The organism is Pseudomonas sp. Yb2C2 (genome assembly GCF_052112325.1).
GTDB classification, from domain to species: Bacteria; Pseudomonadota; Gammaproteobacteria; order Pseudomonadales; family Pseudomonadaceae; genus Aquipseudomonas; species Aquipseudomonas marginalis.
The window spans coordinates 113,017-167,796 of the sequence record NZ_JAVAJK010000004.1 but is presented as its reverse complement, the minus strand read 5'-3'; the positions used below and the strand labels follow the sequence as shown (position 1 = coordinate 167,796).

Genomic DNA, 54,780 nt, shown 5'->3' with positions numbered 1-54,780 from the left:
TCCCGAACGTCGGCATGCCTAACGTTCTGGTCGGCCTGCAAGGCAAGCAAGTGGTAGGATGCAAGCAGGTTCAGGTCGTCGAAGACGGCAAGAAGCAATATGATCCGTTGACCGGGACGCCTTTGACTCATGAAGCGTGCGATCAACTGAAGATAGAAACCCCTGGTTCGTTGACTGACGAGCAGTTTGACGAGAAGGTCAAGAATCTGGTGACCTTCCTGGCCTATTCGGCCAACCCCGTCAAACTGCAACACCAGCGCATCGGGACGTATGTCTTGCTGTACCTGGCTTTCTTCTTCGTATTCGCTTATCTGCTTAAACGCGAATACTGGAAGGATGTGCATTGATCCAACCGTAAGCAATTGCTGTTAATCTTGCGCGCCCAGCGGCATCTCTAACCCGTAGCGACCTGGACTTTCCAGAGGCTGCAGAGATGCTTTCTGGGCGCGCTCGTTTTTGAGCTTTCCATAATTTCAACAAGCGAGGAGGACCGCCATGGGCGTGACCAATCGGTTGGCCTGTTACTCCGACCCCGCCGACCACTATTCCCACCGAGTACGCATCGTACTCGCAGAGAAGGGTGTCAGCGCCGAGATCATCAGTGTGGAGGTGGGTCGTCATCCGCCGAAACTGATCGAAGTGAACCCTTACGGCAGCTTGCCCACCCTGGTCGATCGTGACCTGGCGTTGTGGGAGTCAACCGTGGTGATGGAATATCTGGATGAGCGTTACCCGCATCCGCCTTTGCTGCCGGTGTATCCGGTGGCCCGTGCCAACAGCCGCCTGCTGATCCATCGGATCCAGCGAGATTGGTGCGGGCTGGTGGATTTGATCCTGGATACCCGCAGCAAAGAAGCCGCTCGGGTGCAGGCGCGCAAGGAATTGCGCGAGAGCCTGACCGGTGTTTCGCCGTTGTTCGCCGATAAACCTTTTTTCCTCAGCGAGGAACAAAGCTTGGTGGATTGCTGCCTATTACCCATACTCTGGCGCTTGCCGATTCTGGGCATTGAACTGCCACGGCCGGCCAAGCCGTTGCTTGATTACATGGAGCGCCAGTTTGCGCGTGAGGCTTTCCAGGCAAGTCTGTCTGGTGTCGAACGCGATATGCGCTAAGGCTTAAGGAGCCGTTGATGAACTCCAGTCGACCTTACCTGGTCCGCGCGCTCTATGAGTGGATTGTGGATAACGATTGCACCCCGCACATGCTGGTCAATTCCGAGTTTCCTGCGGTTCAGGTACCGCAGGGGTTTGCCAGTGACGGGCAGATTGTGTTGAACGTATCACCCAGTGCCGTGCGCCACCTGCACATGGACAATGAAGCGGTCAGCTTCGAAGGGCGTTTCGGCGGTGTGCCGCACACGCTGTACGTGCCGATTGGCGCTATCCTCGGCATCTATGCCCGGGAGAACGGCCAAGGCATGGTGTTCGATCTGGAGTCGCCTTTCGAGGACGACGAAGTGATTGAAGAGGAAGACGGCGATGATGTGCCGCCACCGGATAGCGAGCCACCGCGTCCAAGCGGTCGGCCGAGTCTGAAAGTGGTGAAGTAAGCGGCGTTCGCCTTCGGGTGCGCTGGAAAAATGCCTCGATCCGTATCGAGGCATTTTTTTGCACGCAGGATATGAGTGAAAGTCGCGACTGAACGGTGATCGTACAACCACCATGGGCTATGATGCCTCTTTACCCAACCGAGATAGATGACTCCAAATGGAAAACGCCAGCACCGCCCCTCGTCTTCCCCGCAAGCGCCGCAGCCTTGCCCAGGAATTGGTCACGGTGTTGTCCGAGCAGATCCGCGACGGCCAACTCAAGCGTGGCGACAAGTTGCCCACCGAATCGGCGATCATGGACGCCCATGGCGTCAGCCGCACCGTGGTCCGCGAAGCCATCTCCCGCTTGCAGGCGGCGGGGCAGGTGGAAACCCGTCATGGTATCGGCACCTTTGTGCTCGACACGCCGAGCCCGAGCGGCTTTCGAATCGACCCGGCCACGGTAGTCACTTTGCGTGACGTGCTGGCGATTCTCGAACTGCGTATCAGCCTGGAAGTGGAATCCGCCGGGCTGGCCGCACTGCGCCGTAGCGATGAACAGCTGGCCGCCATGCGCGCGGCCCTCGATGCCCTGAATGAAAGCGCGGCGCACGCCGGTGATGCAGTGGCCTCGGACTTCGCATTCCACCTGGAAATTGCGTTGTCCACCGGCAACCGCTACTTCACCGACATCATGACCCACCTGGGCACCAGCATCATCCCGCGTACGCGCCTGAACTCGGCACGCCTGGCCCATGATGACCACCAGCACTACATGGGGCGCCTGAGCCGCGAACACGAAGAAATTTATGAGGCGATTGCCCGCCAGGATTCGGATGCGGCGAGGGCGGCGATGCGCTTGCACCTGACCAATAGCCGTGAGCGGCTGCGCCATGCCCATGAAGAGGCGGAGGCGCAGCGCGGTTGAGTTCGTTTCACGGCAGGACTGTTATCGTTAATGGCTTTGACTCTTCGCTTCCCCATTCGGCACGTACCAGGTATCGAACTTGCGTGGTCAAGTTGACGTAGTTCTTCAGGTCGTCGGAGGACAGATAGAGCCTGAGGTCAGCCAGTTTCACAACCTCGTCGTTGTCTGCATCATACCTTCCCGCTGGTGTGAACCTCTTTCTAAGGTTGTCCGATTCAGACTCTGATCCGACAAGCAGGCCTAGTGTGGCGTTAGCCGGAATATCATTCGGCTCGGGAACGGAAAATTCGAATTGTGTGCTTGTCTTCAGGCTCACTTCGGCTGCGTTCGACGAAGTGGAGCCGACAAGGCTTGGGGCTTCATATGGCATGATCGCGTGCTCCTCGGCGTAGAAGTCAGAGAGCCTGACTTCTACGCGGCGTTATCCTCTTCATTGAAGTTCAGCGTAACTGTCAGAACTCACAGTTACGACGAATGGTCGTTAAGGCAACGGCGTATTCGGCTTGTAATCCTTAAGCAGCAAATACGTACTCCACCCCCACCAATCATTGGTCCAGTGCTTATCGTTGAGGTCATTCACGTCCTTGCGTCGCAGCACCTTGTCGCCCTCCATCTTGAACAGCGGCGAAAAGTTATTCGCCGGGTTCTGCGCGGCATTCAGATCCGGCACATACAGCGGTGCCTTGAAGTTGGCCGGGGAGGGCGCAACGCCACTGATGAAGGTTTCGAAGATCTCATCAGCGGATGCCTGAACGGCGCGTTTGACCGGTGCCCGATTGGCTGCGTCGATACTGTCGAAATAGCGTTTGTCGCCATAGGCATGCCACTCGTCACCCATGGCATTGCGCACCTTGAGCCCGAACTTGCTGTCTTCATCGTGCATGAAGCGGCTGATCAGCGAGCCCAGTTCGCCCGGAGTGACGACCGCCGCCAGCTGTTTGCGCGGCACGCGCAGGTGGCCGGCAGAAAATAGATCGGTCAAGAAGTGATCGGCAAAGCCGTTCATGGCGTAGGCCAGTTCCAATGCCTGATCGGTACCGGTCTGGTGGGCCACTACAGCCTGTTGCAAGGCGGCTGTATGCCCCGCCAGGTAGGCCGCCATCGCCCATTCGCCGAAGTGGTCGGCGTTGTCCGCCGCCAGCTTCAGGTAGCGTCCAAGTGGGATCAATGCCGACACCGCGCTGCCGCCACCGGTGATGCGGTTCCATTCCTCGGACAATGTATCACCCAGGGCATCATAGGCTTCATGGGCTTGCTTGCCGTCCTTGATCGCCTGGTTGACCGCGTTGATCTCTTTTTGCATCACCGCCAGGATCTTCGGCGCTTCGTCCCGCGAGGCCGGCAGCACGGCCAGTGAGTTGAACGCGGCGCTGAAACGTTGCATACGATCGGCAGGTGAGGTGCCATCGTTGATGGGCTGGCCGGGGATACCATAAAAGTCACCGCCCAGGGCGATCACTTGGCCGTAGGTGAGTGCCAACCCGTTGGGCAGGTGCAGTTCGACTTGCCGCGCGGGGATTGCCGGGGCGTCCTTGCTGAAGCGCAACAGCGTATCGTCGCCGATGGCGGTGTGTTCGCCGCCTTCGAAGCGCAGGGTAGGTGGTTTTTTTGCGGGTGCTGCGAGTTCAGGACCTGACATGTTAGCTCCTTGCTATGTCGTAGGAATCTTCCTTGATTGCTGTATGTATATACAGTCATGCCGAGCATAGAGGAATAATTTCCTACGTCAAGAACACCGCTGCCCAAGCCTTTCAACTCCCTCAAGTGCACAACGCCGATGAATTGCAGTTGACGAAATTATTTATAGTTGTACGATGACGTACGACATCAACAAAACCAACAACCTTTCAATAGAAAGTCTTCGCCCAGGGTGTTCGAATAATGAATCCACAAGAACTGAAGTCCATCCTCTCCCACGGTCTGCTGTCTTTCCCGGTGACCGATTTCAACGCCCAGGGTGACTTCCACCAGGCGGGCTACATCAAGCGCCTGGAATGGCTGGCCCCCTACGGCGCCACTGCTTTGTTCGCAGCGGGCGGCACCGGTGAGTTTTTCTCCCTCGCCGCCAGCGAATATTCCCAAGTGATCAAGACCGCCGTTGATACCTGCGCTACCAGCGTGCCGATCCTCGCCGGTGTCGGTGGTTCGACCCGCCAGGCCATCGAGTACGCGCAAGAAGCCGAGCGCCTGGGCGCCAAAGGCCTGCTGCTGCTGCCGCACTACCTCACCGAAGCCAGCCAGGATGGCGTTGCCGCCCACGTTGAAGCGGTGTGCAAATCGGTCAAGATCGGTGTGGTGGTCTACAACCGCAACGTGTGCCGCCTGACCGCTCCGCTGCTGGAACGCCTGGCCGAGCGCTGCCCGAACCTGATCGGCTACAAGGATGGCCTGGGTGACATCGAGTTGATGGTGTCGATCCGCCGCCGTCTGGGCGATCGTTTCAGCTACCTCGGCGGCCTGCCGACCGCAGAGGTCTACGCCGCTGCCTACAAGGCCTTGGGCGTACCGGTGTACTCCTCGGCGGTGTTCAACTTCATCCCGAAAACCGCGATGGATTTCTACCACGCCATTGCCAAGGACGATCACGCCACCGTCGCCAAGATCATCGACGACTTCTTCCTGCCGTACCTGGACATCCGTAACCGCAAGGCCGGTTATGCCGTGAGCATCGTCAAGGCGGGTGCAAAAATCGTCGGCTATGACGCAGGCCCTGTGCGCACGCCGCTGACCGATCTGCTGCCGGAAGAATACGAAGCCCTGGCCGCGCTGATCGACAAGCAAGGTCCGCAATAAATTATCCACAAGGCCGCTGAGCAATCAGCGGCCTTTTGCGTCAGGAGAAGATTCGTGTCCCAAGTAAAGCGTTTTGAGAACTACATCAACGGTGAATGGGTTGCCGGCGCCGACTACTGCGTCAACCTCAACCCGTCGGAGTTGTCCGATGTCATTGGTGAATACGCCAAGGCCGACGTCACCCAGGTCAACGCCGCCATCGACGCCGCCCGTGCCGCATTCCCGGCCTGGTCCACTTCCGGGATCCAGGCTCGCCACGATGCCCTGGATAAAGTCGGCAGCGAAATCCTCGCCCGTCGCGAAGAACTCGGCACCCTGTTGGCCCGTGAAGAAGGCAAGACCCTGCCGGAAGCCATCGGCGAAGTGACCCGCGCCGGTAACATCTTCAAGTTCTTCGCCGGTGAATGCCTGCGGTTGTCCGGCGACTACGTGCCGTCGGTACGCCCGGGCGTCAACGTGGAAGTCACCCGTGAAGCCCTCGGCGTGGTCGGCCTGATCACCCCGTGGAACTTCCCGATCGCCATTCCCGCCTGGAAAATCGCCCCGGCCCTGGCCTACGGCAACTGCGTGGTGATCAAGCCGGCTGAACTGGTACCGGGCTGCGCCTGGGCCCTGGCGGAGATCATCTCCCGGGCCGGTTTCCCTGCCGGTGTGTTCAACCTGGTAATGGGCAGCGGCCGTGTGGTGGGCGATGTGCTGGTCAACAGCCCGAAAGTCGACGGCATCAGCTTCACCGGCTCCGTCGGTGTGGGTCGCCAGATCGCTGTCAGCTGCGTATCGCGCCAAGCCAAAGTGCAGTTGGAAATGGGCGGCAAGAACCCGCAGATCATTCTCGACGACGCCGATCTCAAGCAGGCCGTCGAGTTGTCGGTACAGAGCGCGTTCTACTCCACCGGCCAGCGTTGCACGGCGTCCAGCCGCCTGATCGTCACCGCCGGTATCCACGACCAGTTCGTCGCGGCCATGGCCGAGCGCATGAAGTCGATCAAGGTCGGCCACGCGCTCAAAAGCGGCACCGACATCGGCCCGGTGGTTTCCCAGGCTCAACTGGACCAGGACATGAAGTACATCGACATCGGCCAAAGCGAAGGCGCGCGGCTGGTGAGCGGTGGCGGCCTGGTCACCTGCGACACCGAAGGCTACTACCTGGCGCCAACGCTGTTTGCCGACAGCGAAGCCGCCATGCGTATCAGCCGTGAAGAGATCTTCGGCCCAGTCGCCAACGTCGTGCGCGTGGCGGACTACGAGGCGGCACTGGCCATGGCCAACGACACCGAGTTCGGTTTGTCGGCGGGCATTGCCACCACGTCGTTGAAGTACGCCAACCACTTCAAGCGCCACTCCCAGGCGGGGATGGTGATGGTCAACCTGCCGACCGCAGGTGTGGATTACCACGTTCCATTCGGTGGCCGTAAAGGCTCGTCCTATGGCTCGCGGGAGCAAGGTCGCTATGCCCAGGAGTTCTACACCGTGGTGAAAACCAGCTACATCGGTTCGTAATACGCAACACCCAGTGGGGGCCGGAGGCCTGCCGGTCCCCACGACAAAAAACAGAAAACCATTACCCGCAAAAAAAATAATTAGTGGGAGTACTTCTACATGCAAGCGACCAAGCCGACCCATGTCCGCTATTTGATCCTGCTCATGCTGTTCCTGGTGACCACGATCAACTATGCCGACCGGGCCACCATTGCAATCGCGGGCTCCAGCCTGCAAAAAGACCTCGGCATCGACGCGGTCACCCTCGGTTATATCTTCTCCGCATTCGGTTGGGCCTACGTGGCCGGGCAAATCCCCGGCGGCTGGCTGCTGGACCGATTCGGCTCGAAAAAAGTCTATGCCCTGAGCATCTTCACCTGGTCACTGTTCACCGTGCTGCAAGGCTATGTCGGTGAGTTCGGTGTCTCCACCGCAGTGGTTGCGCTGTTCATGCTGCGCTTCATGGTGGGCCTGGCCGAGGCGCCGTCCTTCCCGGGCAACGCGCGCATTGTTGCCGCCTGGTTCCCGACCGCCGAGCGCGGTACGGCCTCGGCGATCTTCAACTCGGCGCAGTACTTCGCCACGGTGTTGTTCGCGCCGCTGATGGGCTGGATCGTCTACCGCTTCGGCTGGCAGCACGTGTTTATCGTGATGGGCGTGATCGGCATCGTGTTCTCGCTGATCTGGCTGAAAGTTATCCACAGCCCGCGCCAGCACCCGATGATCAACGAAGCCGAGCTCAATCACATCGCCGCCAATGGCGCGATGGTCGATATGGACCAGGACAAGGGCAAGGGTAAGAAAACCGACGGGCCGAAGTGGGATTACATCCGCCAACTGCTGACCAACCGCATGATGCTGGGCGTTTACCTGGGCCAGTACTGCATCAACGGCATCACCTACTTCTTCCTGACCTGGTTCCCGGTGTACCTGGTGCAGGATCGCGGCATGACCATCCTCAAGGCCGGTTTCATCGCCTCGTTGCCGGCGATCTGCGGGTTTATCGGTGGCGTGCTGGGCGGGGTGATTTCCGACTACCTGCTGCGCAAAGGCCATTCGCTGACGTTCGCCCGCAAGGCGCCGATCATTGCCGGTCTGCTGGTCTCCAGCAGCATCATCGCGTGCAACTATGTAGACGTTGAATGGATGGTGGTGGGCTTCATGGCCTTGGCCTTCTTCGGCAAGGGCGTCGGCGCACTGGGTTGGGCGGTCGTGTCCGACACCTCGCCGAAACAAATCGCCGGTCTCAGTGGCGGCTTGTTCAACACCTTCGGTAACCTCGCGTCGATCACCACGCCGATTGTCATCGGCTACATCATCAGCACCACCGGCTCGTTCAAGTGGGCCCTGGTGTTTGTCGGCGCCAACGCGCTGGTGGCGGTGTTCAGCTATCTGGTCATCGTCGGCCCGATCAAGCGTGTAGTACTCAAAGAGCCGCCAAGCAAGGGGCCTGAGTTGACCAACCTAACCGAAGCGCATTCCTGAGAGGCCCCGTGATGCAGTTGATTGAACATGCCGACTCGCCGCGCTCCATCCGCCTGCACGAGCGCGACAACGTAGTGATCGTGGTCAACGACCAGGGCGTACCGGCCGGGACCGAGTTCCCGGACGGCCTGGTGACCGTGGATTTCATCCCCCAGAGCCACAAAGTGACCCTGGAAGACATCCCCGAAGGCGGTCAGATTATTCGCTACGGACAGACCATCGGTTACGCCCTGGCGCCGATTCCGCGCGGCAGTTGGGTCCAGGAAGATCAACTGCGCATGCCCACCGCGCCACCGCTGGACAGCTTGCCGCTGTCCACCGAGGTGCCTGAAGCCCAGGCACCGTTGGAGGGGTTTACCTTCGAGGGCTATCGCAACGCCGACGGTACCGTGGGCACGCGCAATATCCTCGGCATCACCACCACGGTGCAGTGTGTGACGGGCGTGCTGGACCATGCGGTCAAGCGCATCAAGGACGAATTGCTGCCCAAGTACCCTCACGTCGATGACGTGGTGGCGCTGACCCACAGCTACGGCTGCGGGGTAGCGATCACCGCGACGGATGCCTACATCCCGATCCGTACCGTGCGTAACCTGGCGCGCAACCCGAACCTGGGCGGCGAAGCCCTGGTGATCAGCCTGGGCTGCGAGAAATTGCAGGCCGGGCAGGTGATGCACGACAACGACAGCTCCGTCGACCTCAGCGAGCCGTGGCTGTATCGGTTGCAGGATTCCAGCCATGGCTTTACCGAGATGATCGAGCAGATCATGGACTTGGCCGAAGTGCGCCTGAAGAAGCTCGACCAGCGTCGCCGGGAAACCGTGCCGGCGTCCGAGTTGATCCTGGGCATGCAGTGCGGCGGCAGTGATGCGTTTTCCGGCATCACCGCCAACCCGGCGCTGGGCTATGCCTCGGATTTGTTGCTGCGGGCCGGGGCAACGGTGATGTTTTCCGAAGTCACCGAAGTGCGGGATGCCATTTACCTGCTGACTTCGCGCGCAGAGACGAAGGAAGTTGCCGAAGAGTTGGTCAGGGAAATGGACTGGTACGACCGTTACCTGGCCAAGGGTGAAGCGGATCGCAGTGCCAACACCACGCCAGGCAACAAGAAGGGCGGGCTGTCGAACATTGTCGAGAAGTCCCTGGGCTCCATCGTCAAGTCCGGCAGCAGCGCGATCAACGGCGTGCTGGGCCCGGGCGAGCGCTTCAAGAGCAAGGGCCTGATCTTCTGCGCGACACCGGCCAGTGATTTTGTCTGCGGCACCCTGCAACTGGCGGCGGGGATGAACCTGCATGTGTTCACCACCGGGCGTGGTACCCCTTACGGGCTGGCGATGGCCCCGGTGGTGAAGGTCTCGACGCGTACGGAGCTGGCGCAGCGCTGGCCGGACCTCATCGATATCGACGCCGGGCGCATTGCCACCGGGCGCGCGACCATCGAGGAGTTGGGCTGGGAGTTGTTCCACTTCTACCTGGACGTGGCCAGCGGTAAGAAGCAGACCTGGGCGGAACATCACAAGCTGCATAACGACATCACCTTGTTCAACCCGGCGCCGATTACCTGATTGTGGTGAGCGGGCTTGCCCCGCGCTGGGTGGCGAAGCCGCCCTAAACTCAGGACTTTCAACTCTAACTGAAGGAACTCAGTGCCTGAGATGGGGCGGCTTCGCCACCCAGCGCGGGGCAAGCCCGCTCACTACAGGGATCTGGACCAGACTAACCGGGTTGTAGTGGCTTATCATTAGCCACCTGACGACGTTCACCAAGGTTCTCCCCGGCATGCTGGCTATTTTCCTCACCACCCTCACCATCACTGCGCCGGTATTCGCCATGCTGTTCCTGGGTGTGCTGCTCAAGCGCATCAACTGGATCAACGACAACTTTATCCACACGGCTTCGTCCCTGGTGTTCAACGTCACCATGCCGGCGCTGCTGTTCCTCGGCATCCTCCACGCCGACCTGCACTCGGCGCTCAAGCCGGGGTTGCTGATCTATTTTGCCGTCGCCACGCTGCTGAGCTTTGCCCTAGCCTGGGGCTGGGCGATTTTTCGCTGCAAGCGTGAAGACCGAGGCATCTACACCCAGGGCGCGTTTCGCGGCAATAACGGAGTGATCGGCCTGGCCCTGGCGGCCAGCATGTACGGCGACTACGGCATTTCCCTCGGCGCGATCCTCGCGGCGCTGGTGATCCTGTTCTACAACACCCTGTCGACCATTGTGCTGGCGGTGTACAGCCCGGTGATCAAGTCCGACCCGTGGAGCATCTGCAAAAGTGTGGTAGCCAATCCGCTGATCATCAGCGTGATCGTGGCGGCGCCGTTCGCGTATTTTCAGATTGGCCTGCCGGGCTGGCTGGAAAAATCCATGCAGTACCTGGCGGACACCACCTTGCCGCTGGCATTGATCTGCATTGGCGGCACCCTGTCCCTGGCGGCGCTGCGCAAGAGCGGCAATATGGCGCTGAGCGCGAGCTTGATGAAGATGGTCTGGCTGCCGGTGGTCGCGACCCTGGGCGCGTGGCTGCTGGGCTTTCGCGGGCCGGAGTTGGGGATCCTGTTCCTGTACTTCGGTGCGCCGACTGCCGCGGCGAGCTTCGTGATGGCCAGGGCGGCCGAGGGCAATCATGAACTGGCGGCGGCGATTATCGTGATCACCACGCTGATGGCGGCAGTGACCACGAATATCGGGATTTTCGTGTTGCAGGCGGGTGGCTGGATCTAGCCTTCTTTCTGATAGGTGTCGATGACTTCCTGCGCCGCCCGAAACGCATCAATCGCCGCCGGTACGCCGGCATACACCGCGCAATGCAGCAGCGCTTCGCGAATTTCCTCCACAGTACAGCCGTTGTTCAACGCGCCACGCACGTGGCCCTTGAGCTCCTGGGGGCACTTGAGTGCGGTGAGGGCGGCCAGGGTGATCAGGCTGCGCGTCTTCAGCGGCAAGCCTTCGCGGGTCCACACGCTGCCCCAGGCATGTTCGTTGACGAAGTCCTGCAGCGGCTGGGTGAATTCGGTGGCGTTGCCCAGGGCGCGGTCGACGAACACATCGCCCATCACCTGGCGACGCATTTCAACCCCGGGCTTTTTCTGATCGGTCATTGCGATTCCCTCTTGTGTTGGCGGCGCCAGGCTCGCAGCGTGCTGAACAACAGGAAAGCCACCAGCACTGGCAGGACGTAATACAGCATCAGTTGTTCAAGCTTGTTGGCCAGGGGCATGCCGGTGGTGAACGACATCACGTGCAGCCCATACGCCAGGTACAGGCCCAGCAGTACCAGGCCTTCGGCGCGGGTGACGCGGTAGCCGGTATAAAACACCGGCAGGCACAGCACCACCACGCCGAGCATCACCGGCAGGTCAAAGTCCAGGGCGTTGGGCGACACCGACAGCGGCGAAGGCGCGAGCAACGCGGTCAGCCCCAATACGCCCAGCAGGTTGAACAGGTTGCTGCCGATCACGTTGCCCACGGCAATTTCCCGCTGGCCGCGCAGGGCGGCAATCAGTGAGGTGGCCAGGCAGGGCAGTGACGTGCCGACGCCGATCAGCGTAAGGCCGATGATGCGCTCCGACAGGCCCAGGTCAGCCGCCACATCCACCGCCGCGCCGAGCAGCAAGTGCCCGGCCAGCACGAGGATCAACAACCCGCCGAGCATCTGCAGCACACTGCTCAGCCACGGCGCCCGGGCGACGGTATCCAGGGTGCGCGGACGGCGCGAATGGCGGGTCTGGTAATGCAGCACGCCGAGGTAGGCCAGCAGGGCAATCAGCAGCAGCAGGCCATCGACCGGCGTCAGTTCTTCATTGGCCGCCAGGGTAAACACCAGCAGTCCGGCGAGGATCATCACCGGAATATCCAGGCGCACCAGCTGCCGCGAGACGCGCAGGGGGATGATCAGCGCCGACAGGCCCAGGGTCACGAGGATGTTGAAGATGCTGCTGCCGATCACGCTGCCCACGGCAATGTCGGTATTGCCGGCCAGGGTGGCCTGCAGGCTGACGGTCATCTGGGGCGCGCTGCTGCCGAAGGCGACGACCGTAAGACCGATGATCAGCGGCCGCACCTTGAGGCTGGCGGCCAGGCGCACGGCGGCGCGCACCAGGATCTCGGCGCCGAGGATCAGCAGCACCAGGCCGCTGACCAGTTCGAGCAGGCTCCAGGGCGAGAGGGCGGTTAATCCGAAAATGGCCAGGGCTCCGTCTTCAATTGCTCAGGGCTTGCACGCGAACCCGCGCAGTGCCGCTGCCCAGCATACCCAGTTGCTCGGCCGCCTTGCGTGATAGATCGATCAAGCGCCCACGGGTATGCGGGCCGCGATCGTTGATGCGGACCACGACGGATTTGTCGTTGTCGAGATTGGTGACCTTGACCTGGGTGCCGAAGGGCAGTCGCCGGTGGGCGGCGGTCAGGGCGTTCTGGTTGAAGGGTTCACCGCTGGCGGTTTTCTTGCCATGGTGCCTGGCGCCGTAATAAGAGGCGGTGCCGGTTTCGTCGTAGCCGTTGGGGTCGATGAGGCCGCTGGCGCAGCCGGCCAGCAGTGAGAATAGAGCCCATAGGCCTAATAGACGCTTCATTATCAAGGTGCCCCCATCACAAATGTGGGAGGGGGCTTGCCCCCGATAGCGGTGATTCAGTCAAAACAGCAGTGACTGACACTCTGCTATCGGGGGCAAGCCCCCTCCCACAGGGAGTCCGAGTCAGGCATGAAGTCTCGCCCGGACCATTCATCGCAATCAGCCTTCGAGCTTGCTTTTCAGCAGTTCGTTCACCTGTTGCGGGTTGGCCTTGCCTTTGGAGGCTTTCATCGCCTGGCCGACAAAGAAACCGAACATCTTGCCGCGCTTGGCTTCGTCTGCCGCACGGTACTGTTCGACCTGCTCGGCGTTGGCCGCCAGCATTTCATCCAGCACGGCCGAGATGGCGCCGCTGTCGGTGACTTGCTTGAGACCGCGTTTCTCGATGATCTCGTCGGCGCTGCCTTCACCGCTGGCCATGGCTTCGAACACGGTCTTGGCGATTTTGCCGGAGATGGTGTTGTCCTTGATGCGCAGCAGCATGCCGCCCAATTGCTCGGCCGACACCGGTGCTTCGTCGATCTCCAGGCCCTGTTTGTTCAGCAGGCTGCCCAGCTCGACCATCACCCAGTTGGCCGCCAGCTTGGCGTCACCGGCAATGCTCACGACCTTTTCGAAGTAGTCGGCTTGCTCACGGCTCGAAGCCAGCACGCTGGCATCGTAGATCGACAGGCCGAACTGCGCCTGGAAGCGCTCGCGTTTTTGCGGCGGCAACTCCGGCAGGGTGGCGCGGATGTCATTGAGGAACGAATCCTCAAGCACCACCGGTAACAGGTCCGGATCGGGGAAGTAACGGTAGTCGTTGGCTTCCTCTTTGCTGCGCATGGCGCGGGTTTCGTCTTTGTTCGGGTCGTACAGGCGCGTTTGCTGGATCACCTTGCCGCCGTCCTCGATCAATTCGATCTGGCGCCGCACTTCGGTGTTGATCGCTTTCTCGATAAAGCGGAACGAGTTGACGTTCTTGATCTCGCAGCGAGTGCCGTACTCGGCCTGGCCTTTTGGCCGCACCGACACGTTGCAGTCGCAACGCAGCGAGCCTTCGGCCATGTTGCCGTCACAGATGCCCAGGTAACGCACCAGCGCGTGGATGGTCTTGACGTAGGCCACGGCTTCCTTGGCGCTGCGCATGTCCGGCTCGGACACGATCTCCAGCAGCGGGGTGCCGGCACGGTTCAGGTCGATACCGGTGGCACCGTTGAACTCTTCGTGCAGGCTCTTGCCGGCGTCTTCTTCCAGGTGCGCACGGGTGACGCCGACACGCTTGATGGTGCCGTCTTCCAGCGGGATGTCCAGGTAGCCCTTGCCGACGATCGGCAATTCCATCTGGCTGATCTGGTAGCCCTTGGGCAGGTCCGGGTAGAAGTAGTTCTTGCGCGCGAACACGTTGTGCTGGCCGATCTCGGCGTCAATCGCCAGGCCGAACATCACCGCCATGCGCACGGCTTCCTGGTTCAGCACCGGCAGTACGCCAGGCATGCCCAGGTCTACCAGGCTGGCCTGGGTGTTGGGCTCGGAGCCGAACGTGGTGGCGCTACCGGAGAAAATCTTCGATTGGGTGGCGAGCTGGGTATGAATCTCCAGCCCGATCACAACTTCCCATTGCATAGTGTTCTCCTCAGAAGCCGGTAGGGGTGCGAGTGTGCCAGTCGGTGTTCAACTGGTACTGGTGCGCCACATTGAGCAGGCGGCCTTCCTGGAAGTACGGGGCGAGCAATTGCACGCCCACCGGCAGGCCATCGACGAAACCGGCAGGCATGGACAAGCCCGGCAGGCCCGCGAGGTTGGCGGTGATGGTGTAGAGGTCTTCCAGGTACTCGGCAATCGGGTCGCCGGTCTTGGCGCCGATCTTCCAGGCCGGGTTCGGCGTGGTTGGGCCGAGGATCACGTCGACTTCTTCAAAGGCAGCCATGAAGTCGTTCTTGATCAGGCGTCGGATCTTTTGCGCCTTGAGGTAGTACGCGTCGTAATAGCCGGCGGACAGGGCGTAGGCACCGACCATGATCCGGCGTTGCACTTCGGCACCGAAGCCTTCGCCACGGGAGCGTTTGTACAGGTCGGTCAGGTCCTTCGGGTTCTCGCAGCGGTAGCCGAAGCGCACGCCGTCGAAACGCGACAGGTTGGAAGAGGCTTCTGCCGGCGCGATCACGTAGTAGGCAGGAATCGCATGCTGGTTGTTCGGCAGGCTGATTTCCTTGATCACGGCGCCGAGCTTTTCCAACTCCTTGACGCTGTTGTGCACCAATTCGGCAATGCGCGGGTCGAGACCGGCGCTGAAGTATTCCTTCGGCACGCCGATGCGCAGGCCCTTGAGCGAAGCATTGAGGCTGGCGCTGTAGTCCGGCACCGGTTCATCGATGCTGGTGGAGTCCTGGGCGTCGAAGCCTGCCATGCCTTGTAACAAAATCGCGCAGTCTTCGGCCGTGCGGGCCAGTGGGCCGCCCTGATCGAGGCTGGAGGCGTAGGCGATCATGCCCCAGCGGGAAACCCGACCGTAGGTCGGCTTCAGGCCGGTGAGGTTGGTGAAGGCCGCCGGCTGGCGGATCGAGCCGCCGGTGTCGGTCGCCGTGGCGGCTGGCAGGAAGCGCGCGGCAACGGCCGCAGCCGAACCACCGGACGAACCGCCGGGCACGTGTTCCAGGTTCCACGGGTTCTTCACCGCGCCGTAGTAGCTCGACTCGTTGGCCGACCCCATGGCGAATTCGTCCATGTTGGTCTTGCCCAGGGTCACGGCCCCGGCAGCGGCCAGCTTGGCGACCACGGTGGCGTCGTAGGGCGCCTTGAAGTTGTCGAGCATCTTCGAGCCGCAGCTGGTGCGCACGCCCTGGGTGCAGAACAGGTCCTTGTGGGCGATCGGTGCGCCCAGCAGGGCACCGTTTTCACCGTTGGCGCGGCGTACATCCGCGGCCTTGGCCTGGCTCAGGGCCAGCTCTTCGGTGAGGCTGATGAAGCTGTTGACCTTGGGGTCCAGCTCGGCGATGCGCGCAAGCAGGGTCTTGGTCAGCTCTTCGGAAGAAAACTTTTTGTCGGCGAGACCGCGGGCGATCTCGGCCAGAGTCATGTGATGCATGAAAGGCTCTTTCCCTTTAGTCGATGACTTTCGGAACCAGGTACAGGCCGTTTTCGACCGCTGGCGCGATGGACTGGTAGGCCTCGCGATTATTGCGCTCGGTCACGACGTCTGCGCGCAGGCGCTGGCTGGCTTCCAGCGGGTGAGCCAGGGGCTCGATGCCGTCGGTATTCACGGCCTGCATTTGGTCAACCAGCCCGAGAATGCTGTTCAGGGCTGCGGTGGTCTGTGGAAGATCGGCTTCATTCAGGCCAAGCGAGGCCAGATGAGCGATTTTTTCCACGTCGGAGCGTTCAAGCGCCATGGGAATCTCCAGTGGAAAACAGAACGGAGGCTGTCCGTGTGTTAGATTGTCGGAACACTACCGCATTTCTACGGTCTTACGGCCGCGATTGTGGGGGTTGGTGCACAGAAAGTCGGCCAATTTAGCACATTGGCGCCTTGCCCAAAATCCCTGTCGTTGTTAGAGTTTGCCGCACTTTTTTACCCACGCGTTGCCTAGGGTCCTTTCCCCATGTTCAAGAAACTGCGTGGCATGTTTTCCAGCGATCTTTCCATTGACCTGGGCACTGCCAACACCCTTATTTACGTGCGCGAGCGCGGTATCGTCCTGAATGAGCCGTCGGTTGTGGCCATTCGGACCCATGGTAATCAGAAAAGTGTCGTTGCCGTCGGCACCGAGGCCAAGCGCATGCTCGGCCGAACACCAGGCAATATTGCTGCCATTCGTCCGATGAAAGACGGCGTGATCGCCGACTTCAGCGTCTGCGAAAAGATGCTGCAGTACTTCATCAACAAGGTTCACGAAAACAGTTTCCTGCAGCCCAGCCCTCGTGTGCTGATCTGTGTTCCGTGCAAATCCACCCAGGTGGAGCGTCGTGCCATCCGTGAATCGGCCCTTGGCGCCGGTGCCCGCGAAGTGTTCCTGATCGAAGAGCCGATGGCTGCTGCGATCGGTGCCGGCCTGCCGGTTGAAGAAGCGCGCGGTTCGATGGTGGTGGATATCGGTGGTGGTACCACTGAAATCGCCCTGATTTCCCTGAACGGTGTGGTGTATGCCGAATCCGTACGTGTAGGCGGCGACCGTTTCGACGAAGCGATCATCACTTATGTACGTCGCAACTACGGCAGCCTGATCGGCGAATCCACCGCCGAGCGCATCAAGCAGGAAATCGGTACCGCTTACCCGGGCGGCGAAGTTCGCGAAGTCGATGTTCGCGGTCGCAACCTGGCCGAAGGCGTTCCACGTGCCTTCACCCTGAACTCCAATGAAGTGCTGGAAGCTCTGCAAGAGTCCCTGGCCACCATCGTTCAGGCTGTGAAGAGCGCCCTGGAGCAATCGCCGCCGGAGCTGGCTTCCGACATCGCCGAGCGAGGCCTGGTGCTGACCGGTGGTGGCGCCCTGTTGCGCGACCTCGACAAGCTGCTGGCCCAGGAAACCGGCCTGCCGGTGATCGTCGCCGAAGATCCGCTGACCTGCGTTGCCCGTGGCGGTGGTCGTGCACTGGAAATGATGGATAAACACACCATGGACCTGCTCTCCAGCGAATAAGATCGTTGGTTGCACCATGTTTCGCCCGCAGGCAGCACTTTGCAGTGCTGCCTGTTGGCGTTTATCTTCTTCAATCTGCATCCAGGCCGGTTAGATGCCGTATGAATAAAGAGAACATTTGCCTGGGAGGAGCGGCCTATTAAACCGCTTTTCGCCAAAGGCCCCTCATTGGGCGTGCGCTTATTGGTGCTGGTCGTGCTTTCGGTCGCATTGATGGTGGTCGATGCCCGCTTTGCGCTGCTCAAGCCGGTGCGTAGCCAAATGTCGCTGGTGTTGATGCAGACCTACTGGATCACCGACCTGCCGCAACGTCTCTACCAGGGCGTGGCCAGCCAATTTGGCAGCCGCACCGAACTGGTTGCCGAGAACGAAAAACTCAAGACCGAAAACCTGCTGTTGCAGGGGCGCATGCAAAAGCTGGCAGCCCTCACCGAGCAGAACGTTCGGCTGCGCGAGTTGCTTAACTCTTCTGCGTTGGTCAACGAAAAGGTCGAAGTGGCCGAGTTGATCGGCATGGACCCCAACCCCTTTACCCATCGCATCATCATTAACAAGGGTGAGCGCGACGGTGTGGTCCTTGGTCAGCCGGTACTGGATGCTCGGGGACTGATGGGGCAGGTCGTCGAGCTGATGCCCTACACCTCGCGGGTCCTGCTGCTGACGGACACCACCCACAGCATTCCGGTGCAGGTCAACCGTAACGGCTTGCGCGCGATTGCCAGCGGTACCGGTAACCCTGAGCGCCTGGAATTACGTCACGTCGCGGATACGGCCGACATCAAGGAAGGCGACCTGCTGGTCAGCTCCGGCCTGGGCCAGCGGTTCCCGGCAGGCTATCCGGTGGCAACGGTCAAGGAAGTGATCCACGATTCCGGCCAGCCCTTCGCCATTGTGCGTGCCGTGCCCACTGCCGCCCTGAACCGCAGCCGCTACCTGTTGCTGGTGTTCAGCGACAACCGTACTCCGGAAGAACGCGCCAACGACGCCGCCCAGGCCCAGGAAGCGGAAGACAAGAAGAACGGCACCGCGCCGATCATTCCTGCGACCGTGCCCAAGCCTCAGTCGACTACCCCCGCTGTACCGGCGGCAACTCCGGCAGCTACTGCGCCTGTGGCCACACCGGTCAAGCCTGCGGTCCATAGCGTGCACCCGGTGAAACCGACTGCAGCGAAACCGCCGGCCACCACGCCTGCCACTACGACGCCCGCTGCGAAGCCTCCAGCCGCAGCCCCGGCCACCACACGGCAGAGGGAGGAATAATGGCCGGTACTCATTCGAGCAATGGCTGGATCGTCTGGCTGACATTCGCCATCGGCTTGCTGCTCAGCGTTTCGCCGCTGCCGCAGTTCATGGAGATCCTGCGTCCGCTGTGGCTGGCATTGCTGCTGGCATTCTGGTCGCTGAACCTGCCGCATAAAGTGGGCATGGTCACGGCCATGTTCCTGGGCTTGGCGGAAGATGTGCTGTATGGCACCTTGCTGGGCCAGAACGCGTTGATCCTGACCCTGATCACCTTCCTGGTGCTGTCGTTGCAGCAGCGCCTGCGCATGTTCCCGATGTGGCAGCAATGCCTGGTGATCCTGGTGATCTTCGGCCTGGCGCAGTTGGTACAGTTGTGGCTCAGTGCCTTGACCGGCAACCGCCAGCCAACCCTGGCGCTGGTGTTGCCGGCCCTGGTCAGTGCGCTGTTGTGGCCGTGGATCAGCTTCGGCCTGCGTGGGTTACGTCGTCGCTATAAAATCAATTGAATGGATTGCGAGGCTCTGCCTGGTTATCGAACCCCACAGGGAGAGTCTGCAATGAATTCGCTATATCTGGCCTCGGGCTCCCCGAGGCGGCGTGAACTGCTGACCCAGATCGGTGTGCCTTTCACCGTGGTCAGCGCCGCCATTGATGAAACCCCTCTTACAAACGAAACCCCTGTTTCCTACGTCGAGCGTCTCGCTCGCGGTAAGGCCGCAGCGGGTTTTGCTGCGCTCGGGCAACGCTCGGCCGCCTGCGTCCTGGGCGCCGATACCGCAGTGATCGTGGACGGCAAGATCCTCGGCAAGCCCGTAGACCAAGCCGATGCGTTGGCGATGTTGATGGCACTGGCGGGGCGTGAACATGAAGTTCTGACTGCGATTGCCCTGACTGACGGCCAGCGCTGTGAAACCCGATGTGTAAGCAGTCGTGTACTTTTCCGTGGGATTTCTGTCGAGGAGGCTACAAGCTACTGGCACAGCGGCGAACCCCAGGACAAGGCGGGCGGCTATGCTATCCAAGGGCTTGGCTCGGTGTTTGTGGCCGGGCTCAATGGCAGCTATTCCGCCGTGGTAGGCCTGCCGGTGTGCGAAACCGCGCAACTGCTTGCCCAATTCGGCATACCCTGTTGGCAAAACCTTACCGCGCGCTGAACGCGTTACTCCAGCGCCCAGCCTTACAGCGATCGGTCACTATTGTGAAAACGCCTGAACGAGACCCAGCCATGAGTGAAGAGATTCTGATCAATATCACGCCGATGGAATCGCGCGTGGCGGTGGTAGAGAACGGTGTTCTGCAAGAAGTGCATGTCGAGCGCACCCAGAAACGCGGGATCGTCGGCAATATCTACAAGGGCAAGGTGGTGCGGGTGTTGCCGGGGATGCAGGCGGCATTTGTCGATATCGGCCTGGACCGGGCAGCATTTATCCACGCCTCGGAGATTTCCCTGCGCGAAGGGCCGGCGGTGGAAAGCATCAGTGCCTTGGTGCATGAAGGGCAGAGCCTGGTGGTGCAAGTCACCAAGGACCCCATCGGCTCCAAGGGCGCACGCCTGACCACTCAACTGTCGATTCCGTCGCGCTACCTGGTGTATATGCCGCGCACCGCCCATGTCGGCATTTCCCTGAAAATTGAAGACGAAGCCGAGCGCGAGCGCCTGAAAAAGGTGGTCAGCGACTGCGTGGCCGCTGAAGGTATCAAGGAAGCGGGCGGCTTTATCCTGCGCACCGCAGCCGAGGGCGCCGGTGCCGACGAAATCCTCATGGACATTCGCTACCTGCGGCGCCTGTGGGACCAGATCGGCGCACAGATCAAGACCATTGGCGCGCCGAGTGTGATCTACGAAGACCTGGGCCTGGCCCTGCGTACCTTGCGCGACCTGGTCAGCCCCAAGATCGAGAAAATTCGCATCGACTCGCGGGAAACCTTCCAGCGCACCACGCAATTTGTTGCCGAGCTGATGCCGGAAATTGCCGATCGCCTGGAGCATTATCCTGGCGAACGGCCGATCTTCGACCTGTATGGCGTCGAGGACGAAATCCAGAAAGCCCTGGAGCGCAAGGTGCCGCTCAAGTCCGGTGGCTACCTGGTGGTGGACCCGGCGGAAGCGATGACCACCATCGACGTCAACACCGGCGCGTTCGTAGGTCATCGCAACCTTGAAGAGACCATCTTCAAGACCAATCTCGAAGCGGCCACGGCGATTGCTCGTCAACTGCGCCTGCGTAACCTGGGCGGCATCATCATCATCGACTTCATCGACATGGAAGATGAAGAGCACCAGCGCCAGGTGCTGCGCACGCTCGAAAAACAGCTGGAGCGCGATCACGCCAAGACCAATATCATCGGCATCACCGAGCTGGGCCTGGTGCAGATGACCCGCAAGCGCACCCGCGAGAGCCTGGAGCAGGTGCTGTGCGAGCCCTGCAGCAGTTGCCAGGGCCGCGGTAAGTTGAAGACTCCGGAAACGGTTTGCTACGAGATTTTCCGGGAAATCCTCCGAGAGGCACGGGCCTACCAGGCCGAAGGTTATAGAGTGCTTGCCAACCAGAAAGTGGTCGACCGCCTGCTGGATGAAGAGTCCGGTAACGTGGCTGAGCTGGAGGGGTTTATCGGGCGTACGATTCGCTTCCAGGTCGAAACCATGTATTCCCAGGAACAATATGACGTGGTGCTGCTCTGATCCCCATTCGCTTTCTTTTTACGCGACTCGCAGACCTTGATCTGCAGTCCGACTACTGCCTTGAGGGTCGCCTGACATGGAGCGTCTGACACGCTTTTTTGCCGCTTTGACCCGTTGGGGCCTTGGGCTGTGCGCCTTGCTGCTGGTGTTGGCGGCAGTGTACGTGAGCCTGGGGCGTGAATTGACCCCGCTGGTGGCCGAATACCGCGCGGAAATCGAAGCCAAGGCCCAGGCTGCGGTGGACATGCCTGTGCACATCGGCAGCCTTGAAGGCCGCTGGAGCGGTTTTGCGCCCGTGTTGCTGGCCCACGACGTAATGGTCGGCGAGGGCAGCAGTGCCTTGCGCCTGGACCAGGTCGAAGTGGTGCCGGACATGTGGGCCAGCCTGATGGCGCGCGAAGTGCGTATTGCGCACCTGGAAGTCAGTGGCCTGCAACTGAGCGCCAAGGAAGACAAGGACGGCCATTGGGCGCTGCAAGGCTTGCCGATACAGGACGACCAGCCGCTGGACCCGGAGCAATTGCTCAAGCGCATGCAGATGGTCAAGCGCGTATCGCTGCTCGACAGCCAGGTCACCCTGCAACCGTTCGACCAGGCGCCGCTGACCCTGACGTATGTGGGCTTGAGCCTGCACACGGGCGTCACCCGCCAGCGCCTGGACGCTCGCCTGACCTTGCCCGACGGCCAGCCCCTGGCCCTGAGCCTGCGCAGCCGCATTCGCGCGAGCCAGTGGAAGGACGCTGAAGTCGAGGCCTACCTGAGCCTGCCGCAGAGCGACTGGGCCAAGTGGATCCCCGCCAGGCTGACCCAGCAGTGGAAACTCACGCAGTTCAAGGCCGGCGGTGAGTTCTGGCTGAACTGGGGTAAAGGCACGGTGCAACGTGCGGTCGTGCGCCTCAACTCGCCGCAGGTGAAGGGCAGCTACGCCGAACGCAAGCCGGTGCATATCGAAAACCTTGCACTCACGGCCTATCTGCAACGCAGCGATACCGGCTTGAAGGTGTTGTTTGATTCCCTGGCGATGAACCTGGGCGAGACCCGATGGGAATCGCGCCTGCAATTGCAGCAGACCCTGGCGACCGACACGGCCCAGGAAGCCTGGAAGCTGCAGGCTGACCGCCTTGACCTGACCCCCATCACACCGTTGCTCAACGCCCTGGCGCCGCTGCCGGAAGGCGTCGCCAAGACCGTCGAGCACCTAAAGGCCACCGGCCTGCTGCGTAATGTGCTGGTGGATTTCCGTCCTCAAGACACCACCGATCAAAAAGTCAGCTTTGCCGCCAACCTGGAGCGGGTCGGGTTTGACGCCTACTTCGGTGCGCCGGCCGCACGCAACGTTTCCGGCAGCATCAGCGGCGACCTGGGCCAGGGCGAGTTGCGCATGGACAGCAAGGATTTTTCCCTGCACCTCGATCCGATCTTCGCCAAGCCCTGGCAATACCTCCAGGCCAATGCACGCCTGACGTGGAAGCTGGATAAACAAGGCTTCACCCTGATCGCCCCGTATATCAAGGTGCTGGGGGAAGAGGGCAAGATCGCCGCCGATTTCCTGATTCGCCTGCATTTCGACCATAGCCAGGAAGACTATATGGACCTGCGGGTCGGTATGGTCGATGGCGATGGACGCTTTACCCCTAAATACCTGCCGGCCGTACTGAGCCCCGCGTTGGATGAGTGGCTGCGAACGGCAATTCTCAAGGGCGCGGTGGACCAGGGGTTCTTCCAGTACCAGGGCTCGCTGAACCACGACGCATTGCCGGCCGCGCGCAATATCAGCCTGTTCTTCAAGGTGCATGACGCCGAACTGGCGTTCCAGCCGGGTTGGCCCCATGTGAACAAGGTCAATGGTGAAGTGTTTGTCGAAGAGACGGGCGTACGCATCCTGGCCAGCAAGGGGCAGTTGCTCGACACCAAGGTCAAGGACGTCTACGTCAATATTCCCCACGCGCCGTCCGGCAAGGAAAGCCATCTGCTGCTTACCGGTGGTTTTGCCGGTGGCCTGGGTGATGGGCTGAAGATTCTCCAGGAAGCGCCAATTGGTACTGCCTCCACCTTCGCCGGCTGGAAAGGCGAGGGAGACCTGCAGGGCTCGCTGGATCTGGACGTTCCGCTGGTCAAGGGCATCGAGCCCAGGATCGTGGTGGATTTCCAGACTGACAAGGCACGCCTGCAATTGGCGGAACCGCCTCTGGACCTGACGCAGCTCAAGGGTAATTTCCGCTTCGATAGCGCCAAGGGCTTGAGCGGCGAAAAGATTACCGCCCAGGCATTTGACCGGCCGATCACCGCGCAGATCTTTGCCGATGGCAAGCCAGGCAATATCAGCACCCGTGTCGCTGCCAAGGGGCAGGTGACGGTCAAGCGTCTGACGGATTGGTTGAAAGTCAGTCAGCCGTTGCCGGTGTCCGGTGATATTTCGTATCAGTTACAGCTCAACCTGGACGGTGCCGACAGCCAACTGATGGTCAGCTCCAACCTCAAGGGCGTTGCGGTGGACTTGCCGGCGCCGTTCGGCATGCCGGCCAGCCAGGGACGTGACAGCGTATTCCGCATGACCTTGCAGGGGGCTGAGCGCCGCTACTGGTTTGATTACGGTGAGTTGGCCAACTTCACCTTTGCCGCGCCGCCGGACAAACTCAATGACGGCCGTGGCGAGTTGTTCCTTGGCGATGGCGATGCCGTGCTGCCAGGCGCCAAGGGCTTGCGCATCCGTGGCGTACTCTCGGAGCTGGATATCGACCCGTGGAAAAAACTGGTGAACCAGTATGCTGGCAATGACCCAGGTGGCAGTGCCAAGCAGCTGCTGAGCGGTGCCGAATTCAAGATTGGCAAGCTCACCGGCCTGGGTACCCAGTTCGATCAGGTTAACCTGCAGTTGGATCGAAAGCCCGCTGCCTGGGGCTTACAGTTCGACAGCCAGCAGGCCAAGGGGGCGGTGAACCTGCCGGATGCCAAGGGCGCGCCGATTGCGGTCAACCTGCAATACGTGAAGCTGCCGGCGGTGGACCCGACGGTACAGGCTGATGAAAATGCACCGGACCCGTTGGCCAGTATCGATCCCAAGGATATTCCGGCGCTGGATATCGCCATTGACCAGCTGTTCCAGGGGCCGGACCTGATTGGCGCCTGGTCACTCAAGATCCGGCCAACGGCCAAAGGCCTGGCCTTCAATACGCTGGACCTGGGCCTCAAGGGCATGCAACTCAAGGGCGCCGGCGGATGGGAAGGTGTCCCGGGTGACAGCAGCAGTTGGTACAAGGGGCGCCTGGACGGCAAGAACATCGCCGATGTACTCAAAGGCTGGGGCTATGCGCCCACGGTCACCAGCGAGGATTTCCACCTGGATGTGGATGGGCGGTGGCCGGGTTCGCCGGCCTGGGTCGGGCCTAAACGTTTCTCCGGCAGCCTGGATGCGACGTTCCGTAAAGGTCAGTTTGTCGAGGTGGAAGGTGGCGCCCAGGCGCTGCGGGTATTCGGCCTGCTCAACTTCAACTCCATCGGGCGCCGCCTGCGCCTGGACTTCTCCGACCTGCTGGGCAAGGGCTTGAGTTATGACCGGGTCAAGGGCCAATTGGTCGCCAGCAATGGCGTGTTCGTGACGCGCGAACCGATCACCATGACCGGCCCGTCGAGCAACCTGGAGCTCAACGGTACCCTGGACCTGGTGGCTGACCGTGTCGATGCGAAGTTGCTGGTGACGTTGCCGGTGACCAACAACCTGCCGATTGCCGCGCTGATCGTGGGCGCGCCGGCGATTGGTGGCGCACTGTTCCTGATCGACAAGCTGATCGGTGACCGTGTTTCGCGTTTCGCCAGCGTGCAATACAAGGTGGAAGGCCCATGGAAGGATCCAAAAATCACCTTCGACAAGCCCTTTGAAAAACCAAACTGAGAGCCTGTGGAGTAGCATGGCCCCATGCCTTTTACGGAGTATCGGCCCATGTCCTTTGCAGTAATCCAAATGGTCAGTCAGAGCGATGTGCTGGCCAACCTGGTCCAGGCCCGGCGCTTGTTGGAACAAGCGGCGGCCGGCGGTGCGAAGCTGGCGGTGCTGCCAGAAAACTTTGCCGCCATGGGCCGCCGCGACGTGGCGGATATCGGCCGCGCCGAGGCGCTGGGTGAAGGTCCGATCCTGCCATGGTTGAAACAGACCGCCCGCGACCTCACCTTATGGATAGTGGCTGGCACACTGCCGTTGCCGCCCAAGGATCAACCGCACGCCAAATCCAATGCCTGCTCGCTGCTGATCGATGATCGCGGCGAAGTCGTCGCCCGTTACGACAAGCTGCATTTGTTTGATGTGGACGTGGCGGACGCCCGGGGTCGCTATCGGGAGTCCGATGACTATGCTTTCGGGAGTAACGTGGTGGTGGCGGATACGCCGGTCGGCCGTTTGGGCCTGACGGTGTGCTACGACTTGCGCTTCCCCGAGCTGTACAGCGAGCTGCGCGCGGCGGGGGCTGAATTGATTACCGCGCCCTCGGCCTTTACCGCCGTGACCGGTGCCGCCCACTGGGATGTGCTGATTCGTGCACGGGCCATCGAAACCCAGTGTTACCTGCTGGCGGCCGCCCAGGGCGGTGTGCATCCAGGGCCACGGGAAACCTATGGTCATGCGGCGATCGTCGACCCATGGGGCCAGGTGTTGGCACAACAGGATCAAGGCGAAGCGGTGTTGCTGGCCGAACGCGATAGCAGTGAACAGGCGTCGATACGGGCGCGCATGCCGGTGGTCAACCATCGGCGCTTTTTCTCGCAGGGCGCCCAGCGGCCTGCTTCAGAACGATGAATTTAAGGCCAAACCTATGAGCGAGTTGTTGTCCTCAGTCAGTGAACACCTCCTGGCACCCGGTGGCGTGACCATCGAAAGCTTGCAAACCGTGCTCGGCGATCTGGCCGGGCCAGGCATCGATGCCGCCGACCTGTATTTCCAGGGGCAGATCTCCGAGTCCTGGGCCCTGGAAGATGGCATCGTCAAGGAAGGCAGTTTCAATCTTGACCAAGGTGTAGGCGTCCGCGCGCAATCCGGTGAAAAGACCGGTTTTGCCTACAGCAACGCGATCACTCTGGAGGCGTTGGGCCTGGCCGCACGTGCCGCGCGTTCGATCTCCCGTGCCGGTCAACATGGCACGGTACAGGCGTTCAGTACCCAGGACGTGGCGCAGTTGTATGCGCCGGACAACCCCCTGGAAGTGATCAGCCGCGCGGAAAAGGTCGAGTTGCTCAAGCGTATCGATGCGGCCACTCGCGCTCTGGACCCGCGTATCCAGCAGGTCTCCGTGAGCATGGCCGGTGTGTGGGAACGCATCCTGGTGGCGTCCACCGACGGGGGGCTGGCGGCGGACGTACGGCCGCTGGTGCGTTTCAATGTCAGCGTGATCGTCGAGCAGAACGGCCGCCGCGAGCGTGGCGGCCACGGCGGCGGCGGGCGTACCGACTACCGTTACTTCCTCACCGACGACCGTGCCATGGGCTATGCCCGTGAGGCTTTGCGCCAGGCGTTGGTGAACCTGGAAGCCATTCCTGCGCCGGCCGGCACGCTGCCGGTGGTGTTGGGCTCGGGCTGGTCCGGCGTATTGCTGCACGAGGCCGTGGGCCATGGCCTGGAAGGCGATTTCAACCGCAAGGGCAGTTCCGCCTACAGCGGGCGCATGGGCGAGATGGTTGCGTCCAAGCTCTGCACCATTGTCGATGATGGCACCCTGGCCGGTCGCCGCGGCTCGCTGAGCGTCGATGATGAAGGCACGCCGACCGAATGCACCACCTTGATTGAAAACGGTGTGCTCAAGGGCTACATGCAAGACAAGCTCAATGCCCGCCTGATGGGCGTTGCGCGCACCGGTAATGGCCGTCGCGAATCTTATGCGCACCTGCCGATGCCACGCATGACCAACACCTACATGCTCGGTGGCGAAAGCGACCCGGCGGAGATCATCGCCTCGGTGAAGCGTGGCATCTACTGCGCCAACCTCGGCGGCGGCCAGGTGGATATCACCAGCGGCAAGTTCGTGTTCTCTACCAGCGAGGCATACCTGATCGAAGACGGCAGGATTACCGCGCCGGTCAAAGGGGCAACGTTGATTGGCAATGGCCCGGAAGCCATGAGCAAGGTGTCGATGGTCGGCAATGACCTGGCCCTGGACAGTGGTGTGGGCATGTGCGGGAAGGATGGGCAGTCGGTGCCGGTAGGGGTCGGCCAGCCAACGCTGAAAATTGATGCGATCACCGTGGGTGGCACGGGGTCGTAAGGGGGGAGCTTCGGGTGGCGAAGACCGCCACCCGGGGAAGGGCATCAACGCAGACCGCGTTGAGTCTCGTCCAGCTCACGGATGTATTTGAAGATTTTACGGCTGGTGGCCGGCGCCTTGTTATGCGCCTGCTCGTGCTGGGCCTGACGGATCAGGGAGCGCAGTTGCTGGCGGTCCGCGTCCGGGTAGTCCAACACGAATTTCTCCAGCACCGCGTCATCGCCCGAGATCAGGCGGTCACGCCAACGTTCCAGGTTATGGAAACGTTCGTTGTACTGGCGAGTGGAGGCATCGGTTTGATCAAGCAAGGCGAGAATGGCGTCAGTGTCCTGATCGCGCATCAGCTTGCCGATAAACATGATGTGCCGTTTACGCGCGATATTCGCGGTGTGCTTGGGTGCGTCCGCAAGCGCCCGGCGCATTTCGTCGGTCAGTGGCAGTTTTGCAATCAAGTCTTTCTTGAGCGTTGTAAGGCGCTCGCCAAGGTCAACCAGAGCATGCAGCTCACGTTTGACCTGGGTTTTGCTTTTCTCCCCATCGAGGGAGTCGTCGTAAGAATCAACCATGGTGGCAGTCCGCAAAGAAACGCCGCCATGATAACCAGTCGGGGGCCGCTTGTCCGGCCCGGTCGCTCGATGGCCTTAACCGAAAGCAGAATTTGAGTGGAGAAAACCATGAGTGCAGCCCAAAGCGTCGGTCCGCAAGCGTTACCGGCCCTGCAGGAACAAGTCGAGCAGATCCTTGCCGAGGCCAAGCGCCAGGGGGCCAGTGCCTGTGAAGTGGCGGTGTCGCTGGAGCAGGGGTTGTCGACGTCGGTACGTCAACGGGAAGTGGAAACCGTCGAATTCAACCGTGACCAGGGATTTGGCATCACCTTGTATGTGGGGCAGCGCAAAGGTTCGGCCAGTACGTCGGCCAGCGGTCCGGAGGCCATACGCGAAACGGTTGCCGCGGCATTGGCGATTGCCCAGCACACTTCCGAGGATGAAAGCTCGGGCTTGGCCGATAAGGCGCTGATGGCCAAGGACTTGAAGGATTTCGATCTGTTCCATGCCTGGGACATCACGCCCGAGCGGGCCATCGAGCTGGCGCTGACCTGCGAAGCGGCGGCGTTCGATGCCGATGCCCGCATCAAGAACGCCGATGGCACCACGTTGAACACGCATCAGGGCTGTCGCGTCTACGGCAACAGCCACGGGTTTATCGGCGGGTATGCGTCCACGCGCCATAGTCTGAGCTGCGTGATGATCGCCGAGGCCAATGGCCAGATGCAGCGTGATTACTGGTACGACGTAAGTCGTCAGGGTGAGTTGCTGGCAGACCCGGTCAGCATTGGTCAGCGTGCCGCACAACGTGCCGCGAGCCGCCTGGGCGCGCGCCCGGTGCCGACGTGTGAAGTGCCTGTACTGTTTTCGGCGGAGCTGGCAGGCGGTCTGTTTGGCAGTTTCCTGGGGGCCATTTCTGGCGGCAACCTGTATCGCAAGTCTTCGTTCCTTGAAGGGGCGATTGGCCAGACGTTGTTTCCCGATTGGCTGACCATTGATGAGCGTCCGCACTTGATGCGGGCCATGGGCAGTTCGGCGTTCGATGGGGACGGCCTGGCCACGTATGCCAAGCCGTTCGTCGAAAACGGGGAGCTGGTGTCTTACGTACTCGGCACCTACTCAGGCCGCAAACTCGGCCTGCCAAGCACTGCCAACGCCGGTGGCGTGCATAACCTGTTCGTGACCCATGGCGATGAAGACCAGGCGGCGCTGTTGCGTCGCATGGGACGTGGTCTGTTGGTGACCGAATTGATGGGCCATGGCCTGAATATGGTCACTGGGGATTATTCCCGTGGCGCGGCGGGCTTCTGGGTGGAAAACGGTGAGATTCAGTTCGCCGTCCAGGAAGTGACCATCGCCGGCAACATGCGCGATATGTTCAAGCAGATCGTTGCCGTGGGAAATGACCTGGAGCTGCGCAGCAATATTCGCACAGGCTCGGTGCTGATCGAGCGGATGACTGTCGCAGGCAGCTAATCCCGCTACAGCGGCACAAAAAGGCGCGCCCTCTTACGGAGGGCGCGCCTTTTTTGTGGCCGTGTTTCAGGGGGATTGAGGTGCTACTCTTGTTTTGATTCTCAATATCATTTAATAATAAATATCATTACCGGATGAGTGTGGATCATGAGTTCTGTCCTGCATGAGGATCCTTACCTGGAAAGCTGGCGCTGGATGAGTCGCCAGATTCGCTGTGGTCTGGATCCCAATGAGCCTCGCCTGATCGAACATTACCTCAATGAGGGCCGATACCTGGCGTGCTGTACCGCGACCCATCCGTGGACCATCGCTGAAACCTCATTCCGCCTGCTGATCGACACCGCCAGCGATATTGCACTGCCGTGGCATTGGCGATCCCTGTGTCTGGATCAAGCCTGGCGCCCACTGCGCGACCTGGAAAAACTCTCTCACTGTGCCTGCCGCCTCAAGCGCTGGCAGACCTTTGCCTGGCAATTGGCGACCTGCGAACTGCTTCCCTCCATTTCCGTTTCTGACCTGGTGCAAGGATCTTCCGATGAGTAACACCCGTATCGAACGCGACAGCATGGGCGAACTGCAAGTCCCCGCCGAGGCCTTGTACGGTGCGCAAACCCAGCGCGCGGTGAACAACTTTCCGATCAGCCACCAACGCATGCCGGCGCAATTCATTCGCGCACTGATCCTGGCCAAGGCGGCGGCTGCCAAGGTCAACGTCGACCTCAAGCAGATCAGTGAAGGGCAGGGCAAAGCCATCGTCGATGCCGCCCAAGGCTTGCTCGAAGGCGATTACATGCGGCACTTCCCGGTGGATATCTTCCAGACCGGTTCCGGCACCAGTTCGAATATGAATGCCAACGAAGTGATTGCGACGCTCGCCAGCCGTTTGCTCGGCGAAGCGGTCAATCCCAACGATCATGTGAACTGCGGCCAAAGCAGCAACGACATCATTCCGACCACCATCCATGTCAGTGCTGCGCTGGTGCTGCACGAGCAAACGCTGCCGGCCCTGCTGCACCTGGTGCAGGTGATCGAGCAGAAAGCCGAAGAGGTTCACCCATTCATCAAGACCGGCCGCACGCACCTGATGGACGCCATGCCCGTGCGCATGAGCCAGGTGCTCAATGGTTGGGCCCAGCAACTCAAGGCCAACATCGGCCATCTGCAAGATTTGCTGCCGAGCCTGCAGGCTTTGGCCCAGGGCGGTACGGCGGTGGGCACCGGGATCAACGCGCACCCGGAATTCGCCGCGCGTTTCAGTCAACAGCTCAGTAGCCTGGCGGGTGTGAAATTCACCCCCGGCAAGAACCTGTTCGCGCTGATCGGCTCCCAGGACACTGCTGTCGCCGTCTCCGGCCAGTTGAAAGCCACCGCCGTATCGCTGATGAAAATTGCCAATGACCTGCGCTGGATGAACTCCGGCCCGCTGGCCGGCCTGGGGGAAATCGAACTGGAGGGCCTGCAGCCGGGGTCTTCGATCATGCCAGGCAAGGTCAATCCAGTGATTCCGGAAGCGACCGCCATGGTCGCTGCACAAGTCATCGGCAATGACACGGTGATCACCGTTGCCGGCCAATCCGGCAACTTCGAATTAAACGTGATGTTGCCGATCATTGCCCAGAACCTGCTCAGCAGCCTCGAGTTGCTGGCCAATTCCAGCCGTCTGCTGGCAGACAAGGCCATCGCCAGCTTCAAGGTCAACGAAGCCAAGCTCAAGGAAGCGCTGTCGCGCAACCCGATCCTGGTCACCGCACTCAACCCGATCATTGGTTACCAAAAGGCCGCTGAGATTGCCAAGAAAGCTTATCAGCAGGGCCGTCCGGTGATTGAGGTGGCCCTTGAGCACACCGACCTGCCCCGTAGCCAACTGGAAGTCCTGTTGGATCCGGAAAAACTCACGGCTGGCGGCGTGTAATCACCGACCCTGCTTTGGAGGCTCACCATGGAGCACTGGAAACGCACGATCGAACGGGCCAATCGCTGCTTTATGCAGGGCGAATTGGTTGACGCTCGCGAGGCCTATCTGCAAGCCCTGGCCCTGGCTCAAGTGCTGTTCGAGCGCTGGGCGAATGCCGACGAAGCAGTGGCGGCCTGCGTCATTTCCCATCACAACCTGGCGGATTTGCACCTGCGCCTGAATCAGCCCGAGGAAAGCGCCGAATACCTCTGCGCTATTCACCAGCGCTTGCTCCAGGCCATGCAGGACGTGCGCCTGAGCCCGCAGCTGCGGGAAGCGGCCCTGCGCCAGAGCAGTAAGACTTACGTCGAACTGTTGAATTTCATCAGCGATCACGGTGAGTACCCGCGCACCCATCGCTTGCTGGGCGGTACTGCGGTGCAGCCGACCACGTCTCAATACGGAGCACATTGATATGACCTACACCTTGCCTGCCTTGCCCTATGCCTACGATGCCCTGGAACCGCATATCGATGCGCAAACCATGGAGATTCACTACACCAAGCACCACCAGACCTACATCAATAACCTCAATGCGGCGGTCGAGGGCACCGAGTTTGCGGGCTGGCCTGTAGAGAAACTGGTGTCCAGCGTGCAGCAACTGCCGGAAAAACTGCGTGCGGCCGTCATCAACCAAGGCGGTGGCCACGCCAACCATTCACTGTTCTGGGCGGTGATGTCGCCTCAAGGTGGCGGCAAGCCCGACGGCGCGTTGGGAAAAGCCGTAGAAGAGCAACTCGGCGGTTTCGACAGTTTCAAGGAAGCCTTCACCAAAGCCGCCTTGACCCGTTTCGGCAGCGGTTGGGCGTGGTTGAGTGTCACTCCGCACAAGACGCTGATAGTGGAAAGCAGCGGCAACCAGGACAGCCCGTTGATGAATGGCAACACGCCAATCCTCGGCCTGGACGTCTGGGAGCATGCTTATTACCTGCGCTACCAGAACCGTCGCCCTGAATACATCAATGCGTTCTACAGCGTCATCAACTGGCCGGAAGTTGCCGCACGCTATCAGGCCGCGTTGGCCTGACATTCACCTCGATAACAAGATCTAAGGCCGACTATGGGCACTGAAACACTGGCGATCAGCAGCGTGCGAATGTTTCGTTATGCGTTTGGCTCGCTGCTGCTATTGGCAGGTACTGCATTGCTGGTGGCCCACGGGCTGGCCTGGCTGGATCTGGAGCCGCGCATCATGCGCGCCTTGCAGGGCGGGGCGATTTGCGCGCTTGGCACGGCGCTGGGGGCGGTTCCGGTCTTGGTGATTCGGCGGATGCCGGTGGCGTTGAGCGATACCTTGTTGGGCTTCGGTGCCGGTGTGATGCTGGCGGCGACCGCGTTTTCGCTGGTCGTGCCGGGAATTGCTGCGGCCGAAGCCCTTGGTCTTTCGCCCTGGGGTGCAGGTGGGCTGATCAGCTTCGGCATCATGCTGGGGGCATTCGGTTTGTATCTGGTGGACCGCAAGGTCTCCGGCGCCAGTCCGGAAATGTTGGTGGGCACACCGGATAAACCGGTGATTCCACCGCGTATCTGGCTGTTCGTGTTTGCCATCATCGCCCACAACATCCCCGAAGGCATGGCCGTTGGCGTCTCAGCCGGCGGCGGCATGCCGGATGCCGATAGCTTGGCCATGGGCATTGCTTTGCAGGATGTGCCCGAAGGTCTGGTCATTGCGCTGGTATTGGCTGGGGCAGGGATGTCGCGGATCAGGGCGTTCCTGATCGGCGCCGCGTCAGGCTTGGTGGAGCCGGTGTTCGCCGTGCTTTGCGCCTGGCTGGTGACCCTGGCCGAGGTGCTGTTACCGTTGGGCCTGGCACTGGCCGCTGGCGCGATGCTGTTGGTGGTCACCCACGAAGTGATCCCGGAGTCGCGCCGCAACGGTCACGAAAAACTCGCGAGCCTGGGGTTGTGCATGGGGTTCTGCTTGATGATGGTGATGGATACCGCCTTGGGGTGAGGCCTCAGCGGGGATAGGGGTTACTACTCACCCTCATCAAAGAAGTTGTTGATCAGCGCTACCAGGGCGTCCATTGCTTCCTGCTCTTGCTCGCCCTCGGTGCTCAAATGAATCTTGGTGCCCTTGCCGGCCGCCAACATCATCATCGCCATGATGCTTTTGCCATCGACCATGCTCTCCGGTGTACGCCCGGCGCGGATCTGGCAAGGGAACTGCCCGGCAATACCGACGAATTTGGCCGAGGCGCGGGCATGCAGGCCCAGCTTGTTGATGATTTCAATTTCCAGAGCGGGCATCGCGGGGGTGTTCCTTTCAGCTAAGGTCGCGGTGGCGAACCTGGACGTTCTTGAGGGTTTGTTGCAGCACCTGGCCCAGGCGCTCGGTCAGGTAGACAGAGCGGTGGTGACCGCCGGTGCAGCCGATGGCAATGGTGACATAGGCTCGGTTGCTCGCGGCAAAGCGCGGCAACCATTTGAGCAGGTAGCTGGAAATGTCCTGGAACATCTCCTCCACATCCGGTTGCGCGGCCAGGTAATCGGCCACAGGCTGATCCAGCCCCGACTGGTCGCGCAGTTCCGGCTTCCAATAAGGATTGGGCAGGCAGCGCACGTCGAACACCAGGTCGGCATCCACCGGCATGCCACGCTTGAAACCAAAGGACTCGACCAGAAATGCAGTGCCAGGCTCCGGCTGGTTCAGCAGGCGTAGCTTGATGGCATCGCGCAACTGGTACAGGTTGAGGCTGGTGGTGTTGATCTTGAGGTCAGCGAGGTCAATGATCGGCCCGAGCAGCTTGGTTTCATCCTCGATGGCTTCGGCCAGGGAGCGGTGTGGGCTGCTGAGGGGGTGACGTCTACGGGTCTCTGAGAAGCGCTTGAGCAGGGTTTCTTCGTCGGCGTCCAGATATAGCACATCGCAATGAATGTGTTTGGCACGCACCTCTTCGAGCAATTCCGGAAAACGCGTGAGGTGGCTCGGCAGGTTGCGGGCGTCAATCGAAACGGCGACCAGAGGTTGTGCCAATTCGGTATGGATCAGTGCCCGCTCCGCCAATTCCGGGAGCAGGCCGGCGGGCAGGTTGTCGATGCAATAGAAGCCGTTGTCCTCAAGGACGTTGAGGGCGGTACTTTTACCCGAGCCGGAGCGGCCGCTGACGATGATCAAACGCATGATTACTGCCCGTTTTGCTCATCCAGGACAACTTGATACAGCGCCTCGTTGCTACTGGCACTGCGCAGTTTGTCGCGTACTTCCTTGCGGTCGAGCATGCTTGCGATCTGCCGAAGCAGTTCCAGGTGTGCATCGGTGGCGGCCTGTGGGACCAGCAGAACAAACAGCAGGTCTACCGGGGCGCCGTCGATCGCGTCGAAATCGATAGGTGCGTCCAGGTGCAGCAGGGCGCTGACAGGTGACTCGCAGCCTTTGAGGCGGCAGTGGGGAATGGCGATGCCGTTGCCAAAACCGGTGGAGCCGAGTTTTTCACGGGCAATCAGAGCCTCAAAGACATCTTGCATCTCCAGTTCAGGCACTTGGCTGCTGATCAGGTTGGCAATTTGTTCGAGGGCTTTCTTCTTGCTGCCGCCCGGCACGTTCACGAGGGAACGGCCGGGGGTCAGGATGGTTTCAAGTCGGATCATGGGGGGAGAGTTAACGACCTGTGCCCTGAAGCAGGCTCAGATTCTTTTCCTTATGCTTTTTGAGTTGGCGGTCAAGCTTGTCTGTGAGCAAGTCGATTGATGCATACATGTCTTCATGTTCGGCATTGGCGACCACTTCTCCACCGGGTATCTGAAGAGTCGCTTCGATTTTCTGCTGAAGCTTGTCGACCTTCATGATGACCTGCACGTTGGTGATCTTGTCGAAATGACCCTCAAGCTTCCTCAGCTTCTGCTCGACGTAGTCGCGTAGTGGAGGGGTGACTTCTACATGGTGTCCACTGATGTTGACTTGCATACAGCTTCTCCTTCGTTGCCAGTGCATAAAGCGGCGGGTAGGAATACCCACCACTGGAACGCTGTGGCCCGCCCGTCACATCAAACGCTTACGCTCGCTGGAAGGCGCGATCCCAAGGGACTCGCGGTACTTGGCGACGGTTCGACGGGCAACCTGAATGCCTTGTGCCTCCAGTAAACCAGCGATCTTGCTGTCACTCAACGGCTTTTTCTGATTTTCCGCAGCAACCAGTTTTTTGATGATTGCGCGGATCGCCGTGGACGAGCATTCGCCGCCTTCGGATGTGCTGACATGACTGGAGAAAAAGTATTTCAGCTCATATATGCCCCGTGGGGTATGCATGAATTTTTGTGTGGTCACCCGGGAAATCGTCGATTCGTGCATGCCCACCGCTTCTGCGATGTCGTGCAGGACCAGCGGTTTCATCGCCTCGTCACCATATTCCAGGAAGCCGCGCTGATGCTCGACGATCTGGGTGGCCACTTTCATCAGGGTTTCGTTGCGGCTCTGCAGGCTCTTGATGAACCAGCGCGCTTCCTGCAACTGGTTGCGCATGAAGGTGTTGTCGGCGCTGGTGTCGGCACGGCGCACAAAACCGGCATATTGCGGGTTGACCCGCAGGCGCGGCACCGACTCCTGGTTCAGTTCCACCAACCAGCGCTCGTTGTCCTTGCGCACGATCACGTCGGGAACGACGTATTCGGCTTCGCTGGACTCGATCTGCGAGCCTGGACGCGGGTTGAGGCTTTGCACCAGCTCGATGACCTGGCGCAGGTCGTCTTCCTTGAGCTTCATGCGCCGCATCAACTGGCTATAGTCGCGGCTGCCCAGCAGGTCGATATAGTCGGTGACCAGGCGCTGGGCCTCGGCGAGCCATGGGGTCTTGGCGGGCAGCTGGCGCAGTTGCAGCAGCAGGCATTCGCTCAGGGTGCGGGCACCGATGCCGGCGGGCTCGAACTGTTGGATGCGGTGCAGGACCGCTTCGATTTCGTCCAGCTCGATGTCCAGTTCCGGGTCGAAGGCCTCGAGAATCTCTTCGAGCGTCTCGTCCAGGTAACCCTGGTTATTGATGCAGTCGATCAGGGTCACGGCGATCAGGCGATCGGTGTCCGACATCGGCGCGAGGTTCAGTTGCCACAGCAGATGGCTCTGCAGGCTCTCGCCGGCGGAAGTGCGGGTGGTGAAGTCCCACTCGTCATCGTCATTACTGGGCAAGCTGCTGGCGCTGGTCTGGTAGACGTCCTCCCAGGCGGTGTCCACCGGGAGTTCGTTGGGAATGCGTTCGTTCCAATCGCCTTCCTCAAGGTTATCCACCGTGGGGGCGGTTTCCTGGTAGGAGGGTTCCTGTACGTCGGAATTGGGTTTTTGCTCGATGTTGTCGGCCAATGGGTCTGCATTATCGAAGTCGTCGCCTTCTTCCTGGCGTTCGAGCATCGGATTGGACTCCAGGGCCTCCTGGATTTCCTGTTGCAGGTCCAGGGTCGACAATTGGAGCAGGCGGATGGCCTGTTGCAGCTGCGGTGTCATCGTCAGCTGCTGGCCCATTCTCAGGACTAGCGATGGTTTCATGGCAGGGGCTTAACACCTTATTCGCCGGCGCAATGCGCCATCCACGACAGGGCGCGTGAGCGCCAAACATAAGCAAATTATATGCCTGATATCGGGGGCTTTGCCTAGAGCGCGGTAACAATAAAAATCCGGAGGTTTTCATTGACTCCCGCGCGTCGGGCAAACGACCTGCCGCCGCCTTGTTTTTGCAGGCGGCCTTACAGGCGGAACTCGTGACCCAGGTACACTTCCTTGACCAGTTCGTTGGCCAGGATGGTGGCAGAGTCGCCCTCGGCGATCAGCTGGCCATCGTTGACGATATACGCGGTTTCGCAGATATCGAGGGTCTCACGCACGTTGTGGTCAGTGATCAGTACACCGATGCCCTTGGCCTTGAGGTGGTGGATGATCTGCTTGATGTCGCCGACCGAGATGGGGTCGACGCCGGCAAACGGTTCGTCCAGCAGGATGAACTTGGGGGCAGTGGCCAGGGCGCGGGCGATTTCCACGCGACGACGCTCACCACCGGACAGGCTCATGCCAAGGTTGTCGCGAATATGGTTGATGTGGAATTCCTGGAGCAGGCTTTCCAATTCTTTGCGGCGGCCTTCACGGTCGAGTTCCTTGCGGGTTTCAAGGATGGCCATGATGTTGTCGGATACCGACAGCTTGCGGAAGATCGACGCTTCCTGCGGAAGATAGCCGATACCTGCGCGGGCACGGCCATGCATTGGCTGGTGGCTGACATCCAGGTCGTCGATCAGTACGCGACCTTGGTCCGCCTGGACCAGGCCGACGATCATGTAGAAGCAGGTGGTCTTGCCGGCGCCGTTAGGGCCAAGCAAGCCGACGATCTGGCCGCTGTCGATCGACAGGCTGACGTCGCGCACGACCTGACGGCTTTTATAGGCCTTGGCCAGATGCTGGGCTTTCAGGGTTGCCATTACTCGGCCTTCTTCTTCGGCTGGATAACCATGTCGATACGTGGGCGTGGCGCGGTGACCTTGCTGCCATTGGCGCGACCGGCGTTGGCGATCTGCTTCACGGTGTCATAGGTGATCTTCTCGCCTTCCGTGGAGTTGCCATCGGGGCTGAGTACCTTGGCCTGGTCGATCAGCACGATGCGATTCTGCTGGGCGTGATACTGGATGGTCTTGCCGTAGCCCTTCATCGGGCCGGTGTCGGTAGCCGACTGCTTCTGTTCGAAGTAAGCCAGGTTGCCCACCGAAGTCACCACGTCGATATCGCCCGCCTGGGTGCGCGTCAGTGTCACCGTGTTGCCGGTGATCTTCATCGAGCCCTGGGTGATGATCACGCCGCCGGTATAGGTGGCGACGCCTTGCTTGTCATCCAGCTGCGCATCGTCAGCCGAGATGTGGATCGGTTGCTGGCTATCGTTCGGCAGAGCCCAGGCGCTCACGCTTCCCAGTGCTGCGCCCAGACCGAGCAAAATAGGGAGAGTTTTAACGAGCCTCATACTGTCCTCTTACGTTCGATAGCAGGTGTATCCTGCTTTCTTTCAAATACGCTTTCATTCCCTTGCCAGTCGATACACCGCCAGCGCCGTCGATTCTAACGTCTTGCTCGGTCTGCGCATATTGCTTCTGTGGGAATACGGTCATGCGACTGCTGGTAATCACGGTGTCACGGTTTTTGGCGTCAGTACGCGCCACGCGTACCGAGTCAATCAGTTCTACCTCGGTGCCGTCCGGGTTCACCTCGCCACGCTTGCTCGTGACATGCCATGGGAACTCGGTGCCGCGGTACAGGTTCAGGTCCGGGTTAGTCAGCAGGGTGACTTCGGTGGCCTTCAAATGCTCGACTTTGTCCGAGGTCATTTCGTACTGCACCTTGCCGTCAGGCAGGAACTGCACGCTGTAGGCATTGGTTGCGTAATAGTCGATAGCCCCTTCTTCAACCTGCGCTGCAGGCTGGTCGAGGAAGCGCCCCGGGCTGATATTCCAGTAGCCCACCGCGAGGAACAGTGCGGCGATGACTCCGAATAGCAGGAAGTTGCGAATCTTTTTACTCAGCATAAAACGCTCTATAGGTAGGCGGCGTGGGCCGCTTCAAGACTGCCCTGGGCTCGCAGGATCAGTTCACAGAACTCGCGGGCGGCACCTTCGCCGCCACGGGCGGTGGTGACGCCATGGGCGTGCTCGCGAACAAACGTCGCCGCATTGGCGACGGCCATGCCCAGGCCCACTCGGCGAATGACCGGCAAGTCGGGCAGATCATCGCCCAGATAGGCGACCTGCTCATAGCTTAGGTTGAGTTGGCCAAGAAGCTCGTCCAGAACCACCAGTTTATCCTCGCGGCCCTGATACAGGTGAGGAATACCGAGGTTTTGTGCGCGGCGTTCCACAACGGGGGTTTTTCTGCCGCTGATAATCGCCGTTTGCACGCCCGAAGCCATCAGCATCTTGATGCCCTGGCCGTCGAGGGTATTGAACGTCTTGAATTCGCTGCCATCTTCGAGAAAGTACAGGCGGCCATCGGTCAGCACGCCGTCAACGTCGAAAATCGCCAGTTTGATGTGTTTGCCGCGTTGCAACAGGTCGCTGGTCATTTACATCACTCCCGCACGCAGCAAGTCGTGCATGTTCAGGGCGCCAACCGGGTGGTCGTCGCTATCGACCACCACCAGCGCGCCGATCTTGTGGTCTTCCATGATCTTCAAAGCTTCGGCCGCCAGCATTTCAGGGCGTGCAGTCTTGCCATGGGGGGTCATCACGGCGTCGATGGTCGCGGTGCGGATATCGATGGTGCGGTCCAGGGTGCGGCGCAGGTCACCGTCAGTGAATACCCCGGCCAGGCGCCCGTCGGCTTCCAGGATCACGGTCATGCCCAGGCCCTTGCGGGTCATTTCCATCAGCGCGTCCTTCAGCAGGGTGCCGCGCTGGACGTGGGGCAATTCCTCGCCCGAATGCATGACGTTTTCCACTTTCAGCAGCAGGCGGCGGCCCAAGGCACCACCCGGGTGGGAAAATGCGAAGTCTTCAGCGGTGAATCCACGGGCTTCCAGCAGCGCCACGGCCAGGGCGTCGCCCATGACCAGGGCGGCGGTGGTGGAGGAGGTCGGCGCCAGGTTCAGCGGGCAGGCCTCGTGGTCCACGTGAACATTCAGGTTCACGTCGGCGGCCTTGGCCAGGGTGGATTCCGGGTTGCCGGTGAGGCTGATCATCTTGATGCCCAGGCGCTTGATCAGCGGCAGCAGGGTCACGATTTCGTTGGTGGTGCCGGAGTTGGACAGCGCCAGGATGATGTCATCCTTGGTGATCATGCCCATGTCGCCGTGGCTGGCTTCGGCCGGATGCACGAAAAATGCGGTAGTCCCGGTGCTGGCCAGGGTGGCGGCGATCTTGTTGCCGACGTGGCCCGATTTGCCCATGCCAACCACGACAACACGGCCCTTGCTGGCCAGGATCATCTCGCAGGCGCGTACGAAATCTGCGTCGATATGGGCCAGCAAGCCTTCTACGGCTTCAACTTCGAGGCGGATGGTGCGTTGCGCGGATTGAATAAGGTCGCTGGATTGGCTCATGTCTGAAGTCGTATAGCCTGACGAAAAGTCGGCGATTATAGCGGTAATGATCAATTCCCTCACGCAAGTTCGTCAGGCTTTATTCAACGAATGCCTGAGATCGATCCTCAGTAACATAGCCAGCAACGTTTTTTCCCTGTCCTTAAACTGAACTAGCGCAGTTCCGGCCTTGGGCGCCCTGTACCAGCAGTGATATAGTTCGCCGCCAGTTCGGTCCGCCCAGCCCATGTGGCTATCTATATGCGTCACCGTTGCAAACGTTTGTCGCATGCATGGTGTCTGAGTGAGAGGCTGCATCCCAAGGAGTTTAGATGAGTGCCGATAACGCCTACGCGGTCGAGCTGAAGGGACTGACCTTCAAGCGCGGGACGCGCAGCATCTTCAATAACGTCGATATTCGCATTCCCCGCGGCAAGGTCACGGGCATCATGGGTCCGTCCGGTTGCGGCAAGACCACGCTGCTGCGTCTGATGGGCATGCAATTGCGCCCCAGCGCCGGTGAAGTATGGGTCAACGGCCAGAACCTGCCGACACTGTCGCGCAGCGATCTGTTCGATGCGCGCAAGCATATGGGGGTGCTGTTCCAGAGCGGTGCGCTGTTTACCGACCTCGATGTGTTCGAGAACGTGGCATTTCCGTTGCGGGTGCATACCCAGCTGTCCGATGAAATGATTCGTGACATTGTGTTGCTGAAATTGCAGGCCGTGGGCCTTCGCGGCGCCATCGACCTGATGCCCGACGAACTGTCCGGCGGCATGAAGCGCCGCGTGGCCCTGGCGCGCGCCATTGCCCTCGACCCGCAGATCCTCATGTACGACGAGCCCTTCGTCGGCCAGGATCCGATTGCCATGGGCGTGCTGGTACGCCTGATCCGTCTGCTCAACGATGCCCTGGGTATCACCAGCATCGTGGTCTCCCACGACCTTGCAGAAACCGCGAGCATTGCCGATTACCTTTATGTAGTCGGCGATGGCCAGGTGCTGGGGCAGGGTACGCCTGAAGAACTGATGAACGCCGACAACCCGCGTATTCGCCAATTCATGACCGGCGATCCCGATGGCCCCGTGCCTTTTCACTTTCCGGCAGCGGATTACCGCTCAGACCTTCTGGGGAAGCGCTGATGCGCAAGACATCTCTTATCGAGAAGGTTCGCCTTTTCGGTCGATCCGGTATCGACATCGTCGAAGTGCTGGGCCGCTCGACGATTTTCCTGTTTCACGCGTTGCTCGGCCGCGGTGGCATTGGTGGCGGCTTCGGCCTGTTGATCAAGCAGTTGCATTCGGTGGGCGTGATGTCCCTGGTGATCATTGTGGTCTCCGGGGTGTTCATCGGGATGGTGCTGGCGTTGCAGGGCTTCAATATCCTGTCCAGCTACGGTTCGGAGCAGGCAGTGGGGCAGATGGTTGCCCTGACGCTGCTGCGTGAGCTGGGGCCGGTCGTGACTGCGTTGCTGTTCGCCGGGCGTGCAGGTTCTGCGTTGACCGCCGAAATCGGCAACATGAAGTCCACCGAGCAGTTGTCCAGCCTGGAAATGATCGGCGTGGACCCGCTCAAGTACATTGTTGCCCCGCGCCTGTGGGCCGGCTTTATTTCCCTGCCGTTGCTGGCGATGATCTTCAGCGTGGTCGGTATCTGGGGCGGCTCGTGGGTGGCGGTGGACTGGCTGGGCGTCTATGACGGCTCCTACTGGGCCAACATGCAAAACAGCGTGACCTTCAGCGGTGACGTGCTCAACGGCATCATAAAGAGCATCGTCTTCGCCTTTGTAGTGACCTGGATCGCCGTATTCCAAGGCTATGACTGTGAGCCCACTTCAGAAGGGATCAGTCGCGCCACCACCAAGACCGTTGTGTACGCCTCGTTGGCAGTACTGGGCCTTGACTTCATTTTGACCGCCTTGATGTTTGGAGATTTCTGATGCAAAACCGCACTGTGGAAATCGGTGTCGGCCTTTTCTTGCTGGCTGGCATCCTGGCTTTACTGTTGCTGGCCCTGCGAGTCAGCGGCCTTTCGGCCAGCCCCACCGCCGATACTTATAAACTTTACGCGTACTTCGACAATATCGCCGGTTTGACTGTCAGAGCTAAAGTGACCATGGCCGGTGTGACCATCGGCAAGGTCACGGCAATCGATCTGGATCGCGACAGCTTCACCGGGCGAGTGACGATGCAACTGGACAAGAAGGTAGATAATCTGCCGACCGACTCCACTGCATCTATCCTCACTGCGGGTCTGCTGGGCGAGAAGTACATCGGTGTCAGCGTGGGCGGGGAAACAGCCCTGCTCAAGGATGGCTCGACCATCCACGACACGCAGTCGTCGCTGGTACTTGAAGACCTGATCGGTAAATTCCTGCTCAATACGGTCAATAAAGACGCCAAATGAGGAATCTGTACATGATCTCTACCTTGCGACGTGGCCTCCTGGTACTGCTGGCAGCGCTGCCGTTGATGGCCAACGCAGCGGGTTCTGCGCACGAACTGGTGCAGGACACTACCAACAGGATGTTGGCTGACCTGACTGCCAATAAAGAGCAGTACAAGCAAGACCCGAGCAAATTCTACGAAGCACTGAATACCATCGTCGGCCCGGTCGTCGATGCTGAAGGTATTTCGCGCAGCATCATGACGGTCAAATATTCGCGCAAGGCCACCCCTGCGCAAATGCAGACGTTCCAGGAAAACTTCAAGCGCGGCCTGTTCCAGTTCTATGGCAACGCTTTGCTTGAGTACAACAACCAGGGCATTACCGTCGCTCCCGCCGGGGATGAGTCGGGCGACCGCACCAGTGTCAACATGAGTGTCAAGGGCAACAATGGTGCCGTCTACCCTGTGCAGTACACGTTGGAGAAGATCAATGGCGAGTGGAAACTGCGCAATGTGATCATCAATGGCATCAACATCGGCAAGCTGTTCCGTGACCAGTTCGCCGACGCCATGCAGCGCAATGGCAACGACCTGGACAAAACCATCAATGGTTGGGCCGGTGAAGTCGCCAAGGCCAAGGAAGAGACCGATAAAGCCGCTGGGAAACCTGCCCAATGACCGAGTCGGCTGTTCGTCTCGGCGACGCGGGCGAGCTGTTCCTCAGCGGCGTGCTCGATTACCGCACCGGGCCTGACCTGCGCAAGCAGGGCCAGGCGCTGATCAAGACCAGCACGGCCCCTGCGCTGGTGCTGGATTGCTCGGCGGTAACCAAGTCCAGCAGTGTCGGCTTGTCGTTGCTGCTGTGTTTCATGCGCGATGCCGAAGCGGCCAAAAAGTCGGTCACCCTTCGTGCATTGCCCGAAGACATGCGTGAAATCGCCGAAGTTTCCGGTTTGACCGAGCTGTTGGCGCATCCTTAATACACATTATCGATAAAGCCCCCCGTCAGAGTCCTGCTATGCGGGGTTCGCAGGCGCGGGGCTTTTTTGTATGATGTGCGACCCGTGCGCACTGGGCGCCGATAGAGGTTGATCATGCAGGCCCTAGAAGTTAAGAGCTTTCTCGAAGGAAAGCTGCCGGATACGAACGTAGAAGTTGAAGGCGAAGGCTGCAACTTCCAGCTGAACGTGATTAGCGATGAACTGGCGGCACTCAGCCCGGTCAAGCGTCAGCAGCAGATCTATGCCCATTTGAACCCGTGGATCACCGATGGCAGCATCCACGCGGTCACTATGAAATTTTTCAGCCGCGCGGCCTGGGCCGAGCGCACCTGAGCCCCCAAGGCGTCGAGATTCTTATGGATAAATTGATTATTACCGGCGGTGCCCGCCTTGATGGCGAGATTCGCATTTCCGGTGCGAAAAACTCTGCCTTGCCGATCCTGGCTGCGACCCTGCTGTGCGATGGCCCTGTGACCGTGGCCAACCTGCCGCACCTGCACGACATCACCACCATGATCGAGCTGTTTGGTCGCATGGGTATCGAGCCGGTAATCGACGAAAAGTTGGCCGTCGAAATCGATCCGCGCACCATCAAGACCCTGATCGCCCCGTACGAACTGGTGAAGACCATGCGTGCGTCGATCCTGGTACTGGGCCCGATGGTCGCCCGTTTCGGCGAAGCCGAAGTCGCATTGCCTGGCGGTTGCGCCATTGGCTCGCGTCCGGTGGACCTGCACATCCGTGGCCTCGAGGCCATGGGCGCGACCATCGACGTCGAAGGCGGCTACATCAAGGCCAAGGCGCCGGAAGGCGGCCTGCGTGGCGCCAACTTCTTCTTTGATACCGTCAGTGTGACCGGTACCGAGAACATCATGATGGCTGCCGCCCTGGCCAACGGCCGCAGTGTGCTGCAAAACGCTGCGCGCGAGCCTGAAGTGGTCGACCTGGCCAACTTCCTGATCGCCATGGGTGCCAACATCACCGGCGCCGGCACCGACACCATCACCATCGACGGTGTGAAACGCCTGCACCCGGCCACCTACAAAGTGATGCCGGACCGCATCGAGACCGGTACCTACCTGGTGGCTGCCGCCGTCACCGGTGGTCGCGTCAAGGTCAAGGACACCGATCCGACCATCCTGGAAGCGGTCCTGGAAAAACTGCGCGAAGCCGGTGCCGAAATCACCACCGGTGAGGACTGGATCGAGCTGAACATGCACGGCAAGCGGCCAAAAGCCGTTAACGTGCGTACCGCTCCGTACCCGGCGTTCCCGACCGACATGCAGGCGCAGTTCATCTCCTTGAACGCCATTGCCGAAGGCACGGGTGCCGTGATCGAGACCATCTTCGAAAACCGCTTCATGCACGTGTACGAACTGCACCGCATGGGCGCGAAGATCCAGGTCGAAGGCAACACTGCCATCGTGACCGGCACCGAGAAGCTCAAGGGCGCGCCAGTCATGGCCACCGACCTGCGCGCGTCGGCCAGCCTGGTGATCTCGGCGCTGATCGCCGAAGGCGATACCCTCATCGACCGCATCTACCACATCGACCGTGGTTACGAGTGCATCGAAGAAAAACTGCAGATGCTCGGCGCGAAAATCCGCCGCGTACCGGGCTAGTCCCCGGAGTGATCTGTGGCGAGGGAGCAAGATCCCTCGCCACAGGGCTGTGCTTGCTGTTAGCTGAATTTGTTTCAAATCGAGGCTGTCATGGCCTCGATCTGTGTCTGGCGCCGTTTGCGACCGGGCAGCAATAGCCTGATGAAGGACTGACGTTTCCCATGTTGACCATCGCACTGTCCAAGGGCCGCATCCTTGACGACACTTTGCCGCTTCTGGCTGAAGCGGGCATCGTGCCGACCGAGAATCCGGACAAGAGCCGCAAGCTGATCATCCCAACGACCCAGGACGACGTTCGCCTGCTGATCGTACGGGCTACCGACGTGCCGACCTATGTTGAACATGGTGCAGCCGACCTCGGTGTCGCCGGTAAAGACGTGCTGATGGAATACGGCGGCCAAGGCCTGTACGAGCCGCTGGACCTGCGCATTGCCCTGTGCAAGCTGATGACCGCCGGCCGTGTCGCTGATGTCGAGCCTAAAGGCCGCCTGCGCGTGGCCACCAAGTTCGTCAACGTCGCCAAGCGCTACTACGCCGAGCAAGGCCGCCAGGTCGACATCATCAAGCTCTACGGCTCGATGGAGCTGGCGCCGCTGATCGGCCTGGCCGACAAGATCATCGACGTGGTCGACACCGGTAACACCCTGCGTGCCAACGGTCTCGAGCCACAGGACTTTATCGCCGACATCAGCTCTCGGCTGATCGTCAACAAAGCGTCGATGAAGATGCAGCACGCCCGTATCCAGGCGTTGATCGACACCCTGCGCCAGGCAGTGGAGTCTCGACACCGCGGTTGACTCACCCGCGTAGCTGAAAAGCTGCGCCCGTCTATCCGCCTCATAGCCAGAATTCTCAGGTGCCCAAGCGGAAATGACTGCTAGTTTAGGGCGCTTGAGTTTTTGCCAATTCTATTGAGGCCCTCGCTATGACCACGTCCACTGCAATTGCCCGACTCAACGCTGCCGACCCGGATTTCGCCCGTCATCTGGATCATCTGCTGAGCTGGGAAAGCGTGTCCGACGACTCGGTCAACCAGCGGGTCCTCGACATTATCAAGGCCGTGCGCGAGCGCGGTGATGCGGCGCTGGTGGATTTCACCCGGCAGTTCGACGGTCTGGACGTCAAGTCCATGTCCGACCTGATCCTGCCCCGCGAACGCCTGGAACTGGCCCTGACGCGCATCACCGCGCCCCAGCGCCAGGCCCTCGAAGTCGCCGCGACCCGAGTGCGCAGCTACCACGAAAAACAGAAGCAGGATTCCTGGAGCTATACCGAGGCTGACGGCACCGTACTGGGCCAGAAGGTCACGCCCCTGGACCGTGCCGGTTTGTACGTGCCGGGTGGCAAAGCCTCGTATCCCTCGTCGGTATTGATGAACGCGATTCCCGCCAAGGTGGCCGGCGTGACCGAAGTGGTCATGGTGGTACCGACCCCGCGCGGTGAAATCAACGAACTGGTACTCGCTGCCGCCTGTATTGCCGGTGTCGACCGCGTGTTTACCATCGGCGGTGCCCAAGCGGTTGCCGCCCTGGCTTATGGCACCGAAAGTGTGCCGAAGGTCGACAAGGTGGTCGGCCCCGGCAACATCTACGTGGCCACTGCCAAGCGCCACGTGTTCGGCCAGGTCGGTATCGACATGATCGCTGGCCCTTCGGAAATCCTCGTGGTGTGCGACGGCCAGACCGACCCGGACTGGATCGCCATGGACCTGTTCTCCCAGGCCGAGCACGATGAGGACGCCCAGGCGATCCTGGTCAGCCCGGACGCCGAGTTCCTCGACAAGGTCGCCGCCAGCATCAATAAGCTGCTGCCGACCATGGACCGTGCCGAGATCATCGAGAAATCGATCAATGGCCGTGGCGCGCTGATCCTGGTGCGTGACATGGAGCAGGCTATCGAAGTGGCCAACCGTATCGCGCCGGAGCACCTGGAGCTGTCCGTGGCCGATCCACAGGCCTGGCTGCCGTCGATTCGCCATGCGGGTGCGATCTTCATGGGCCGCCACACCAGCGAAGCCCTGGGCGACTACTGCGCCGGCCCCAACCACGTCTTGCCAACCTCTGGCACCGCGCGCTTCTCGTCGCCGCTGGGGGTGTATGACTTCCAGAAGCGTTCGTCGATCATCTTCTGCTCGCCACAAGGCGCGTCCGAGTTGGGCAAGACCGCCTCGGTGCTGGCCCGTGGTGAATCCCTGAGCGCCCACGCCCGTAGCGCTGAGTATAGAATCCTGGAAGAGGGGAAATAACACATGAGCAAATTCTGGAGCCCCTTCGTCAAGGACCTCGTGCCTTACGTGCCCGGCGAGCAACCGAAGCTGACTAGGCTGGTCAAGCTCAACACCAATGAAAACCCCTACGGTCCGTCGCCCAAGGCGCTGGCTGCGATGCAGGCCGAGTTGAACGACAACCTGCGCCTGTACCCGGACCCCAACAGCGACCTGCTCAAGCAGGCCGTGGCCAAGTACTACGGGATAGACGCCGGCAAGGTGTTCCTCGGTAACGGCTCCGATGAAGTCCTGGCACACATCTTCCACGGCCTGTTCCAGCACGAGCTGCCGTTGCTGTTCCCGGATATCAGCTACAGCTTCTATCCGGTGTACTGCGGCCTCTACGGCATCAAGTCCGACCCGGTGCCGTTGGACGAGCAGTTCCAGATCCGCGTAGCGGACTACACCAGGCCCAACGGCGGGATCATCTTCCCCAACCCGAACGCGCCCACCGGCTGTGTGCTGGCGCTGGACGCCGTGGAGCAGATTCTCAAGGCCAGCCCGGATTCGGTGGTGGTGGTCGATGAAGCCTATATCGACTTTGGCGGCGAAACAGCCATCAGCCTGGTGGACCGCTACCCGAACCTGCTGGTGACCCAGACCCTGTCCAAATCGCGCTCACTGGCCGGTTTGCGCGTGGGCCTGGCCGTGGGCCACCCGGACCTCATCGAGGCGCTGGAGCGGGTCAAGAACAGCTTCAACTCCTATCCGCTGGATCGCCTGGCGATTGTCGGCGCGGCGGCGGCGTTCGAGGACCGGGAGTACTTCGAGAAGACGTGCCGGTTGGTCATCGACAGTCGCGACCAATTGGTCGCGCAATTGGAAGGCAAGGGCTTTGAAGTGCTGCCGTCGGCGGCCAACTTCATCTTTGCCCGCCACCCACGGCACGACGCAGCCGGCCTGGCGGCCAAGCTGCGTGAGCAAGGGGTGATCGTGCGGCACTTCAAACAGGAGCGGATTGCCCAGTTCCTGCGGATCAGCATCGGTACGTCGGAGCAGAACCAGGCGCTGATCGATGGGTTGGGTGAGCTCTAAGCCACACTGAAGATCAAAAAATGTGGGAGGGGGCTTGCCTCCCACATTAGGTTCTGCCATATGTGTTAGATCAGCGGCTCATCCGGCTTCTTGTTCTTCCAGCCATCATTGCCCGGCAGCAACAGGTTCAGGCCAATCGCTACCACCGCACACAGGGCAATGCCTTTCAGGCCGAAGTCATCCGGACCAGTCCCGGTTCCCACCAGCACCCCACCAATCCCGAACACCAGGGTCACCGACACAATCACCAGATTGCGCGCTTCACCCAGGTCGATCCTGTGGCGGATCAAGGTGTTCATCCCCACCGCGGCAATCGAGCCGAACAGCAGGCACAGGATCCCACCCATCACCGGCACCGGGATGCTTTGCAGCAGTGCGCCGAATTTGCCGATGAACGCCAGGCTGATGGCAAACACTGCCGCCCAGGTCATGATCTTTGGGTTGTAGTTCTTGGTCAGCATCACCGCGCCCGTCACTTCGGCGTAGGTGGTGTTCGGCGGGCCGCCAAACAGGCCGGCGGCCGTGGTGGCGATCCCGTCACCGAGCAGGGTGCGGTGAAGGCCAGGCTTCTTCAGGTAGTCGCGACCGGTCACGCTGCCCACCGCAATCACGCCGCCGATGTGTTCGATCGCCGGGGCCAGGGCCACTGGGACGATAAACAGGATCGCCTGCCAGTTGAACTCCGGCGCGGTGAAGTGGGGCAGGGCGAACCACGGGGCGGCGGCGATCTTCGCCGTGTCGACCACGCCGAAGTAGAACGCCATGGCAAAGCCCACCAGCACGCCGGAGATGATCGGCACCAGGCGGAAGATACCCTTGCCGAACACCGCGACGATCAACGTGGTCAGCAGCGCCGGCATCGAGATCATCATCGCCGTCTGGTAATGAATCAACTCGGCGCCGTCGCCGGATTTACCCATCGCCATGTTCGCGGCAATCGGTGCCATGGCCAGGCCGATGGAAATGATCACCGGGCCGATCACCACGGGTGGCAGCAGGCGGTCGATGAAACCGGTGCCTTTGATCTTCACGGCCAGGCCGAGGAAGGTATAGACAAAACCGGCCGCCATCACCCCGCCCATGGTCGCTGCGAGGCCGAACTGGCCCTTGGCAAGAATGATCGGGGTAATGAAGGCAAAGCTCGACGCCAGGAAGACCGGCACCTGCCGCCCTGTCACCAGTTGGAACAACAGCGTGCCCAGGCCGGCGGTGAACAGGGCGACGTTTGGATCAAGACCTGTGATCAGTGGCATCAACACCAGCGCGCCAAATGCTACGAAGAGCATCTGTGCGCCAGACAGGATCTGGCGCCAAAGCGGGTCGTTGAATTCATCCTGCATGCTCACGCGTCCTTCTGCTTGGTGCCGAAGATCTTGTCACCGGCATCGCCCAGGCCTGGGATGATGTAACCGTGTTCGTTCAGGCGCTCATCGATGGAAGCGGTGTAGATCTGCACGTCCGGGTGGGCTTTCTCGACGGCGGCGATGCCTTCGGGCGCGGCCACCAGCACCATGGCGCGGATGTCCCGGCAACCGGCTTTTTTCAGCAGGTCGATGGTGGCAACCATGGAGCTGCCGGTAGCGAGCATCGGGTCGATGATCATGGCCAGGCGCTCGTTGATTTCCGGTACGAGTTTTTCCAGATAGGTGTGGGCCTGCAGGGTTTCTTCGTTGCGGGCGACGCCGACGGCGCTGACCTTGGCGCCCGGGATCAGGCTGAGCACGCCTTCGAGCATGCCGATACCGGCACGCAGGATCGGCACCACGGTAATTTTCTTACCGGCGATTTTCTCGACCTGGACAGTGCCTGCCCAACCTTCGATGTCGTAGGTTTCCAGGGGCAAATCTTTGGTGGCTTCGTAAGTGAGCAGCGCTCCAACTTCCTGAGCAAGCTCACGGAAATTCTTCGTGCTGATGTCGGCACGGCGCATAAGGCCGAGTTTGTGTCGGATCAGCGGGTGGCGGATCTCGCGAGTGGGCATGGGAAAGGCTCCGGCGGCGGGCAAAAAAACCGGCCTAGATTAATCTATCCGAGGGTGTTGTCCTATAGACATCTAGTACGTTAGTCCATTAAGGCTTGCTCGGAGCGCATGAGAAGCGTACCTTCGCCCGCTTTTCTTGCCACAGCACCCCTTGGAGAGCGCCATGTCCGCTGATCTCGAGCATATCCGTCAAATCATGCGCGAGGCTGACTGCCTGTACACCGAAGCGCAAGTCGAAGCAGCGATCGCCAAGGTTGGCGCACACATCACCCGCGAAATGGCCGACACCAACCCGGTGGTCTTCTGCGTGATGAACGGTGGCCTGATCTTTGCCGGCAAATTGCTGACTCACCTGCAGTTCCCGTTGGAAGCGTCCTACCTGCACGCCACTCGCTATCGCAACGAAACCAGCGGTGGCGACCTGTTCTGGAAAGCCAAGCCGGAAGTTTCGTTCATCGACCGCGATGTGCTGATCATCGACGACATCCTTGATGAGGGCCACACCCTGGGCGCGATCATCGACTTCTGCAAACACGCTGGCGCACGTAAGGTGCACACCGCCGTGCTGATCGACAAAGACCACGACCGCAAGGCCCGTCCCGAGTTGAAAGCCGATTTCGTCGGCCTGCCGTGCATCGATCGCTACATCTTCGGTTACGGTATGGATTACAAGGGCTACTGGCGCAACGCCAATGGAATCTACGCCGTCAAAGGTATGTAACCTATGACTCGCTTTCTTGATCAGACGCTGTTTGCCGAGTTGGCCGAGAAAGCGGGCGCCAGCCCCCGTGGCCGGCATCATCACAACTTTCATCAGATGGAAGAACCGTGCCATCGCCTGGCCGTGGGCCTGCAGCCCGGCACGTATGTGCCGCCACATCGGCACTTGAGCGCGGATAAGGCGGAAACCTTGCTGGTCCTCCAGGGTCGCTTGGGCTTGCTGGTGTTCAGCGACACCGGCGAGGTGCTCGCCAAGCGCGTGATGCAGGCCGGCGGCGAATGCTCGGGCGTCGACCTGCCGCCCGGCGTGTTCCATGGCCTGGTGGTGCTCGCCCCCGACACGGTGATGTTCGAGTGCAAGGCCGGGCCTTATCGGCCGGTGGGCGAAGGCGAACTGGCCGATTGGGCGCCCCGTGAAGGCGACGCCAATGTGGCCGAGTATCAACGCTGGATGCTTGCCCAGTTCGATTGAGCTACAGTGCTGGGCCACCTCTTGCGGAGCGGCCCATGAGCCTGTTGATACGCACCTGCGCCGCCCTGGCGTTGACCCTCAGTCTGCCGCTGGCTGCGGCGCCTGCGCCGATGCATGCGCAGTTCCTGCCGCCGGACGATCTGACCCTGCGCGCCGAAACCCCTGACCAGCAGCAACTGCTGCAAGTCACCGAATATGCGGTGGTGGTGGGCAACCAGCGTCAATCCACGCAACAACCGATCCCGGTGACCTCGCTGCTGATGATCCGTCTCAAGGGCAAGTCCCTGAACAAAGGCGCGACTATCAGCCAGGTGGTGCTCAACTTCGATGCCGAAAGCAAAAGCTTGAAAAAGCCGGTCTACGATGACAAGAGCAAAACCTTGACCCTGTCCTACCCGGTGGCCCAGTACCGAGTGATTGTCGACCTGCTGCGCAATGACACGGTGTATGTGCAGTTCCTCAGTTACGCCAACGGGCATGTCTGGGCGGATGTGCATACCGGTGCTGTTCGTAGCAAATAGCAAAAACACTGAAGAACCAATGTGGGAAGGGCTTGCCCCCGTCCACATTGGTTCTTCACCGCTTTCGAAGCCTGCGCCTCGCAGGTAGACTTCAAACCCCGTGTAAATGTCTGCTGGCTGGAGTCGGTAATGCGTAAAGATAAGAAACAGGTGATTGGTGACGAGATCGGCGACGACCAGATCAAGTTGTTCCTGGACTTCGAGCCGGTTGACGCGACTTCCCCGTCCCTGCACAAACTGATCAAGGCCTACCGTGGCCTGCGTATCGACGACTTCGAACGCTTCCTGGTTTTCTTCAAGGCGGCCGGTTTGGACCTGGATGGCAAGGATGAGCACGGCCAGGCCTTTGTCGACCTGATCAAGGACCAGCGCAACGCCGCCGACTATATCGAGCTGATCGACAACGCCCGCGGCTGATTATTCCCGGCCACAAAAAACGCCCCGTTCTCATCGCGAGAACGGGGCGTTTTTGCTTTTTACTGTAGGAGCGAGCTTGCTCGCGAAAAAACAGAGAACGCCGCGTTAAACCAGATGCGCTGCGTTATCGTTAACGATCTTCGCGAGCAAGCTCGCTCCTACCGGTCTCGGCGGCAGATTCAACCAGTTCGAGGCTGATGTTGTTCTGCGTATTGATCTTGCGATACAGCTCGGCATCAGTCTCCAGGACCTTCTCCCGTGCCGGGAAGATCTCGTGCAGCTTGGTCGCCCACTCACCGGCAGTTTTCTGCGGGAAGCACCGCTCGATCAGTTCCAGCATGATCGACACGGTCACCGAAGCGCCTGGGGACGCACCCAGCAGTGCTGCCAGTGAGCCATCTTTAGCCGCGACCAGCTCGGTGCCAAATTGCAGCACGCCGCCTTTCTTCGGGTCTTTCTTGATGATCTGCACCCGTTGGCCGGCCACTTCCAGGCGCCAGTCTTCGGCTTTCGCTTCGGGGTAGAAGCGACGCAGGGATTCCAGGCGCTGCTCCATGGACTGCATCACTTCGCTGACCAGGTACTTGGTCAGGTCCATGTTGTCGCGGGCCACGGCCAGCATCGGGCCAATGTTGCCGGCGCGAACCGACAGCGGCAGGTCGAGGAACGAGCCGTGCTTGAGGAACTTGGTGGTGAAGCCGGCGTAGGGCCCGAACAGCAGGGATTTCTTGCCGTCGACTACGCGGGTGTCCAGGTGCGGCACGGACATCGGCGGCGAGCCCACGGCGGCCTGGCTGTAGACCTTGGCCTGGTGGTGCTTGACCACTTCCGGGTTGTCGCAACGCAGCCACTGGCCGCTGACCGGGAAACCGCCAAACCCTTTGCTTTCTTCGATACCCGAGGCTTGCAGCAGCGGCAGGGCCGCGCCACCGGCGCCGAGGAACACGAACTTGGCGTCCACTTCGCGGCTGTTGCCGCTGTTGACGTCCTTGATGCTCACGGTCCAGCCTGCGCCGTTACGCTTGAGGCCGGTCACGCGCTTGCTGTACTTGACCTGAGCGTCCGGGGAGCTGGTCAGGTGAGTGAGCAACTGGTTGGTCAGGGCGCCGAAGTTGACGTCGGTGCCGTTCATCACACGGGTGGCCGCGATTTTTTCGTCGAGCGGGCGCCCCGGCATCATCAGCGGCATCCACTCGGCCATTTCGCTGCGGTCTTCGGTGTAGTGCATGTCCGAGAACGCATGGTGCTGGCTGAGGGTTTCAAAGCGCTTCCTGAGGAACTCCACGCCTTTTTCGCCCTGCACGAAGCTCAGGTGCGGCACCGGGCTGATAAAGGACTTGGACGAGCCAAAGGTGCCCTTCCTGGTCAGGTAGGCCCAGAACTGCTTCGACACCTCGAACTGGGTGTTGATGTGCACGGCTTTCTTGATGTCGATGGAGCCATCGGCGGCCTGGGGCGTGTAGTTCAGCTCACACAGCCCGGCGTGACCGGTACCGGCGTTGTTCCACGGGTTGGAACTTTCCGCGGCACCCGAGTCCATCAGCTCAACGACTTCCAGCTTGAGGCCGGGGTCGAGCTCTTTGAGCAGTACGGCCAGGGTGGCACTCATGATGCCGGCCCCTACCAGTACTACGTCGACTGCTTCGTTATGCGCCATTTAACGCGTCTCCAAAATCTGCAGCACCAAATTGACGGCATGGCTGCCAGGAGTGACGGGGCGTTTCACGTGTTGCCCCAGGTTACCCATGGCCAGGATCGCCATGTCCGTTTCGCAATTCCTTGCACATTCAGCACACGCTTCCTGCCCGGCCTGATCTGCCTATGAACG

Annotated in this window: 59 protein-coding genes (1 of these 59 only partly in view); 37 read left to right on the top strand and 22 right to left on the bottom strand. The window is 60.6% G+C overall.

Annotated elements, in window-relative coordinates; translation table 11 throughout:
• The 4 genes from Q8X51_RS07065 to Q8X51_RS07050 all read left to right on the top strand — a co-directional run.
• Positions 1-347, top strand: partial view of a cytochrome c1 gene (locus tag Q8X51_RS07065; RefSeq protein WP_027604842.1) — the end only. 433 nt of this gene lie to the left of the window's left edge; 347 of the gene's 780 nt are visible here — the last part of the coding sequence; its start codon lies beyond the left edge, outside the window; the stop codon is at positions 345-347.
• A 148-nt stretch (positions 348-495) separates the two neighbouring features.
• Positions 496-1,113, top strand: a complete 618-nt coding sequence (locus tag Q8X51_RS07060; RefSeq protein ID WP_027604841.1) for a glutathione S-transferase N-terminal domain-containing protein — start codon at positions 496-498, stop codon at positions 1,111-1,113.
• Between the two features lie 17 nt (positions 1,114-1,130).
• The gene (locus Q8X51_RS07055; RefSeq protein ID WP_065924310.1) at positions 1,131-1,550 is read left to right on the top strand and encodes a ClpXP protease specificity-enhancing factor; all 420 of its coding nucleotides are present in this window, start codon (positions 1,131-1,133) and stop codon (positions 1,548-1,550) included.
• Between the two features lie 157 nt (positions 1,551-1,707).
• Positions 1,708-2,457, top strand: coding sequence for a FadR/GntR family transcriptional regulator (locus Q8X51_RS07050; RefSeq protein WP_053131606.1), 750 nt, complete (start codon positions 1,708-1,710; stop codon positions 2,455-2,457).
• Between the two features lie 7 nt (positions 2,458-2,464).
• On the opposite strand, the gene Q8X51_RS07045 is transcribed toward Q8X51_RS07050, so the two are convergent.
• Positions 2,465-2,827 (bottom strand): hypothetical protein, encoded by a 363-nt coding sequence (locus Q8X51_RS07045; protein WP_330214524.1) that lies wholly within the window; start codon positions 2,825-2,827, stop codon positions 2,465-2,467.
• Positions 2,828-2,938: 111 nt separating this feature from the next.
• Entirely contained in the window at positions 2,939-4,096 is a 1,158-nt protein-coding gene (locus tag Q8X51_RS07040; protein ID WP_407693126.1) for a phospholipase, read from the bottom strand.
• A gap of 242 nt (positions 4,097-4,338) precedes the next feature.
• Here Q8X51_RS07040 and kdgD point away from each other — a divergent pair, with 242 nt between their 5' ends.
• The 5 genes from kdgD (at position 4,339) to Q8X51_RS07015 (ending at position 10,935) form a co-directional block, all read left to right on the top strand.
• The gene (gene kdgD, locus Q8X51_RS07035; protein WP_027604837.1) at positions 4,339-5,250 is read left to right on the top strand and encodes a 5-dehydro-4-deoxyglucarate dehydratase; all 912 of its coding nucleotides are present in this window, start codon (positions 4,339-4,341) and stop codon (positions 5,248-5,250) included.
• Between the two features lie 54 nt (positions 5,251-5,304).
• Entirely contained in the window at positions 5,305-6,750 is a 1,446-nt protein-coding gene (locus tag Q8X51_RS07030) for an aldehyde dehydrogenase family protein (RefSeq protein ID WP_027604836.1), read from the top strand.
• Between the two features lie 99 nt (positions 6,751-6,849).
• Positions 6,850-8,214 carry an MFS transporter gene (locus tag Q8X51_RS07025; RefSeq protein WP_027604835.1) on the top strand — a complete coding sequence of 455 codons (1,365 nt, stop codon included), beginning with the start codon at positions 6,850-6,852 and terminating at the stop codon, positions 8,212-8,214.
• 11 nt (positions 8,215-8,225) lie between these two features.
• A complete protein-coding gene (garD, locus tag Q8X51_RS07020) occupies positions 8,226-9,779 on the top strand; it encodes a galactarate dehydratase (RefSeq protein ID WP_065924307.1) in 1,554 nt (517 codons plus the stop codon).
• Positions 9,780-9,993: 214 nt separating this feature from the next.
• The gene (locus tag Q8X51_RS07015) at positions 9,994-10,935 is read left to right on the top strand and encodes an AEC family transporter (protein ID WP_027604833.1); all 942 of its coding nucleotides are present in this window, start codon (positions 9,994-9,996) and stop codon (positions 10,933-10,935) included.
• Here the strand turns inward: Q8X51_RS07015 and Q8X51_RS07010 are convergent.
• The 6 genes from Q8X51_RS07010 to gatC all read right to left on the bottom strand — a co-directional run bounded on the left by Q8X51_RS07010 (position 10,932) and on the right by gatC (position 16,156).
• Positions 10,932-11,312, bottom strand: a complete 381-nt coding sequence (locus Q8X51_RS07010) for a carboxymuconolactone decarboxylase family protein (protein ID WP_065924306.1) — start codon at positions 11,310-11,312, stop codon at positions 10,932-10,934. The genes Q8X51_RS07015 and Q8X51_RS07010 overlap by 4 nt on opposite strands.
• Entirely contained in the window at positions 11,309-12,355 is a 1,047-nt protein-coding gene (locus tag Q8X51_RS07005; RefSeq protein WP_065924305.1) for a calcium/sodium antiporter, read from the bottom strand. Before Q8X51_RS07005 ends, Q8X51_RS07010 begins: the two co-directional genes overlap by 4 nt.
• A 58-nt stretch (positions 12,356-12,413) precedes the next feature.
• On the bottom strand, positions 12,414-12,785 hold the full coding sequence (locus Q8X51_RS07000; protein ID WP_065924304.1) for a septal ring lytic transglycosylase RlpA family protein: 372 nt from the start codon (positions 12,783-12,785) through the stop codon (positions 12,414-12,416).
• A gap of 159 nt (positions 12,786-12,944) precedes the next feature.
• Complete coding sequence (gatB, locus tag Q8X51_RS06995; protein WP_065924303.1) at positions 12,945-14,390, bottom strand: Asp-tRNA(Asn)/Glu-tRNA(Gln) amidotransferase subunit GatB; 1,446 nt, start codon at positions 14,388-14,390, stop codon at positions 12,945-12,947.
• Positions 14,391-14,400: 10 nt separating this feature from the next.
• The gene (gatA, locus tag Q8X51_RS06990; protein ID WP_065947112.1) at positions 14,401-15,852 is read right to left on the bottom strand and encodes an Asp-tRNA(Asn)/Glu-tRNA(Gln) amidotransferase subunit GatA; all 1,452 of its coding nucleotides are present in this window, start codon (positions 15,850-15,852) and stop codon (positions 14,401-14,403) included.
• Positions 15,853-15,868: 16 nt separating this feature from the next.
• The gene (gatC, locus tag Q8X51_RS06985) at positions 15,869-16,156 is read right to left on the bottom strand and encodes an Asp-tRNA(Asn)/Glu-tRNA(Gln) amidotransferase subunit GatC (protein ID WP_003171764.1); all 288 of its coding nucleotides are present in this window, start codon (positions 16,154-16,156) and stop codon (positions 15,869-15,871) included.
• A 210-nt stretch (positions 16,157-16,366) separates the two neighbouring features.
• On the opposite strand from gatC, the gene mreB reads away from it, so the two are divergent.
• The 8 genes from mreB (at position 16,367) to tldD (ending at position 27,577) form a co-directional block, all read left to right on the top strand.
• Positions 16,367-17,404, top strand: coding sequence for a rod shape-determining protein MreB (gene mreB, locus Q8X51_RS06980; RefSeq protein WP_002555108.1), 1,038 nt, complete (start codon positions 16,367-16,369; stop codon positions 17,402-17,404).
• A gap of 138 nt (positions 17,405-17,542) precedes the next feature.
• Entirely contained in the window at positions 17,543-18,664 is a 1,122-nt protein-coding gene (gene mreC, locus Q8X51_RS06975) for a rod shape-determining protein MreC (RefSeq protein ID WP_137212587.1), read from the top strand.
• On the top strand, positions 18,664-19,152 hold the full coding sequence (gene mreD / locus Q8X51_RS06970; RefSeq protein WP_027604826.1) for a rod shape-determining protein MreD: 489 nt from the start codon (positions 18,664-18,666) through the stop codon (positions 19,150-19,152). Before mreC ends, mreD begins: the two co-directional genes overlap by 1 nt.
• 51 nt (positions 19,153-19,203) lie before the next feature.
• On the top strand, positions 19,204-19,800 hold the full coding sequence (locus Q8X51_RS06965) for a Maf family protein (protein ID WP_027604825.1): 597 nt from the start codon (positions 19,204-19,206) through the stop codon (positions 19,798-19,800).
• Positions 19,801-19,871: 71 nt separating this feature from the next.
• Positions 19,872-21,329: a ribonuclease G gene (rng, locus tag Q8X51_RS06960; protein ID WP_010213134.1), complete on the top strand. Its 1,458-nt coding sequence runs from the start codon at positions 19,872-19,874 to the stop codon at positions 21,327-21,329.
• A gap of 76 nt (positions 21,330-21,405) precedes the next feature.
• Positions 21,406-25,221 carry a YhdP family protein gene (locus Q8X51_RS06955; protein ID WP_323145739.1) on the top strand — a complete coding sequence of 1,272 codons (3,816 nt, stop codon included), beginning with the start codon at positions 21,406-21,408 and terminating at the stop codon, positions 25,219-25,221.
• A 48-nt stretch (positions 25,222-25,269) separates the two neighbouring features.
• Positions 25,270-26,118 (top strand): carbon-nitrogen hydrolase family protein, encoded by an 849-nt coding sequence (locus tag Q8X51_RS06950; RefSeq protein WP_065924299.1) that lies wholly within the window; start codon positions 25,270-25,272, stop codon positions 26,116-26,118.
• Positions 26,119-26,134: 16 nt separating this feature from the next.
• Positions 26,135-27,577 (top strand): metalloprotease TldD, encoded by a 1,443-nt coding sequence (gene tldD, locus Q8X51_RS06945; protein WP_065924298.1) that lies wholly within the window; start codon positions 26,135-26,137, stop codon positions 27,575-27,577.
• Between the two features lie 44 nt (positions 27,578-27,621).
• On the opposite strand, the gene yjgA is transcribed toward tldD, so the two are convergent.
• Positions 27,622-28,143, bottom strand: coding sequence for a ribosome biogenesis factor YjgA (yjgA, locus tag Q8X51_RS06940; protein WP_017138246.1), 522 nt, complete (start codon positions 28,141-28,143; stop codon positions 27,622-27,624).
• A gap of 108 nt (positions 28,144-28,251) precedes the next feature.
• Between yjgA and pmbA the strand changes: the two genes are divergently transcribed.
• The 6 genes from pmbA to Q8X51_RS06910 all read left to right on the top strand — a co-directional run bounded on the left by pmbA (position 28,252) and on the right by Q8X51_RS06910 (position 33,506).
• Entirely contained in the window at positions 28,252-29,598 is a 1,347-nt protein-coding gene (gene pmbA, locus Q8X51_RS06935) for a metalloprotease PmbA (protein ID WP_065924297.1), read from the top strand.
• Between the two features lie 147 nt (positions 29,599-29,745).
• Positions 29,746-30,141: a hypothetical protein gene (locus tag Q8X51_RS06930; protein WP_027604820.1), complete on the top strand. Its 396-nt coding sequence runs from the start codon at positions 29,746-29,748 to the stop codon at positions 30,139-30,141.
• Positions 30,134-31,510 carry a class II fumarate hydratase gene (locus tag Q8X51_RS06925; protein WP_065947116.1) on the top strand — a complete coding sequence of 459 codons (1,377 nt, stop codon included), beginning with the start codon at positions 30,134-30,136 and terminating at the stop codon, positions 31,508-31,510. The genes Q8X51_RS06930 and Q8X51_RS06925 overlap by 8 nt, the downstream gene beginning before the upstream one ends.
• A gap of 27 nt (positions 31,511-31,537) precedes the next feature.
• Positions 31,538-31,966, top strand: coding sequence for a hypothetical protein (locus tag Q8X51_RS06920; protein WP_024073462.1), 429 nt, complete (start codon positions 31,538-31,540; stop codon positions 31,964-31,966).
• 1 nt (position 31,967) lies between these two features.
• On the top strand, positions 31,968-32,579 hold the full coding sequence (locus tag Q8X51_RS06915) for a superoxide dismutase (protein ID WP_323145736.1): 612 nt from the start codon (positions 31,968-31,970) through the stop codon (positions 32,577-32,579).
• 33 nt (positions 32,580-32,612) lie between these two features.
• The gene (locus tag Q8X51_RS06910) at positions 32,613-33,506 is read left to right on the top strand and encodes a ZIP family metal transporter (protein ID WP_065924294.1); all 894 of its coding nucleotides are present in this window, start codon (positions 32,613-32,615) and stop codon (positions 33,504-33,506) included.
• Positions 33,507-33,529: 23 nt separating this feature from the next.
• On the opposite strand, the gene Q8X51_RS06905 is transcribed toward Q8X51_RS06910, so the two are convergent.
• The 10 genes from Q8X51_RS06905 to Q8X51_RS06860 form a co-directional block, all read right to left on the bottom strand.
• Positions 33,530-33,802, bottom strand: a complete 273-nt coding sequence (locus Q8X51_RS06905) for an HPr family phosphocarrier protein (protein WP_027604815.1) — start codon at positions 33,800-33,802, stop codon at positions 33,530-33,532.
• Between the two features lie 16 nt (positions 33,803-33,818).
• Positions 33,819-34,676, bottom strand: coding sequence for an RNase adapter RapZ (gene rapZ / locus Q8X51_RS06900; RefSeq protein ID WP_027604814.1), 858 nt, complete (start codon positions 34,674-34,676; stop codon positions 33,819-33,821).
• 2 nt (positions 34,677-34,678) lie between these two features.
• Positions 34,679-35,143: a PTS IIA-like nitrogen regulatory protein PtsN gene (gene ptsN / locus Q8X51_RS06895; protein ID WP_065924293.1), complete on the bottom strand. Its 465-nt coding sequence runs from the start codon at positions 35,141-35,143 to the stop codon at positions 34,679-34,681.
• A 10-nt stretch (positions 35,144-35,153) separates the two neighbouring features.
• Positions 35,154-35,459, bottom strand: a complete 306-nt coding sequence (hpf, locus tag Q8X51_RS06890) for a ribosome hibernation-promoting factor, HPF/YfiA family (protein WP_027604812.1) — start codon at positions 35,457-35,459, stop codon at positions 35,154-35,156.
• Positions 35,460-35,534: 75 nt separating this feature from the next.
• Complete coding sequence (locus tag Q8X51_RS06885; protein WP_065924292.1) at positions 35,535-37,028, bottom strand: RNA polymerase factor sigma-54; 1,494 nt, start codon at positions 37,026-37,028, stop codon at positions 35,535-35,537.
• A 197-nt stretch (positions 37,029-37,225) separates the two neighbouring features.
• The gene (gene lptB / locus Q8X51_RS06880) at positions 37,226-37,951 is read right to left on the bottom strand and encodes an LPS export ABC transporter ATP-binding protein (protein WP_027604810.1); all 726 of its coding nucleotides are present in this window, start codon (positions 37,949-37,951) and stop codon (positions 37,226-37,228) included.
• Positions 37,951-38,484: a lipopolysaccharide transport periplasmic protein LptA gene (lptA, locus tag Q8X51_RS06875; RefSeq protein ID WP_027604809.1), complete on the bottom strand. Its 534-nt coding sequence runs from the start codon at positions 38,482-38,484 to the stop codon at positions 37,951-37,953. Before lptA ends, lptB begins: the two co-directional genes overlap by 1 nt.
• Positions 38,471-39,043 carry an LPS export ABC transporter periplasmic protein LptC gene (lptC, locus tag Q8X51_RS06870; RefSeq protein ID WP_065924291.1) on the bottom strand — a complete coding sequence of 191 codons (573 nt, stop codon included), beginning with the start codon at positions 39,041-39,043 and terminating at the stop codon, positions 38,471-38,473. The genes lptA and lptC overlap by 14 nt, the downstream gene beginning before the upstream one ends.
• An 8-nt stretch (positions 39,044-39,051) precedes the next feature.
• On the bottom strand, positions 39,052-39,576 hold the full coding sequence (locus Q8X51_RS06865) for a KdsC family phosphatase (protein WP_027604807.1): 525 nt from the start codon (positions 39,574-39,576) through the stop codon (positions 39,052-39,054).
• Entirely contained in the window at positions 39,577-40,551 is a 975-nt protein-coding gene (locus tag Q8X51_RS06860) for a KpsF/GutQ family sugar-phosphate isomerase (protein WP_027604806.1), read from the bottom strand.
• A gap of 311 nt (positions 40,552-40,862) precedes the next feature.
• On the opposite strand from Q8X51_RS06860, the gene Q8X51_RS06855 reads away from it, so the two are divergent.
• The 10 genes from Q8X51_RS06855 to hisC all read left to right on the top strand — a co-directional run bounded on the left by Q8X51_RS06855 (position 40,863) and on the right by hisC (position 48,841).
• Positions 40,863-41,672, top strand: a complete 810-nt coding sequence (locus tag Q8X51_RS06855; protein ID WP_003171811.1) for an ATP-binding cassette domain-containing protein — start codon at positions 40,863-40,865, stop codon at positions 41,670-41,672.
• A complete protein-coding gene (gene mlaE, locus Q8X51_RS06850; RefSeq protein ID WP_010213107.1) occupies positions 41,672-42,469 on the top strand; it encodes a lipid asymmetry maintenance ABC transporter permease subunit MlaE in 798 nt (265 codons plus the stop codon). Before Q8X51_RS06855 ends, mlaE begins: the two co-directional genes overlap by 1 nt.
• Positions 42,469-42,936 carry an outer membrane lipid asymmetry maintenance protein MlaD gene (mlaD, locus tag Q8X51_RS06845; protein ID WP_003171814.1) on the top strand — a complete coding sequence of 156 codons (468 nt, stop codon included), beginning with the start codon at positions 42,469-42,471 and terminating at the stop codon, positions 42,934-42,936. Before mlaE ends, mlaD begins: the two co-directional genes overlap by 1 nt.
• Positions 42,937-42,947: 11 nt before the next feature.
• Positions 42,948-43,595 (top strand): MlaC/ttg2D family ABC transporter substrate-binding protein, encoded by a 648-nt coding sequence (locus tag Q8X51_RS06840; protein ID WP_065924288.1) that lies wholly within the window; start codon positions 42,948-42,950, stop codon positions 43,593-43,595.
• Positions 43,592-43,897 (top strand): STAS domain-containing protein, encoded by a 306-nt coding sequence (locus Q8X51_RS06835; protein WP_065924287.1) that lies wholly within the window; start codon positions 43,592-43,594, stop codon positions 43,895-43,897. Before Q8X51_RS06840 ends, Q8X51_RS06835 begins: the two co-directional genes overlap by 4 nt.
• Before the next feature lie 114 nt (positions 43,898-44,011).
• Positions 44,012-44,251 (top strand): BolA family protein, encoded by a 240-nt coding sequence (locus Q8X51_RS06830; protein WP_027604803.1) that lies wholly within the window; start codon positions 44,012-44,014, stop codon positions 44,249-44,251.
• Positions 44,252-44,274: 23 nt separating this feature from the next.
• Positions 44,275-45,540 (top strand): UDP-N-acetylglucosamine 1-carboxyvinyltransferase, encoded by a 1,266-nt coding sequence (gene murA, locus Q8X51_RS06825; RefSeq protein WP_034102217.1) that lies wholly within the window; start codon positions 44,275-44,277, stop codon positions 45,538-45,540.
• 161 nt (positions 45,541-45,701) lie between these two features.
• Positions 45,702-46,337, top strand: a complete 636-nt coding sequence (gene hisG, locus Q8X51_RS06820; protein WP_407693127.1) for an ATP phosphoribosyltransferase — start codon at positions 45,702-45,704, stop codon at positions 46,335-46,337.
• A 128-nt stretch (positions 46,338-46,465) separates the two neighbouring features.
• Entirely contained in the window at positions 46,466-47,785 is a 1,320-nt protein-coding gene (gene hisD / locus Q8X51_RS06815; RefSeq protein ID WP_407693128.1) for a histidinol dehydrogenase, read from the top strand.
• 3 nt (positions 47,786-47,788) lie between these two features.
• Positions 47,789-48,841, top strand: a complete 1,053-nt coding sequence (hisC, locus tag Q8X51_RS06810) for a histidinol-phosphate transaminase (protein WP_407693129.1) — start codon at positions 47,789-47,791, stop codon at positions 48,839-48,841.
• A 65-nt stretch (positions 48,842-48,906) separates the two neighbouring features.
• Here hisC and Q8X51_RS06805 read toward each other — a convergent pair whose 3' ends face one another.
• Both Q8X51_RS06805 and upp read right to left on the bottom strand, forming a co-directional pair.
• Positions 48,907-50,181 (bottom strand): uracil-xanthine permease family protein, encoded by a 1,275-nt coding sequence (locus tag Q8X51_RS06805; protein ID WP_027604799.1) that lies wholly within the window; start codon positions 50,179-50,181, stop codon positions 48,907-48,909.
• 2 nt (positions 50,182-50,183) lie between these two features.
• A complete protein-coding gene (gene upp / locus Q8X51_RS06800) occupies positions 50,184-50,822 on the bottom strand; it encodes a uracil phosphoribosyltransferase (protein WP_027604798.1) in 639 nt (212 codons plus the stop codon).
• 163 nt (positions 50,823-50,985) lie between these two features.
• Between upp and Q8X51_RS06795 the strand changes: the two genes are divergently transcribed.
• From Q8X51_RS06795 to Q8X51_RS06780, 4 genes are all read left to right on the top strand, one after another.
• Complete coding sequence (locus Q8X51_RS06795; RefSeq protein ID WP_027604797.1) at positions 50,986-51,543, top strand: hypoxanthine-guanine phosphoribosyltransferase; 558 nt, start codon at positions 50,986-50,988, stop codon at positions 51,541-51,543.
• A 3-nt stretch (positions 51,544-51,546) separates the two neighbouring features.
• Positions 51,547-52,014 (top strand): WbuC family cupin fold metalloprotein, encoded by a 468-nt coding sequence (locus Q8X51_RS06790; RefSeq protein WP_330214512.1) that lies wholly within the window; start codon positions 51,547-51,549, stop codon positions 52,012-52,014.
• Positions 52,015-52,049: 35 nt separating this feature from the next.
• Positions 52,050-52,535 (top strand): hypothetical protein, encoded by a 486-nt coding sequence (locus Q8X51_RS06785; RefSeq protein ID WP_407693130.1) that lies wholly within the window; start codon positions 52,050-52,052, stop codon positions 52,533-52,535.
• Between the two features lie 129 nt (positions 52,536-52,664).
• On the top strand, positions 52,665-52,952 hold the full coding sequence (locus Q8X51_RS06780; RefSeq protein WP_407693131.1) for a PA4642 family protein: 288 nt from the start codon (positions 52,665-52,667) through the stop codon (positions 52,950-52,952).
• A gap of 130 nt (positions 52,953-53,082) precedes the next feature.
• Here Q8X51_RS06780 and mqo read toward each other — a convergent pair whose 3' ends face one another.
• Positions 53,083-54,609 (bottom strand): malate dehydrogenase (quinone), encoded by a 1,527-nt coding sequence (mqo, locus tag Q8X51_RS06775; protein ID WP_137211558.1) that lies wholly within the window; start codon positions 54,607-54,609, stop codon positions 53,083-53,085.
• Positions 54,610-54,780: the final 171 nt, after the last annotated feature.

Bases quoted from the DNA above. Each gene is read 5' to 3' on its own strand.
- Q8X51_RS07060 (WP_027604841.1), top strand. From the start codon at position 496: ATGGGCGTGACCAATCGGTTGGCCTGTTACTCCGACCCCGCCGACCAC.
- Q8X51_RS07055 (WP_065924310.1), top strand. From the start codon at position 1,131: ATGAACTCCAGTCGACCTTACCTGGTCCGCGCGCTCTATGAGTGGATT.
- Q8X51_RS07050 (WP_053131606.1), top strand. From the start codon at position 1,708: ATGGAAAACGCCAGCACCGCCCCTCGTCTTCCCCGCAAGCGCCGCAGC.
- Q8X51_RS07045 (WP_330214524.1), bottom strand. From the start codon at position 2,827: ATGCCATATGAAGCCCCAAGCCTTGTCGGCTCCACTTCGTCGAACGCA.
- Q8X51_RS07040 (WP_407693126.1), bottom strand. From the start codon at position 4,096: ATGTCAGGTCCTGAACTCGCAGCACCCGCAAAAAAACCACCTACCCTG.
- kdgD (WP_027604837.1), top strand. From the start codon at position 4,339: ATGAATCCACAAGAACTGAAGTCCATCCTCTCCCACGGTCTGCTGTCT.
- Q8X51_RS07025 (WP_027604835.1), top strand. From the start codon at position 6,850: ATGCAAGCGACCAAGCCGACCCATGTCCGCTATTTGATCCTGCTCATG.
- garD (WP_065924307.1), top strand. From the start codon at position 8,226: ATGCAGTTGATTGAACATGCCGACTCGCCGCGCTCCATCCGCCTGCAC.
- Q8X51_RS07015 (WP_027604833.1), top strand. From the start codon at position 9,994: ATGCTGGCTATTTTCCTCACCACCCTCACCATCACTGCGCCGGTATTC.
- Q8X51_RS07010 (WP_065924306.1), bottom strand. From the start codon at position 11,312: ATGACCGATCAGAAAAAGCCCGGGGTTGAAATGCGTCGCCAGGTGATG.
- Q8X51_RS07000 (WP_065924304.1), bottom strand. From the start codon at position 12,785: ATGAAGCGTCTATTAGGCCTATGGGCTCTATTCTCACTGCTGGCCGGC.
- gatB (WP_065924303.1), bottom strand. From the start codon at position 14,390: ATGCAATGGGAAGTTGTGATCGGGCTGGAGATTCATACCCAGCTCGCC.
- gatA (WP_065947112.1), bottom strand. From the start codon at position 15,852: ATGCATCACATGACTCTGGCCGAGATCGCCCGCGGTCTCGCCGACAAA.
- gatC (WP_003171764.1), bottom strand. From the start codon at position 16,156: ATGGCGCTTGAACGCTCCGACGTGGAAAAAATCGCTCATCTGGCCTCG.
- mreB (WP_002555108.1), top strand. From the start codon at position 16,367: ATGTTCAAGAAACTGCGTGGCATGTTTTCCAGCGATCTTTCCATTGAC.
- mreD (WP_027604826.1), top strand. From the start codon at position 18,664: ATGGCCGGTACTCATTCGAGCAATGGCTGGATCGTCTGGCTGACATTC.
- Q8X51_RS06965 (WP_027604825.1), top strand. From the start codon at position 19,204: ATGAATTCGCTATATCTGGCCTCGGGCTCCCCGAGGCGGCGTGAACTG.
- rng (WP_010213134.1), top strand. From the start codon at position 19,872: ATGAGTGAAGAGATTCTGATCAATATCACGCCGATGGAATCGCGCGTG.
- Q8X51_RS06955 (WP_323145739.1), top strand. From the start codon at position 21,406: ATGGAGCGTCTGACACGCTTTTTTGCCGCTTTGACCCGTTGGGGCCTT.
- Q8X51_RS06950 (WP_065924299.1), top strand. From the start codon at position 25,270: ATGTCCTTTGCAGTAATCCAAATGGTCAGTCAGAGCGATGTGCTGGCC.
- tldD (WP_065924298.1), top strand. From the start codon at position 26,135: ATGAGCGAGTTGTTGTCCTCAGTCAGTGAACACCTCCTGGCACCCGGT.
- yjgA (WP_017138246.1), bottom strand. From the start codon at position 28,143: ATGGTTGATTCTTACGACGACTCCCTCGATGGGGAGAAAAGCAAAACC.
- pmbA (WP_065924297.1), top strand. From the start codon at position 28,252: ATGAGTGCAGCCCAAAGCGTCGGTCCGCAAGCGTTACCGGCCCTGCAG.
- Q8X51_RS06930 (WP_027604820.1), top strand. From the start codon at position 29,746: ATGAGTTCTGTCCTGCATGAGGATCCTTACCTGGAAAGCTGGCGCTGG.
- Q8X51_RS06925 (WP_065947116.1), top strand. From the start codon at position 30,134: ATGAGTAACACCCGTATCGAACGCGACAGCATGGGCGAACTGCAAGTC.
- Q8X51_RS06920 (WP_024073462.1), top strand. From the start codon at position 31,538: ATGGAGCACTGGAAACGCACGATCGAACGGGCCAATCGCTGCTTTATG.
- Q8X51_RS06915 (WP_323145736.1), top strand. From the start codon at position 31,968: ATGACCTACACCTTGCCTGCCTTGCCCTATGCCTACGATGCCCTGGAA.
- Q8X51_RS06910 (WP_065924294.1), top strand. From the start codon at position 32,613: ATGGGCACTGAAACACTGGCGATCAGCAGCGTGCGAATGTTTCGTTAT.
- Q8X51_RS06905 (WP_027604815.1), bottom strand. From the start codon at position 33,802: ATGCCCGCTCTGGAAATTGAAATCATCAACAAGCTGGGCCTGCATGCC.
- rapZ (WP_027604814.1), bottom strand. From the start codon at position 34,676: ATGCGTTTGATCATCGTCAGCGGCCGCTCCGGCTCGGGTAAAAGTACC.
- ptsN (WP_065924293.1), bottom strand. From the start codon at position 35,143: ATGATCCGACTTGAAACCATCCTGACCCCCGGCCGTTCCCTCGTGAAC.
- hpf (WP_027604812.1), bottom strand. From the start codon at position 35,459: ATGCAAGTCAACATCAGTGGACACCATGTAGAAGTCACCCCTCCACTA.
- Q8X51_RS06885 (WP_065924292.1), bottom strand. From the start codon at position 37,028: ATGAAACCATCGCTAGTCCTGAGAATGGGCCAGCAGCTGACGATGACA.
- lptB (WP_027604810.1), bottom strand. From the start codon at position 37,951: ATGGCAACCCTGAAAGCCCAGCATCTGGCCAAGGCCTATAAAAGCCGT.
- lptA (WP_027604809.1), bottom strand. From the start codon at position 38,484: ATGAGGCTCGTTAAAACTCTCCCTATTTTGCTCGGTCTGGGCGCAGCA.
- lptC (WP_065924291.1), bottom strand. From the start codon at position 39,043: ATGCTGAGTAAAAAGATTCGCAACTTCCTGCTATTCGGAGTCATCGCC.
- Q8X51_RS06865 (WP_027604807.1), bottom strand. From the start codon at position 39,576: ATGACCAGCGACCTGTTGCAACGCGGCAAACACATCAAACTGGCGATT.
- Q8X51_RS06860 (WP_027604806.1), bottom strand. From the start codon at position 40,551: ATGAGCCAATCCAGCGACCTTATTCAATCCGCGCAACGCACCATCCGC.
- Q8X51_RS06855 (WP_003171811.1), top strand. From the start codon at position 40,863: ATGAGTGCCGATAACGCCTACGCGGTCGAGCTGAAGGGACTGACCTTC.
- mlaE (WP_010213107.1), top strand. From the start codon at position 41,672: ATGCGCAAGACATCTCTTATCGAGAAGGTTCGCCTTTTCGGTCGATCC.
- mlaD (WP_003171814.1), top strand. From the start codon at position 42,469: ATGCAAAACCGCACTGTGGAAATCGGTGTCGGCCTTTTCTTGCTGGCT.
- Q8X51_RS06840 (WP_065924288.1), top strand. From the start codon at position 42,948: ATGATCTCTACCTTGCGACGTGGCCTCCTGGTACTGCTGGCAGCGCTG.
- Q8X51_RS06835 (WP_065924287.1), top strand. From the start codon at position 43,592: ATGACCGAGTCGGCTGTTCGTCTCGGCGACGCGGGCGAGCTGTTCCTC.
- Q8X51_RS06830 (WP_027604803.1), top strand. From the start codon at position 44,012: ATGCAGGCCCTAGAAGTTAAGAGCTTTCTCGAAGGAAAGCTGCCGGAT.
- murA (WP_034102217.1), top strand. From the start codon at position 44,275: ATGGATAAATTGATTATTACCGGCGGTGCCCGCCTTGATGGCGAGATT.
- hisG (WP_407693127.1), top strand. From the start codon at position 45,702: ATGTTGACCATCGCACTGTCCAAGGGCCGCATCCTTGACGACACTTTG.
- hisD (WP_407693128.1), top strand. From the start codon at position 46,466: ATGACCACGTCCACTGCAATTGCCCGACTCAACGCTGCCGACCCGGAT.
- hisC (WP_407693129.1), top strand. From the start codon at position 47,789: ATGAGCAAATTCTGGAGCCCCTTCGTCAAGGACCTCGTGCCTTACGTG.
- Q8X51_RS06805 (WP_027604799.1), bottom strand. From the start codon at position 50,181: ATGCAGGATGAATTCAACGACCCGCTTTGGCGCCAGATCCTGTCTGGC.
- upp (WP_027604798.1), bottom strand. From the start codon at position 50,822: ATGCCCACTCGCGAGATCCGCCACCCGCTGATCCGACACAAACTCGGC.
- Q8X51_RS06795 (WP_027604797.1), top strand. From the start codon at position 50,986: ATGTCCGCTGATCTCGAGCATATCCGTCAAATCATGCGCGAGGCTGAC.
- Q8X51_RS06790 (WP_330214512.1), top strand. From the start codon at position 51,547: ATGACTCGCTTTCTTGATCAGACGCTGTTTGCCGAGTTGGCCGAGAAA.
- Q8X51_RS06785 (WP_407693130.1), top strand. From the start codon at position 52,050: ATGAGCCTGTTGATACGCACCTGCGCCGCCCTGGCGTTGACCCTCAGT.
- Q8X51_RS06780 (WP_407693131.1), top strand. From the start codon at position 52,665: ATGCGTAAAGATAAGAAACAGGTGATTGGTGACGAGATCGGCGACGAC.
- mqo (WP_137211558.1), bottom strand. From the start codon at position 54,609: ATGGCGCATAACGAAGCAGTCGACGTAGTACTGGTAGGGGCCGGCATC.